The sequence below is a fragment of the Pantoea septica genome (assembly GCF_002095575.1).
GTDB lineage: Bacteria > Pseudomonadota > Gammaproteobacteria > Enterobacterales > Enterobacteriaceae > Pantoea > Pantoea septica.
Genome location: NZ_MLJJ01000008.1, coordinates 1 through 55,444 on the forward strand (window position 1 = coordinate 1; position 55,444 = coordinate 55,444).

At 60.0% G+C, this 55,444-nt stretch carries 54 protein-coding genes, 1 other RNA gene and 1 pseudogene; 29 read left to right on the forward strand and 27 right to left on the reverse strand.

The annotated features are described in order from the left end of the window. A partial coding sequence (locus HA46_RS06020; RefSeq protein WP_208857395.1) for a chloride channel protein occupies nucleotides 1-926 on the reverse strand: 926 nt, incomplete at its 3' end. Nucleotides 927-1,148: 222 nt separating this feature from the next. On the opposite strand from HA46_RS06020, the gene HA46_RS06025 reads away from it, so the two are divergent. From HA46_RS06025 to sstT, 5 genes are all read left to right on the forward strand, one after another. Beyond that, entirely contained in the window at nucleotides 1,149-1,499 is a 351-nt protein-coding gene (locus HA46_RS06025) for a type II toxin-antitoxin system RelE/ParE family toxin (protein ID WP_084882954.1), read from the forward strand. Continuing rightward, nucleotides 1,496-1,795 (forward strand): helix-turn-helix domain-containing protein, encoded by a 300-nt coding sequence (locus tag HA46_RS06030; protein WP_033755019.1) that lies wholly within the window; start codon nucleotides 1,496-1,498, stop codon nucleotides 1,793-1,795. The genes HA46_RS06025 and HA46_RS06030 overlap by 4 nt, the downstream gene beginning before the upstream one ends. A gap of 144 nt (nucleotides 1,796-1,939) precedes the next feature. Then, complete coding sequence (locus HA46_RS06035; RefSeq protein ID WP_084882956.1) at nucleotides 1,940-2,932, forward strand: Gfo/Idh/MocA family protein; 993 nt, start codon at nucleotides 1,940-1,942, stop codon at nucleotides 2,930-2,932. Nucleotides 2,933-3,185: 253 nt separating this feature from the next. Beyond that, entirely contained in the window at nucleotides 3,186-4,157 is a 972-nt protein-coding gene (locus tag HA46_RS06040) for a TerC family protein (protein ID WP_084882959.1), read from the forward strand. A gap of 235 nt (nucleotides 4,158-4,392) precedes the next feature. Beyond that, the gene (gene sstT / locus HA46_RS06045; RefSeq protein WP_033792286.1) at nucleotides 4,393-5,625 is read left to right on the forward strand and encodes a serine/threonine transporter SstT; all 1,233 of its coding nucleotides are present in this window, start codon (nucleotides 4,393-4,395) and stop codon (nucleotides 5,623-5,625) included. Nucleotides 5,626-5,845: 220 nt separating this feature from the next. Here the strand turns inward: sstT and HA46_RS06050 are convergent, their stop codons facing one another. Genes HA46_RS06050 through uxaC form a run of 3 tightly spaced genes read right to left on the reverse strand, consistent with a single transcriptional unit; the run spans nucleotide 5,846 to nucleotide 10,207 of the window. Next, on the reverse strand, nucleotides 5,846-7,336 hold the full coding sequence (locus tag HA46_RS06050) for a UxaA family hydrolase (protein ID WP_084882963.1): 1,491 nt from the start codon (nucleotides 7,334-7,336) through the stop codon (nucleotides 5,846-5,848). Between the two features lie 4 nt (nucleotides 7,337-7,340). Beyond that, on the reverse strand, nucleotides 7,341-8,789 hold the full coding sequence (locus HA46_RS06055) for a tagaturonate reductase (protein ID WP_084882967.1): 1,449 nt from the start codon (nucleotides 8,787-8,789) through the stop codon (nucleotides 7,341-7,343). A 2-nt stretch (nucleotides 8,790-8,791) separates the two neighbouring features. Then, on the reverse strand, nucleotides 8,792-10,207 hold the full coding sequence (gene uxaC, locus HA46_RS06060) for a glucuronate isomerase (protein WP_084882970.1): 1,416 nt from the start codon (nucleotides 10,205-10,207) through the stop codon (nucleotides 8,792-8,794). Nucleotides 10,208-10,585: 378 nt separating this feature from the next. On the opposite strand from uxaC, the gene HA46_RS06065 reads away from it, so the two are divergent. The 11 genes from HA46_RS06065 (at nucleotide 10,586) to HA46_RS06115 (ending at nucleotide 18,018) form a co-directional block, all read left to right on the forward strand. Continuing rightward, nucleotides 10,586-11,890, forward strand: a complete 1,305-nt coding sequence (locus HA46_RS06065; protein WP_033792349.1) for an MFS transporter — start codon at nucleotides 10,586-10,588, stop codon at nucleotides 11,888-11,890. Nucleotides 11,891-12,022: 132 nt separating this feature from the next. Then, a complete protein-coding gene (gene exuR, locus HA46_RS06070; RefSeq protein ID WP_084882973.1) occupies nucleotides 12,023-12,790 on the forward strand; it encodes a transcriptional regulator ExuR in 768 nt (255 codons plus the stop codon). 328 nt (nucleotides 12,791-13,118) lie between these two features. Continuing rightward, nucleotides 13,119-13,796, forward strand: a complete 678-nt coding sequence (locus HA46_RS06075) for a DedA family protein (RefSeq protein ID WP_033792291.1) — start codon at nucleotides 13,119-13,121, stop codon at nucleotides 13,794-13,796. Continuing rightward, the gene (gene mzrA, locus HA46_RS06080; protein WP_033792292.1) at nucleotides 13,793-14,155 is read left to right on the forward strand and encodes an EnvZ/OmpR regulon moderator MzrA; all 363 of its coding nucleotides are present in this window, start codon (nucleotides 13,793-13,795) and stop codon (nucleotides 14,153-14,155) included. Before HA46_RS06075 ends, mzrA begins: the two co-directional genes overlap by 4 nt. 178 nt (nucleotides 14,156-14,333) lie before the next feature. Beyond that, the gene (locus tag HA46_RS06085) at nucleotides 14,334-14,708 is read left to right on the forward strand and encodes a DUF1090 domain-containing protein (RefSeq protein WP_033792293.1); all 375 of its coding nucleotides are present in this window, start codon (nucleotides 14,334-14,336) and stop codon (nucleotides 14,706-14,708) included. Between the two features lie 36 nt (nucleotides 14,709-14,744). Then, nucleotides 14,745-15,050 carry an ElaB/YgaM/YqjD family protein gene (locus HA46_RS06090; RefSeq protein WP_033792294.1) on the forward strand — a complete coding sequence of 102 codons (306 nt, stop codon included), beginning with the start codon at nucleotides 14,745-14,747 and terminating at the stop codon, nucleotides 15,048-15,050. 2 nt (nucleotides 15,051-15,052) lie between these two features. Continuing rightward, nucleotides 15,053-15,451, forward strand: coding sequence for a phage holin family protein (locus tag HA46_RS06095; RefSeq protein ID WP_174580918.1), 399 nt, complete (start codon nucleotides 15,053-15,055; stop codon nucleotides 15,449-15,451). Further along, nucleotides 15,448-15,738, forward strand: a complete 291-nt coding sequence (locus HA46_RS06100) for a YqjK-like family protein (RefSeq protein ID WP_033792296.1) — start codon at nucleotides 15,448-15,450, stop codon at nucleotides 15,736-15,738. The genes HA46_RS06095 and HA46_RS06100 overlap by 4 nt, the downstream gene beginning before the upstream one ends. A gap of 208 nt (nucleotides 15,739-15,946) precedes the next feature. Further along, a complete protein-coding gene (locus HA46_RS06105; RefSeq protein WP_033792297.1) occupies nucleotides 15,947-16,360 on the forward strand; it encodes a DoxX family protein in 414 nt (137 codons plus the stop codon). 75 nt (nucleotides 16,361-16,435) lie between these two features. After that, nucleotides 16,436-17,410: a glutathione S-transferase family protein gene (locus tag HA46_RS06110; RefSeq protein WP_033754978.1), complete on the forward strand. Its 975-nt coding sequence runs from the start codon at nucleotides 16,436-16,438 to the stop codon at nucleotides 17,408-17,410. Nucleotides 17,411-17,535: 125 nt separating this feature from the next. Then, nucleotides 17,536-18,018, forward strand: coding sequence for a YlaC family protein (locus HA46_RS06115; protein ID WP_033754976.1), 483 nt, complete (start codon nucleotides 17,536-17,538; stop codon nucleotides 18,016-18,018). Here the strand turns inward: HA46_RS06115 and HA46_RS06120 are convergent. From HA46_RS06120 to rsmI, 3 genes are all read right to left on the reverse strand, one after another. Then, nucleotides 18,015-19,418: an aminotransferase-like domain-containing protein gene (locus tag HA46_RS06120; protein WP_084882977.1), complete on the reverse strand. Its 1,404-nt coding sequence runs from the start codon at nucleotides 19,416-19,418 to the stop codon at nucleotides 18,015-18,017. The genes HA46_RS06115 and HA46_RS06120 overlap by 4 nt on opposite strands. Before the next feature lie 173 nt (nucleotides 19,419-19,591). Then, an RNA gene (gene rnpB, locus HA46_RS06125) (RNase P RNA component class A) lies at nucleotides 19,592-19,969 on the reverse strand. Nucleotides 19,970-20,002: 33 nt separating this feature from the next. Further along, a complete protein-coding gene (gene rsmI / locus HA46_RS06130) occupies nucleotides 20,003-20,866 on the reverse strand; it encodes a 16S rRNA (cytidine(1402)-2'-O)-methyltransferase (protein ID WP_084882981.1) in 864 nt (287 codons plus the stop codon). A 62-nt stretch (nucleotides 20,867-20,928) separates the two neighbouring features. On the opposite strand from rsmI, the gene HA46_RS06135 reads away from it, so the two are divergent. The 4 genes from HA46_RS06135 to dolP are packed head-to-tail and all read left to right on the forward strand — an operon-like array spanning nucleotide 20,929 to nucleotide 24,501. After that, nucleotides 20,929-22,959: a penicillin-binding protein activator gene (locus tag HA46_RS06135; RefSeq protein ID WP_084882984.1), complete on the forward strand. Its 2,031-nt coding sequence runs from the start codon at nucleotides 20,929-20,931 to the stop codon at nucleotides 22,957-22,959. Further along, nucleotides 22,917-23,312, forward strand: coding sequence for a YraN family protein (locus tag HA46_RS06140; protein WP_033792301.1), 396 nt, complete (start codon nucleotides 22,917-22,919; stop codon nucleotides 23,310-23,312). The genes HA46_RS06135 and HA46_RS06140 overlap by 43 nt, the downstream gene beginning before the upstream one ends. Nucleotides 23,313-23,326: 14 nt before the next feature. Then, nucleotides 23,327-23,914, forward strand: a complete 588-nt coding sequence (gene diaA / locus HA46_RS06145; protein ID WP_033754962.1) for a DnaA initiator-associating protein DiaA — start codon at nucleotides 23,327-23,329, stop codon at nucleotides 23,912-23,914. A 14-nt stretch (nucleotides 23,915-23,928) separates the two neighbouring features. Then, the gene (gene dolP / locus HA46_RS06150; RefSeq protein ID WP_033792302.1) at nucleotides 23,929-24,501 is read left to right on the forward strand and encodes a division/outer membrane stress-associated lipid-binding lipoprotein; all 573 of its coding nucleotides are present in this window, start codon (nucleotides 23,929-23,931) and stop codon (nucleotides 24,499-24,501) included. 183 nt (nucleotides 24,502-24,684) lie between these two features. Here dolP and HA46_RS06155 read toward each other — a convergent pair whose 3' ends face one another. After that, the gene (locus HA46_RS06155) at nucleotides 24,685-25,389 is read right to left on the reverse strand and encodes a pirin family protein (protein ID WP_084882988.1); all 705 of its coding nucleotides are present in this window, start codon (nucleotides 25,387-25,389) and stop codon (nucleotides 24,685-24,687) included. A gap of 130 nt (nucleotides 25,390-25,519) precedes the next feature. Here HA46_RS06155 and HA46_RS06160 point away from each other — a divergent pair, with 130 nt between their 5' ends. Continuing rightward, entirely contained in the window at nucleotides 25,520-26,419 is a 900-nt protein-coding gene (locus HA46_RS06160) for a LysR family transcriptional regulator (RefSeq protein WP_033792304.1), read from the forward strand. A gap of 45 nt (nucleotides 26,420-26,464) precedes the next feature. On the opposite strand, the pseudogene HA46_RS06165 reads toward HA46_RS06160, so the two are convergent. The 11 genes and pseudogenes from HA46_RS06165 to pmbA form a co-directional block, all read right to left on the reverse strand. Continuing rightward, nucleotides 26,465-28,375, reverse strand: a pseudogene (locus HA46_RS06165) (BglG family transcription antiterminator). Between the two features lie 130 nt (nucleotides 28,376-28,505). Continuing rightward, nucleotides 28,506-29,246, reverse strand: coding sequence for a 2-dehydro-3-deoxy-phosphogluconate aldolase (dagF, locus tag HA46_RS06170; RefSeq protein WP_033792306.1), 741 nt, complete (start codon nucleotides 29,244-29,246; stop codon nucleotides 28,506-28,508). Then, nucleotides 29,243-30,364, reverse strand: a complete 1,122-nt coding sequence (locus HA46_RS06175) for a DgaE family pyridoxal phosphate-dependent ammonia lyase (RefSeq protein WP_033792307.1) — start codon at nucleotides 30,362-30,364, stop codon at nucleotides 29,243-29,245. Before HA46_RS06175 ends, dagF begins: the two co-directional genes overlap by 4 nt. Beyond that, nucleotides 30,348-31,481 (reverse strand): amidohydrolase/deacetylase family metallohydrolase, encoded by a 1,134-nt coding sequence (locus HA46_RS06180; protein WP_033792308.1) that lies wholly within the window; start codon nucleotides 31,479-31,481, stop codon nucleotides 30,348-30,350. Before HA46_RS06180 ends, HA46_RS06175 begins: the two co-directional genes overlap by 17 nt. A gap of 45 nt (nucleotides 31,482-31,526) precedes the next feature. Continuing rightward, a complete protein-coding gene (locus HA46_RS06185; RefSeq protein ID WP_033754941.1) occupies nucleotides 31,527-32,168 on the reverse strand; it encodes a DUF4310 family protein in 642 nt (213 codons plus the stop codon). Between the two features lie 10 nt (nucleotides 32,169-32,178). Further along, nucleotides 32,179-32,955 carry a DUF4311 domain-containing protein gene (locus tag HA46_RS06190; protein ID WP_084882992.1) on the reverse strand — a complete coding sequence of 259 codons (777 nt, stop codon included), beginning with the start codon at nucleotides 32,953-32,955 and terminating at the stop codon, nucleotides 32,179-32,181. A gap of 28 nt (nucleotides 32,956-32,983) precedes the next feature. Continuing rightward, the gene (locus HA46_RS06195) at nucleotides 32,984-33,283 is read right to left on the reverse strand and encodes a DUF4312 family protein (protein WP_084883079.1); all 300 of its coding nucleotides are present in this window, start codon (nucleotides 33,281-33,283) and stop codon (nucleotides 32,984-32,986) included. Nucleotides 33,284-33,285: 2 nt separating this feature from the next. Then, nucleotides 33,286-33,648 carry an SFCGS family glycine-rich protein gene (locus HA46_RS06200; RefSeq protein WP_096072111.1) on the reverse strand — a complete coding sequence of 121 codons (363 nt, stop codon included), beginning with the start codon at nucleotides 33,646-33,648 and terminating at the stop codon, nucleotides 33,286-33,288. A gap of 15 nt (nucleotides 33,649-33,663) precedes the next feature. Continuing rightward, complete coding sequence (locus tag HA46_RS06205; protein ID WP_244277509.1) at nucleotides 33,664-33,996, reverse strand: glycine dehydrogenase; 333 nt, start codon at nucleotides 33,994-33,996, stop codon at nucleotides 33,664-33,666. A gap of 293 nt (nucleotides 33,997-34,289) precedes the next feature. Beyond that, complete coding sequence (gene cybC / locus HA46_RS06210; RefSeq protein WP_033792310.1) at nucleotides 34,290-34,676, reverse strand: cytochrome b562; 387 nt, start codon at nucleotides 34,674-34,676, stop codon at nucleotides 34,290-34,292. A 69-nt stretch (nucleotides 34,677-34,745) separates the two neighbouring features. Further along, nucleotides 34,746-36,086 carry a metalloprotease PmbA gene (gene pmbA, locus HA46_RS06215; RefSeq protein ID WP_084882999.1) on the reverse strand — a complete coding sequence of 447 codons (1,341 nt, stop codon included), beginning with the start codon at nucleotides 36,084-36,086 and terminating at the stop codon, nucleotides 34,746-34,748. Between the two features lie 117 nt (nucleotides 36,087-36,203). Between pmbA and yjgA the strand changes: the two genes are divergently transcribed. Further along, complete coding sequence (yjgA, locus tag HA46_RS06220; protein ID WP_033754925.1) at nucleotides 36,204-36,746, forward strand: ribosome biogenesis factor YjgA; 543 nt, start codon at nucleotides 36,204-36,206, stop codon at nucleotides 36,744-36,746. A 52-nt stretch (nucleotides 36,747-36,798) separates the two neighbouring features. Here yjgA and mpl read toward each other — a convergent pair whose 3' ends face one another. Beyond that, complete coding sequence (gene mpl, locus HA46_RS06225) at nucleotides 36,799-38,151, reverse strand: UDP-N-acetylmuramate:L-alanyl-gamma-D-glutamyl-meso-diaminopimelate ligase (RefSeq protein WP_084883002.1); 1,353 nt, start codon at nucleotides 38,149-38,151, stop codon at nucleotides 36,799-36,801. 168 nt (nucleotides 38,152-38,319) lie between these two features. On the opposite strand from mpl, the gene fbp reads away from it, so the two are divergent. Beyond that, complete coding sequence (gene fbp, locus HA46_RS06230; RefSeq protein WP_033792314.1) at nucleotides 38,320-39,324, forward strand: class 1 fructose-bisphosphatase; 1,005 nt, start codon at nucleotides 38,320-38,322, stop codon at nucleotides 39,322-39,324. Between the two features lie 46 nt (nucleotides 39,325-39,370). Here fbp and HA46_RS06235 read toward each other — a convergent pair whose 3' ends face one another. Then, nucleotides 39,371-40,930 carry a methyl-accepting chemotaxis protein gene (locus HA46_RS06235; RefSeq protein ID WP_033792315.1) on the reverse strand — a complete coding sequence of 520 codons (1,560 nt, stop codon included), beginning with the start codon at nucleotides 40,928-40,930 and terminating at the stop codon, nucleotides 39,371-39,373. A gap of 155 nt (nucleotides 40,931-41,085) precedes the next feature. Between HA46_RS06235 and HA46_RS06240 the strand changes: the two genes are divergently transcribed. From HA46_RS06240 to ppa, 3 genes are all read left to right on the forward strand, one after another. After that, the gene (locus HA46_RS06240; RefSeq protein ID WP_084883007.1) at nucleotides 41,086-41,499 is read left to right on the forward strand and encodes a lysozyme inhibitor LprI family protein; all 414 of its coding nucleotides are present in this window, start codon (nucleotides 41,086-41,088) and stop codon (nucleotides 41,497-41,499) included. Nucleotides 41,500-41,570: 71 nt separating this feature from the next. Then, entirely contained in the window at nucleotides 41,571-42,020 is a 450-nt protein-coding gene (locus HA46_RS06245; RefSeq protein WP_033754911.1) for a DUF441 domain-containing protein, read from the forward strand. A gap of 100 nt (nucleotides 42,021-42,120) precedes the next feature. Next, nucleotides 42,121-42,651 (forward strand): inorganic diphosphatase, encoded by a 531-nt coding sequence (gene ppa / locus HA46_RS06250; protein WP_033792317.1) that lies wholly within the window; start codon nucleotides 42,121-42,123, stop codon nucleotides 42,649-42,651. Between the two features lie 225 nt (nucleotides 42,652-42,876). On the opposite strand, the gene HA46_RS06255 is transcribed toward ppa, so the two are convergent. Genes HA46_RS06255 through tamA form a run of 3 tightly spaced genes read right to left on the reverse strand, consistent with a single transcriptional unit; the run spans nucleotide 42,877 to nucleotide 48,718 of the window. Beyond that, entirely contained in the window at nucleotides 42,877-43,233 is a 357-nt protein-coding gene (locus HA46_RS06255; protein WP_033792318.1) for a gamma-glutamylcyclotransferase family protein, read from the reverse strand. 2 nt (nucleotides 43,234-43,235) lie between these two features. Next, the gene (gene tamB / locus HA46_RS06260) at nucleotides 43,236-47,006 is read right to left on the reverse strand and encodes an autotransporter assembly complex protein TamB (protein ID WP_084883011.1); all 3,771 of its coding nucleotides are present in this window, start codon (nucleotides 47,004-47,006) and stop codon (nucleotides 43,236-43,238) included. Beyond that, a complete protein-coding gene (gene tamA / locus HA46_RS06265; RefSeq protein WP_208857396.1) occupies nucleotides 47,003-48,718 on the reverse strand; it encodes an autotransporter assembly complex protein TamA in 1,716 nt (571 codons plus the stop codon). The genes tamB and tamA overlap by 4 nt, the downstream gene beginning before the upstream one ends. A gap of 470 nt (nucleotides 48,719-49,188) precedes the next feature. Between tamA and paeA the strand changes: the two genes are divergently transcribed. Further along, on the forward strand, nucleotides 49,189-50,517 hold the full coding sequence (paeA, locus tag HA46_RS06270; protein WP_033792321.1) for a polyamine export protein PaeA: 1,329 nt from the start codon (nucleotides 49,189-49,191) through the stop codon (nucleotides 50,515-50,517). Between the two features lie 33 nt (nucleotides 50,518-50,550). Here the strand turns inward: paeA and HA46_RS06275 are convergent, their stop codons facing one another. Continuing rightward, nucleotides 50,551-50,757 carry a DUF1107 domain-containing protein gene (locus HA46_RS06275; protein ID WP_033754894.1) on the reverse strand — a complete coding sequence of 69 codons (207 nt, stop codon included), beginning with the start codon at nucleotides 50,755-50,757 and terminating at the stop codon, nucleotides 50,551-50,553. A 315-nt stretch (nucleotides 50,758-51,072) separates the two neighbouring features. Here HA46_RS06275 and HA46_RS06280 point away from each other — a divergent pair, with 315 nt between their 5' ends. Next, a complete protein-coding gene (locus tag HA46_RS06280; protein WP_084883017.1) occupies nucleotides 51,073-51,627 on the forward strand; it encodes a YtfJ family protein in 555 nt (184 codons plus the stop codon). A 29-nt stretch (nucleotides 51,628-51,656) separates the two neighbouring features. Here HA46_RS06280 and cysQ read toward each other — a convergent pair whose 3' ends face one another. Then, complete coding sequence (gene cysQ, locus HA46_RS06285; RefSeq protein ID WP_084883020.1) at nucleotides 51,657-52,397, reverse strand: 3'(2'),5'-bisphosphate nucleotidase CysQ; 741 nt, start codon at nucleotides 52,395-52,397, stop codon at nucleotides 51,657-51,659. A 272-nt stretch (nucleotides 52,398-52,669) separates the two neighbouring features. On the opposite strand from cysQ, the gene HA46_RS06290 reads away from it, so the two are divergent. Further along, nucleotides 52,670-54,613 carry a bifunctional 2',3'-cyclic-nucleotide 2'-phosphodiesterase/3'-nucleotidase gene (locus HA46_RS06290; RefSeq protein ID WP_084883024.1) on the forward strand — a complete coding sequence of 648 codons (1,944 nt, stop codon included), beginning with the start codon at nucleotides 52,670-52,672 and terminating at the stop codon, nucleotides 54,611-54,613. A gap of 56 nt (nucleotides 54,614-54,669) precedes the next feature. On the opposite strand, the gene bamJ is transcribed toward HA46_RS06290, so the two are convergent. Beyond that, a complete protein-coding gene (gene bamJ, locus HA46_RS06295) occupies nucleotides 54,670-55,290 on the reverse strand; it encodes a BamJ family beta-barrel-assembly machinery protein (RefSeq protein WP_084883026.1) in 621 nt (206 codons plus the stop codon). Between the last annotated feature and the right edge of the window lie 154 nt (nucleotides 55,291-55,444).

Below are 55,444 nucleotides of genomic sequence, written 5' to 3' on the forward strand. Positions count from 1 at the left end.
AGCAGCAGCAGGCCCGGCAGCAGATAGTCGCCGGCCATGATTTTAACGATCACTTCGTAGCCGTTGCCCAGGATATCGGTGGAGATCAGCGCCAGCAGCCCCACCGCCAGCCCGCCAGCGCCCAGACGCAGCGGCAACGAACGGATATGGCCGAACAGCGCTTTGCTGCGCGCGATAAGCTTAATCAGCAGCCAGCCCGCCAGCCCGGCGGCCAGGCCGATCGCTACCGTGACCAGCAGGCTGCCGACATCCATCTGAAAGCTGGCGTCCGCTAGCGGATAGAGCGCGTTGCGAAAGCCCAGCGACCACATGGTCATCACGGCGACCGACGAGGCGATCACCAGCGGGATCAGGCGCTGCAGCGCCGAAATGCCGAAGGCGATTTCAGCGACGAAAATCGCCGACGCCAGCGGCGCGTGGTAGACCGATGAAAGTCCGGCGGCGGCGGCCATCGCCACCACGTCGCTGTTTTTCAGGTTGAGCGAGGCGGGCATCCAGCGGCCCAGCACGCTGCCGCACAGCGCGGAGAGCTGCACCATCGGCCCCTCTTTACCGATAGAGGCGCCCGAGCCGATACTGGCGATAGAGGAGAGCGCGCGAAACAGCGAGGTGCGGGTCGGCACCGCGTCGAGCCGCGCATTAATGACTTCCAGATAGTCGGTCTTTACCGTCTGCTGCTGTTCGATGCTCACCGCGTAGCGCAGGAAAAAACCCGCCAGCACGCCGCCCGCGCCCACCAGCAGCGGCCAGAAAATCCATGGCCAGACGTGCATCGCCACGGTAATCTCGTTGTCGCTGCTGAACAGCACGCGGTTGATCAGCTCGATAACGCCGCGAAACGCCAGCGTCACCAGCGACGCCGCCAGGCCGACCGGGATCGCCACCAGCAGCGTGGTCCAGTTCAGTGCGTGTTTACTTCCTTTCAAGCGCCTTCTCCACCTTTTTCAGCCAGTCGCCGTCACTATCGCGCGGTTCCTTCTTGCGGGATATATATCATAAAACGTAAGAAGGAGGCTGGCTTGAAGCGTGAGAGGCGACTCACTTGCAAAGGCTGGATGGACTGGCGATGAACCATCATGTAGTGCCTCTTGCTTTTATAAGCTGTAGCTTATAGCATTTTTATAAGCTACAGCTTATAAGGATATTCTATGTGGACTGTGCTTTTCGGTAAGGTATTCGATGCGTGGTTCGAAGAACAGGAAGAGGCTTTACAGGAAAAAATCCTTGCCGATCTTATTAACCTCAGGACGTACGGACCGGCGCTGCCTCGGCCTTATGCAGATTCGGTGAATGGATCGCGACACAAGAATATGAAAGAACTTCGTATTCAATACGCTGGAAAGCCGGTACGCGCTTTTTTCGCGTTTGATCCCGAACGCAGAGCGGTCATCCTTTGCGCAGGTGATAAAAGCAATGATAAAAATTTTTACCCGCGCATGATACGTATTGCCGACGATGAATTCACGGCGCACCTGAACAACCTGAAGGGGAAACGATGAGAACGCTTGATGACGCTATTGCCGCACGCTCAGCGGAAAGCCAGCAGCGCATACGCGATATGGCAGACGAGATGGTGCTCGAAACCGGCTTACAGATGATGCGAGAGGAGCTGCAACTGTCGCAAAAAAGCGTTGCGGAAGCGATGGGCATCAGCCAGCCCGCGATTACTCAGCTAGAGCAACGCGGCAACGAGCTTAAGATAGCAACACTTAAGCGCTACATTGAGGCAATGGGGGGCAAGCTCAGCCTGGATGTAGAATTGCCTTCTGGCAAACGCATCGCTTTTCACCTCTGAACAGCATGTGCTCTTTATCTCCCGGAATCTGTCGCTTGTACCTGACTGGAAGGCGGATCGCATAATTAAATTGCCTTTACTATCAGCGCTTGCTCCCGGTGCCGGCCGTGCTACTCTGCCGCTATTTGCCGCAGGAGAGCCGACGTGATCCGTTTTGCTATTGTGGGAACTAACTGGATAACGCGCCAGTTTATCGATGCCGCGCACGAAACCGGCCATCTGCGCCTGAACGCCATCTATTCGCGTTCGCAGCAGCAGGCGGAAACCTTCGCCGCAGACTATCCCTGTTCTCATCTCTTTACCTCGCTGGAGGCGCTGGCCGCCAGCGATCTTATCGATGCGGTTTATCTGGCGAGCCCCAACGCCCTGCACTGCGAGCAGGCGCTCCTGTTTATGTCGCACGGCAAGCACGTTATCTGCGAAAAGCCGCTCGCCTCCAACCTGCGCGAGGCGGAGCGGATGATCGCCTGCGCCCGTCAGCATCAGGTGGTGCTGTTCGAGGCGTTTAAAACCGCCAGCCTGCCTAATTTCGCCCAGCTGCAGCAGGCGCTGCCCGCCATCGGGCCGCTGCGCAAGGCATTGTTCAGCTACTGCCAGTATTCGTCACGCTATCAGCGCTATCTCGACGGCGAGAACCCCAACACCTTTAATCCGCGCTGGTCGAACGGTTCGATAATGGATATCGGCTACTACTGCCTGGCGACGGCGGTGGCGCTGTGGGGCGCGCCGCAGGCGGTAAGCGCACGCGCTACGCTGTTGGCCAGCGGGGTCGACGGCCACGGCAGCGTGCTGCTCGACTACGGCGACTTCGACGTCACGCTGCTGCACTCCAAGGTCAGCGACTCGCGCATCGCCAGCGAAATTCAGGGCGAAGCGGGCTCGCTGCTGATCGAAAAGCTCTCGGAAATGCAGTCGGTCAGCCTGGTGCCGCGCCATAGCGCCGCCCAGGTGCAGGATCTCAGCCAGCCGCAGCATATCAATACCATGCTTTATGAGGCCCAGACCTTTGCGCAGCTGGTACGGCAGCGTCATATTGCGCATCCAGGGCTGGAAACGTCGCGCATCACCGCCGCGCTGCTGACCGAAATACGACGCCAGACCGGCGTGATTTTCCCTGCCGATGAGCAAGCTGTGTAAATATGTCTAAATATGAATGGCTGCGCTTGCCTCTTTCATGGCCAGCGCCTATCTTAACGAGCAGCAAAGGGGAGTAACTTGTAAGCTGCACGATCGTCATTACGATGCGTAAGCATCCGGTCGTCAGGCAACCCGGAATCTGATTCTGCGTTGTAAGTGAGACCTTGCCGGAAGGCGAGGTTTGCTTACATCCCTGTAAAGCGGCTGACGTCTTCTGACTTCAGCCGTTTTTTATTTCAGGGCAGGAAACGCTATGCAGACTGTAGGAACGCCTCTTCTCTGGGGCAGCTTTGCGGTGGTGGTGCTGATTATGCTGGCGATCGATCTCTTTTTGCAGGGACGTCGCGGCACGCAGACCATGAGTTTTAAACAGGCGGCCGTCTGGTCACTGATTTGGGTGTCGGTGTCGCTGCTGTTCAGCGCCGCCTTTTGGTGGTATCTCGAGGGGAGCGCCGGACGCGAGGTCGCCACCACGCAAACCCTGGCGTTTTTGACCGGCTATGTACTGGAAAAGGCGCTGGCGGTCGATAACGTCTTCGTCTGGCTGATGCTCTTCAGCTACTTCTCTATTCCCGCCGCGCTGCAGCGCCGCGTGCTGATTTACGGCGTGCTGGGCGCGATCGTGCTGCGCACCATTATGATCTTCGCGGGCAGCTGGCTGGTGACGCAGTTTAGCTGGATCCTCTACCTGTTCGGCGCATTCCTGCTGCTGACCGGCCTGAAGATGGCCTTCTCCAAAGAGGATGATGAAAACGCGGTGGGCGACAAGCCGGTGGTGCGCTGGCTGCGCAAGCATCTGCGCATGACCGACGAGCTGGAGGGCGAGAAGTTTTTTACCCGCCGCAACGGCGTGCTGTTTGCGACCCCGCTGCTGCTGGTGCTGATTATGGTCGAGCTGAGCGACGTAATTTTTGCGGTCGACAGCATCCCGGCGATCTTCGCCGTGACCACCGATCCCTTTATCGTGCTGACCTCTAACCTGTTCGCTATTCTCGGCCTGCGCGCGATGTACTTCCTGCTGGCCAACGTCGCCGAGCGTTTCTCGATGCTTAAATATGGCCTGGCGATCGTGCTGGTGTTTATCGGCGTTAAGATGCTGATCGTCGAGTTCTACCATATTCCGGTGGCGATCTCGCTGGGCGTCGTCGGCGTGATCCTCGGTTCAACCCTGTTGATCAACGCCTGGGTGAATCGCAAAAACGACCAGAAAAAACGCTCGCAATAATCCGCTACAGGGGCAGGTAATGCCCCTGTTTTATTTTGCCAGCCCCGGATGCGACATTTCATCGCTCTGTCACACTCTCTTCATGCAGCATAATAGAAATCCGATCCTCCTCGCACCGGCAGAATTATCTCTTTCCTCGTCCGCTCTTTTCCTTATACTCCGCCGGGCAAACCGCTTCAGGCGCGTTAATCGACGCCCTCTGAAGCCACATCCCGCTACAACGTAAAGAACAATTATGCAGAACTCACTTTCCAGTCGTCTGGGCGCGCTACTTGCAGGAAGCCTGGTGAAACAAATTATGGTAGGGCTGGTCGCCGGCGTGGCGCTGGCCTGGGTCTCGAAAGATGCGGCACTGGCCGTCGGCCTGCTGGGCGAGCTGTTCGTTAGCGCGCTGAAGGCTGTCGCCCCGCTGCTGGTCCTTGTACTGGTAATCGCCTCGATCGCCAATCACCAGCAGGGCCAGAAAACCAATATCAAACCCATTATCGCGCTCTATCTGCTGAGCACCTTTTTCGCGGCGGTAGTCGCGGTGGTGTTTAGCCATCTGGTGCCTCAGACGCTGACGCTGGCGGTCGGTAAAACTGAGATTACGCCGCCGTCGGGCATTACCGAAGTCTTGCGCGGCCTGCTGATGAGCATGGTCGCCAACCCGATCACCGCGCTGATGGAGGCCAACTATATCGGCATTCTGGTCTGGGCGATCGGCCTCGGCCTGGCGTTTCGCCATAGCGCACAGAGCACGCGCGACCTGCTTAATGACGCCTCAAACGCCGTGACCTGGCTGGTGCGCTGCGTGATCCGCTGCGCGCCGATCGGCATTTTCGGCCTGGTCGCGTCGATTCTGGCATCAACCGGCTTCGGCGCGCTGTGGCAATATGCCCACCTGCTGGCGCTGCTGCTGGGCTGTATGCTGCTGATGGCGCTGGTGGTGAATCCGCTGCTGGTCTACAGCAAGATTCGCCGCAACCCTTACCCGCTGGTGTTTACCTGCTTGCGCGAAAGCGGCGTGACCGCCTTCTTTACCCGCAGCTCGGCGGCTAATATTCCGGTGAATATGGCGCTGGCGAAACGCCTGAATCTGGATGAGGATACCTATTCGGTGTCGATTCCGCTGGGCGCCACCATCAGCATGGCGGGCGCGTCCATCACCATTACCGTGTTGACGCTGGCGGCGGTGCATACGCTGGGGATCAGCGTCGACGTGCCGACGGCGATTCTGCTGAGCCTGGTGGCCTCGCTGTGCGCCTGCGGCGCATCCGGCGTGGCGGGCGGGTCGCTGCTGCTGATCCCGGTTGCCTGCAATATGTTCGGCATTCCCAACGATCTGGCGATGCAGGTGGTCGCGGTCGGTTTCATTATCGGCGTGCTGCAGGATTCCGCCGAAACGGCGCTGAACTCCTCGACCGATATTCTGTTTACCGCCGCGGTTTGTCAGGCGGAAGCCGAGCGCGAAACCAGCCGGGCTTGATAACAGACTGGCGACCATAAAGGTCGCCAGTCTATGCGCTGCCGTTGATGTAGCTGCTTCAGACGACGCAAAAGCTCAGAGAGCGGGTGGCATGGAACGAAGAGCAAAGCGTCCCGCGCCATGGATGGCGCGGGACGAGCGAGCAGGGATGCGTAAAGCGACTTTGCGATCGAGCCATGCCACCCGCGACAGTGCCCAGCGAAAAGAGAGCAATGGCGATCTATAACGTCACGCCGCTTTTAAAAATCGCCAGCTCGCGGAAATCGTTCTTCTCGTTGTTGGTCAGCTCGCCGCTGGCAATCGCCACGATGGTGTCGACGAAATCCTCCAGCAGCGCATCCATGCTCATCCCTTCCAGCAGTCGACCGGCGTTAAAGTCGATCCAGTGCGGCTTCTTCTCCGCCAGCGGCGAGTTGGTCGCCAGCTTCACCGTCGGCACAAAGCCGCCGTAAGGCGTGCCGCGTCCAGTGCTGAACAGCACCATATGGCATCCCGCGCCCGCCAGCGCGCTGGTGGCGACCGCGTCGTTGCCCGGCGCGCTCAGCAAATTCAGCCCCGGCGTCTTCAGCCGCTCGCCATACTTCAGCACGTCCACCACCTGGCTGGAGCCCGCCTTCTGGGTGCAGCCCAACGACTTCTCCTCCAGCGTGGTAATGCCGCCCGCCTTATTGCCCGGCGACGGGTTCTCATAAATCGGCTGCTGATGGTCGATAAAATAGCGCTTGAAGTCGTTGATCATCGCCACCGTCTTCTCAAACGTCGACTCATCGCGACAGCGGCTCATCAGGATACGCTCCGCGCCGAACATCTCCGGCACCTCGGTCAGTACCGTCGTGCCGCCGTTGGCGATCATCTGATCGGAGAAACGACCCAGCAGCGGGTTGGCGGTAATGCCGGAGAACCCGTCCGAGCCGCCGCATTCCAGGCCGAACTTCAACTCGCTCAGCTTGCCCGGCTGGCGCTTGTCGTGGCGCATCGCCTCATACAGGGCGCGCAAATGCTCCAGCCCAGCTTCCACTTCGTCGTCGTGCTGCTGGCACACCATATACCTGATACGGTCGCTCTCCGGCAGGCCCAGCGTCTCGCGGAAGGCGTCGACCTGATTGTTTTCGCAGCCGAGGCCGATCACCAGCACTGCGCCGGCGTTGGGATGACGCACCATATTTTGCAGCATGGTACGGGTATTCTCATGATCCTGCCCCAGCTGCGAACAGCCGAAGGTATGGCTAAACAAAAACGCGCCGTCGGTGCCTGCCGCGTTGTCGGTCTCTTTCAAAAAGCGCTGCAGGATCTGACGCGCGATGCCGTTGACGCAGCCTACGGTCGGCAGGATCCACAGCTCGTTGCGGATCCCGACGTCGCCGTTGGCGCGGCGATAGATCTGCACCTCGCGATCGCCCGGCTGCGGCGGCACCTCAACAAACTCCGGCCGGTAGTCGTACTCATCCAGATCGCTCAGATTGGTGCGCGCGTTGCTGGAGTGGATCACCTCGCCTGCGGCGATCGGCTGCGTGGCGTGGGCGATCGGCAGCCCATACTTGATCACCAGCTCGCCCTCAGCGACAGGACGCAGCGCGAACTTATGGCCGCGCGTCACCGCCTGCTGCAGCTGCACCGTCGTCTGCTGCAGGTCGATGGTCTGCCCCGCGTCTAAGTCGCGCAGCGCCACGGCGACGTTATCCTGAGAGTGAATCTTAATCGCGTCTTGCATAGCTTTATCCCTGTGTGCTCAACGCCTCACGCATGCCGTGGACGATGATATTTTGCAGGTGTCGGCTGACCTCGGCCGCCAGCTGAGGCTGCCGGGTCAAATCTTCGCCCCAGTGCTGCGCGTCGCTTAATACCTCGCGCACCAGCTGTTCCGGGGAGATCTGGTCGTTATTAAGGGCCTGCCAGTTTTTTTCAAAGCGCGCCAGCCAGTGCGCGTCATCCTGCAACGGCCAGCGCTTTTCCGCCGATGCGCCGCGATAAAAGGCGATCAGCGCCGCCAGGGCAAAGGTCAGACGCGGCGGCCAGACGCCGCTCTGCGCGTGCGACGCCAGCAGCGGCGTCAGCAGGCGAGTGCGGAATTTAGTCATACCGTTGAGCGCGATAGAGAGCAGCGCATGGCGGATAAAAGGGTTGCGGAAACGCCGCTCGACCGCGTCAGCGAAGGCGTGCAGCTCGCTGCGCGGCAGATCGAGCGTGGGAATGATCTCCTCGCGCAGCAGGCGATCGACGAAATCGGCAATGGCCGGATCCGCCATCGCCTCGCCGACGCTCTCCAGATCGGCCTGAAACGCCACCGGCACCATCGCGGTGTGGGCGCCGTTGAGGATCGCCACCTTTTGCGCCTTCCACGGCGCGATGTCATGCACCAGCCGCACCTGCGGCGCCAGCGCATCGAGCTTCAGCTCGTCGAACAGCGTGCGCGGCCCCTGCAGAATGAACTGGTAGTAGACCTCGCCCGCCACCAGAAAACGATCTTCATAGCCGAGCTGAGCGGCGAGCGCCTCGCTCTCCTGCGGGAAGCCGGTCACGATACGGTCCACCAGCGTGTTGTAAAACACGCAGTGCTGCGACACCCAGGCGGCGAAGCTTTCCGGCAGCTGCCAGTGGCGCGCATAGCGCAGCACCAGCTCGCGCAGCGCGTCGCCGTTATGGTCGATCAGCTCGCAGGGGACGATCAGCCAGCCCTTGTCTTCTGCGCCGCTAAAGTGTTCAAAGCGCGCCCACAGCAGCTGCGTCAGCTTACCGGGAAAGCTGGATGCGGGCGCATCCGCCAGACGATCCGCTTCGACAAAGGCGATGCCCGCTTCGGTGGTGTTGGAGAAGACGAACCGCATCTGCGGCGCGCGCGCCAGCGCCAGAAAATCCTCGTGCTGGACGTAAGGCTGGATCTCGCGATTCAGGCTGCGGATCAGGCGCGTTTCGCTAACGCGCTCGCCCTGCTCGTTAAGCCCGCGGATCAGCGTGGTATAGAGCCCGTCCTGCTGATTCAGGCTGTCGCTGACGGCCCGGTTGCGCGGCCGCACCACCACCACGCCCGCGTCGGTGCCCTGGTGCTGGTTTAGCCAGTCGAGCTGCCAGTCGATAAAGGCGCGCAGGAAATTGCCTTCGCCGAACTGGATGACGCGCTCGCTGTAGGTCGCGCCGGGAAAGTCGTGACGGTTTAGCCGCTGCATGATCAGGCTCCCAGCTCGATGCCGAAGTAGTCGCGCGCGTTGTTGAAGCAGATGTTTTGCACCATCTGACCCAGCAGCGCCTCGTCGCCCGGCGCTTCGCCGTTCTCGACCCAGCGGCCGATCATCTGGCACAGCAGGCGGCGGAAATATTCGTGTCGCGTATAGGAGAGGAAGCTGCGGCTGTCGGTCAGCATGCCGACAAAGCGGCTGAGCAGGCCGATCTGCGCCAGCTGCGTCATCTGGCGCTGCATGCCGTCGAGCTGATCGTTAAACCACCAGGCGGAGCCGAACTGCATTTTGCCCGCCTCGCCTTCGCCCTGGAAGTTGCCCGCCATGGTCGCCAGCACTTCGTTGTCGCGCGGGTTGAGGCAGTAGAGAATGGTTTTCGGCAGCGCGTTATGCAGATTTTGTGCGCCCAGCAGCTTCGCCAGCGGTTCCGCCAGCGGCTGATCGTTGATCGAGTCGAAGCCGACGTCCGGCCCCAGCCGTTCGAACTGGCGGCGGTTGGTGTTGCGCAGCGCGCCGATATGATACTGCTGCACCCAGCCGCGACGCGCATATTCGCCGCCCAGCCACACCAGCACGGCGGTTTTGAACTGCGCGATCGCCTGCGCGTCCGGCGCCTTGCCGGCGCGGCGGCCAGCCAGGATAGCGTCCAGCGTCGCATCGTCCGCTTCGGCGTAGAGCACCACGTCGAGGGCATGGTCCGACACTTTGCAGCCGTGCTCGGCGAAGTAGTCGAGACGTTTGGCGAGCGCGCTGCGCAGATCGTCGAAGCGGCGCACGCTGATGTCGGTCAGCGACTCCAGCTTCTCAATCCAGCCCAGGAAGCCGTCCGCTTCGATATTAAAAGCTTTATCCGGACGCCAGCTCGGCAGCACCTTGACGCCGAAGCTGCCATCCTGCGCCAGCGTGCGATGATGTTGCAGATCGTCCAGAGGATCGTCGGTGGTGCCGACCATCTTCACGTTCATCTGCTGCATGATGCCGCGCGCGGTAAAGTCGTCCTGCGCCAGCAGCGCATTGCAGCGATTCCAGATCGCGTCGGCGGTTTTCTCAGAAAGCAGCGTGTCGGTAATGCCGAAAGGACGACGCAGCTCAAGGTGCGTCCAGTGGTAAAGCGGGTTGCCGATGGTGTGCGGCACGGTGCGCGCCCAGGCGTCGAATTTTTCGCGATCGCTGGCGTCGCCGGTGCAGAAGGCCTCCGGCACGCCATTAGCGCGCATGGCGCGCCATTTGTAGTGATCGCCTTTCAGCCAGATGTCATAGAGGTTGGCAAAGCGGTAATTTTCGGCAATCTGCTGCGGGGGGAGATGGCAGTGATAGTCGAAAATCGGCTGATCCTTTGCATAATCATGATAAAGACGACGGGCAAATTCGGTATCCAGTAAAAAATCCTCGGTCATAAAACGCGACATACTTGCTTCCTCTTGGACAGAGCCTTAATGCGCTCAAAGTTATCATACCAATTTTAGCCAGCCACGGAATTCTTTGAGATCTCGCTCACATAAACAGCAGCTATTCCCTGAGCTCATGGACGTTTTTGCTCCCCACAGCGTACTAAATGGCTGTCATTACGCAGGTTTAAAGTATCCCACATTGCAAAAGGGGCTTTTGTGATGGCTCTCAACTTTTAAAGTTGTATAACAAGTTACGCTCTCGCTCCGTAATGGCAAGGTAAACACAGGGTCGCTTTTGCGCGGCCTGCGGGCGTGAGATTAAGTCGGCTCACGGTTGTCCCGCTCCAGATAACAACAGCGGCAAGACCGCAGACAGAACACTGGAAGAGGTAAATGATGCGTAAGATTAAAGGGCTACGCTGGTATATGATCGGGCTGGTGACGCTGGGCACCGTGCTGGGTTATCTCACCCGTAATACCATCGCCGTCGCCGCGCCGACGCTCCAAACCGATTTGCATATCACCACCCAACAGTACTCCTACATCGTGGCGGCCTATTCCGCCTGCTATACCGTTATGCAGCCGGTCGCCGGCTACGTGCTCGACCTGCTCGGCACCAAAGTCGGCTATGCCATGTTCGCCGTGCTGTGGGCGATCTTCTGCGCCGCGACGGCGATGGCCGGCAGCTGGGGCGGATTTGCGCTGGCGCGCGGCGCGGTGGGCGCGGCGGAAGCGGCGATGATCCCGGCAGGCCTGAAGGCGAGCAGCGAATGGTTCCCGGCTAAAGAGCGTTCCGTCGCCGTGGGCTACTTCAACGTCGGCTCCTCTATCGGCGCCATGCTGGCGCCGCCGCTGGTGGTGTGGGCGATCGTAGCGCACAGCTGGCAGATGGCGTTTATCATTACCGGCGTGCTGAGCCTGCTCTGGGCGATCTGCTGGCTGATCTTCTATAAGCATCCTAAGCAGCAGACCAAACTCAGCGAAGAAGAGCGTCAGTACATTATTTCCGGCCAGGAAGCGCAGCATCAGACCGGCAATACCAAAAAAATGTCGGCGCGTCAGATCCTGCGCAACCGCCAGTTCTGGGGCATCGCGCTGCCGCGCTTTCTGGCGGAACCCGCCTGGGGCACCTTTAACGCCTGGATCCCGCTGTTTATGTTTAAGGTCTATGGCTTCAACCTGAAGGAGATCGCGCTGTTCGCCTGGATGCCGATGCTGTTCGCCGATCTTGGCTGCATCCTCGGCGGTTATCTGCCGCCGCTGTTTCAGCGCTGGTTCGGCGTGAACCTGATCGTGTCGCGCAAGCTGGTCGTTACTATGGGCGCCGTACTGATGATCGGCCCCGGCACCATCGGCCTTTTCACCAGCCCTTACATCGCTATCGGCCTGCTCTGCGTCGGCGGCTTCGCCCATCAGGCGCTCTCCGGCGCGCTGATCACCCTCTCCTCCGACGTTTTTGGCCGTAACGAAGTGGCGACCGCCAACGGTCTGACCGGCATGGCGGCGTGGACAGCCAGCACCATGTTCGCGCTGGTGGTCGGCGCGCTGGCCGACACGCTGGGCTTCAGCCCACTGTTCGCCGCGCTGGCGGTGTTCGATCTGCTGGGCGCGGTGGTGATCTGGACAGTGCTGCGCAACAAGCCCGTCTCTGAGCTGGAAAAAGAGGTCACGCCGCCTCAGGCCGCGCCGGTGCGCAGCTAGCTGCGCGGACCGCTGACAAAGCGGTTAGCGCAGACCGAAGAGCAAAAGGTCCCACGCAATCCTTGCGCGGGACCTTTTATTTAACGGCCGCAAAGTGGTATAACAACTTTATTTGCGACACGGGAATGCGCTATGGAACTGACCGAACCTCGTCGACTTTATCAACAGCTCGCCAGCGATCTGAAAAGCCGTATTGAAACCGGCGTTTACCCGGTGGGAGACAAGCTACCTGCCGAACGCCTGATCGCGGAAGAGATGAACGTCAGCCGCACCGTGGTGCGCGAGGCGATCATTATGCTGGAGGTAGAAGGCTACGTTGAGGTGCGCAAAGGTTCCGGTATTCACGTTATCGCCAGCCAGCAGCAGAATCGAGTGATGACATCCAGCCAGCTCGAATTCGCCAGCTTTGGCCCGTTTGAACTTCTGCAGGCGCGGCAGCTGATTGAGAGCAACGTCGCCGAGTTCGCCGCGACGCAGGTGACGCGTCAGGACATCATCGCACTGATGGCGATTCAGGAAAAGGCGCGTCAGGAAGATCACTTCCGCGACTCCCAGTGGGACATGCAGTTTCACGTGCGGATTGCGCAATCCACCCAAAACAGCGCGCTGGCGGCCATCGTCGAAAAAATGTGGCTGCATCGCCTGCACAACCCCTACTGGCTTAAACTCCACGAGCATATCGACCAGCGCAGCATCCTCAGCTGGTGCGATGACCACGATCAAATCCTCAAAGCGCTGATGCGCAAAGATCCCGCCGCCTGCAAACTGGCGATGTGGCAACATCTGGAAAATACTAAGCAGATGCTGTTTAACGCGACCGCCGACGACTTTGAATTTAACGTGGATCGTTATATGTTTGCCGAAAATCCCGTGATTCTGCCGGACGGCGCAAGCAATTGACATTGATTCTGCTGCGTTTTCACGCAGGAAAGTCAGTTAATCTGCAATAGTGTCAGGTCGTGTAAAGCTCCTTTTGACGGACCGCGTCAACAGGTAAAACTCCTGTGCGGCGGGCACATTCCCCTGTCTCAAACCTGTGATTTTTGTTACAGTTATCGACCCTTTCTTACCCTTTGCGACAGGGTTTAAAAATTCGCTGATTTAACAATCTATTCTGGAAGGACCCAGAAAATCCTGCACAGACTGCGCTCCTAAAACAGATAACCAACCGCCGGTCTGCGCTTATGTCTTTTAAGACGCGTTAAACAATGATGTTCAGGAATGATTGATGGATATTTTGCAAGCGTTGCTGCAGGCGTTGTGGCAACAGGACTACGAAACCCTCTCCGATCCAACGCTGGTGTGGGCCATTTACGGCGTGCTCTTTTTGATCCTGTTTCTGGAGAATGGCCTGCTTCCCGCAGCCTTTCTGCCAGGGGACAGCCTGCTGATTCTGGTGGGCGTGCTGATCGCCAAGGGTACGATGAGCTTTCCGCTTACCGTACTGGTGCTGACCACGGGCGCCAGTCTCGGCTGCTGGATCAGCTATATTCAGGGCCGCTGGCTCGGCAACACACCGACGGTACAGAAATGGCTCTCTCATCTTCCCGCACAGTATCACGCCCGCGCGCATAGCCTCTTCCATCGTCATGGTCTGTCGGCCCTGCTGATTGGCCGCTTTATCGCTTTCGTGCGCACCCTGTTGCCGACCATTGCCGGTTTGTCCGGACTGAATAATGCCCGCTTCCAGTTTTTTAACTGGGTCAGCGCGCTGCTCTGGGTGCTGATTCTCACCGTGTTCGGCTTTGCGCTGGGCAAGACGCCTATTTTCCGCCGCTATGAAGATGAGCTGATGTTCTGCCTGATGCTGCTGCCGCTGGTGCTGCTGGTGATAGGCCTGGTGGGATCGCTGGTGGTGCTGTGGCGCAAACGCCAGGCGAATCAGAACGGCAAGGGCGAGTCATGAAAATGTATGGCCCCATCCCCCGCCGCATGCTGCCTTGGCTGACTATCGCCGCGCTGCTGCTGCTGGCGCTCTGCCTGACGCCGACGCTGCTGCGGCACGAAAGCGTGGTGCAGATCCGCGTCTCCCATGCCGGCGGCCCGCTGCCGGATGGTTTTTACCTCTATCAGCAGCTGACGGCGCAAGGCATCCGCATCAAAAGCATCACCCCCTCGGGCGATGCGCTGATTATTCATTTCGAGAATGAAGAGCAGAGCCTCGCCGCGCAAAAGGTGCTGCGCCGCCTGCTGCCGGACGGCTTTGTGGTCGCCAGACATCCCGACTCCGCTTCCGCCGCTCCTACAACGCTCACTATCTCCTGACTCGACATTGCCGTCCTGCGCTGGCAGGGCGGCAACAGAATAATCTGTATCCCCCCGTCTTTTTTGAACTTTTTGCAGGCGCTGTCTATGCTTACTGGATAGCTCGGCTATCTGACACGCCAGGAGATGACGCTGTCCGCTCGCGGCAGGTCAATAACAAAGGAAGGTAATAAGCCTGATGAAATATCAATTACTTCTTGGCCTCGCGCTGTTTTCTCTCTCAGGTTCGCTGATGGCGGCGGAATCGCTCTGTCAGCAGAAAGAGCAGGATATTCAGCATGAAATTGCGATGGCGAAACAGCATAACAATCAGCGTCGCGTTAATGGACTGGAGCGCGCCCTGACCGAAGTGCGCGCTAACTGCAGCGACAATAAACTGAAAGCGTCTCACCAGACGCGCATCAAGGCGCAGCGAGAGAAAGTCGCTGAGCGCGAGCGCGAACTGAAAGAGGAGCGTCAGGAAGGCGACGATAAGGAAAAAATCGCCAAACGTGAACGTAAACTGGAAGAAGCACGCCAGGAGCTGAAAAAGTTACAGGCGGAGCCTTATTAATCCGGACTCAACCACTGAAGCTAAAAGGAACATTACATGTCAAAAGACACTTCATCAGAACATTTGCGTGCTGAGTTAAAAAATCTGGCGGACACTCTGGAAGAGGTGCTGAGCAGCACAACGGATAAGTCCAAAGGCGAACTGGATAAGCTGCGTCAGAAAGCGCGCGTCGCGCTCGACAGCTCGCGCGAGAAGCTAGGCGATTCTGGCGAGTATCTGGCGCAGACCACGCGTGAAGCCGCGCAGAAAGCGGACGGCTACGTGCGTGAAAATCCCTGGCATGGCGTGGGCATCGGTGCGGCAATCGGCGTGGCGATCGGCATGCTGATTTCACGGCGTTAATTATGGCGGATTCACAGCAGAGCCACGGCCCCGGCAAAGGGGTCATCAACATTGGCCAGCGCATCGTCACTACGCTGGTCAGCATGGTCGAGACCCGCGTACGGCTGGCGGTGGTCGAGCTGGAAGCGGAAAAGGCCAACCTGATTCAGCTGCTGCTGATGGTTGGCCTCACCATGCTGTTTACCGCATTCGGGCTGATGAGCCTGATGGTGTTGATTATCTGGGCCGTCGATGCGCAGTATCGCCTGATGGCGATCGGCATCACCACCGGCGTACTCTTTCTTCTGGCGATTATCTTCGGCCTGTGGAGCCTGCGCAAATCGCGTCAGTCCACGCTGCTACACCATACCCGTAAAGAGCTGGAGACCGATCGCAAGCTGCTGGAGGATGACCGCGCATGAGCCGCAGCAAACTGGAACGTGAAGCGCGCATTCATGAATTAATCGGGGAAATACAGCAGCAGCGGCTTGACCTGAGCGCAAGCCGCCGCGACTTTCTGCTAAGTACGGCGCAGTATGACCGCGGCTGGCTGACGTTCCTCAGCATGCGACGCTACCTGGCCATCGGCAGCAGCGCATTAGCCATCTGGTCGGTGCGCAGCCCGAACAAATTTATGCGCCTGCTCAAGCGCGGATTCGGCGTCTGGAGCACCTGGCGCATGCTGAAATCGGCTCTGCCGCAGCGCTAATCCCCTCTGCATTCAGCCGGTGCGAAATCACCGGCTTCGCTTCATCAGATTTCCTGAACAACACCTACAGAATATCTCGCTTACAACCTTTCCCCTCCGCGACTATTATCTCCAGCTATCAGCTCAGCAAACGGCAATGCCGCTTTTCGCTGGGAATTATCTAACGCAGGCGCGACTGCCCTGCCGACAATCTAGCCTGGAGTTAATGATGAAAAAATTCGAAGATACTGGTCTGCTGCTGGCGCGTATTTTAATGCCAATCCTGTTCATTACGGCCGGCTGGGGCAAAATCACCGGCTATGCGGGAACGCAGCAGTATATGGAAGCGATGGGCGTGCCGGGCTTTATGCTGCCGCTGGTGATCCTGCTGGAGTTCGGCGGCGGCCTGGCGATTCTGTTCGGCTTCCTGACCCGCTTCACCGCGCTGTTTACCGCTGGCTTCACCATCCTGACGGCGTTCCTGTTTCACAGCAACTTCGCGGAAGGCGTCAACCAGCTGATGTTTATGAAGAACCTCTCTATCGCGGGCGGTTTCCTGGTGCTGGGCCTGGTCGGTCCGGGCGCGTACAGCATCGACCGCCTGCTGCGTAAGAAATCCGCGCCCGCTGCGGCGCTGCGTTAAGCACACATCTGGCGTAATGCCACATATACTTAGCAGGGCGAGGATACTCCTCGCCCTGTTTGCATTGGAGGCGATATGGGCCAACTGATTGACGGTGTCTGGCACGACACCTGGTACGACACCAAATCAACCGGCGGACGCTTTAAGCGCACTGAAGCGGTCTGGCGCAACTGGGTGACGGCGGACGGCAGCGCCGGTCCGACGGGCGACGCGGGCTTTAAGGCCGAGCGCGATCGCTATCATCTGTATGTTTCTCTCGCCTGCCCCTGGGCGCACCGCACGCTGCTGATGCGTCAGCTTAAAGGGCTGGAGTCGATGATTGACGTTTCCGTGGTGCATCCGCTGATGCTGGAGAACGGCTGGACGTTCGACGACGATTTTCCCGACGCCACCGGCGACAAGCTTTATCAGAACGAATTTCTCTATCAGCTCTATCTGCATGCCGATCCGCACTATACCGGGCGCGTAACCGTGCCGGTGCTGTGGGACAAGCAGCAGGGCACCATCGTCAGCAACGAATCGGCGGATATCATCCGCATGTTCAACAGCGCCTTCGACGCCGTCGGCGCGCGCGCCGGGGACTACTATCCGCCCGCCCTGCGCGAGAAGATCGACGAGCTGAACGGCTGGATTTACGACACCGTCAACAACGGCGTCTATAAGTCGGGCTTCGCGACCTCGCAGGCGGCCTATGACGAGTCGGTGACCGCGCTGTTCCATTCGCTGTCGCGCCTGGAGCAGATTCTGGGGCAGCACCGCTATCTGACCGGCGACCAGCTCACCGAGGCGGATCTGCGCCTCTGGACCACGCTGGTGCGTTTCGATCCGGTCTACGTTACGCATTTTAAGTGCGATCGCCACCGCATCGGCGACTATCTCAATCTGAGCGGTTTCCTGCGCGATATTTACCAGATGCCGGGCATCGCCGAGACGGTGAATCTGCCGCATATCCGTCATCACTATTACGTGAGCCATAAAACCATCAACCCGAACGGCGTGATTTCGCTGGGACCGGCGTTTGACTGGGATGAGCCGCACGGACGCGGCTAAACGCGCGCGCCGTTCTTACCGGGACGGCGCGCCTCAACTGTTATAAAAATTCTGCGCGTTTCTGTGTCTGCCCTGGCCAACTGTTATCTGTTCTACTGAGCAGAAAAGTGACGGTGAGGTGAACAATGGACGCCATTAAACAAATCTTAATCGACGAAATCGCGACGCTCAATCGCGAAGAGCGCCGCGACAACCGGCCGCGTTTTAGCTTCTCTTTTCTGAAAACCCATCCAGGCCTCTGGGCGCTGATGTATCTCTGCTACGGTTTGTGCGTAGCGCTGATCTTCTCCACCGAGATGCTGGGCTGGCCCGCCTTCTGGTTCGCCACACTGTTCGTGCTGGTGATGAGCTTTCTGATGCTGCTGGATATCAACCCGAAATATCGCTTCGAGGATATCGACGCGCTGGATCTGCGCGTCTGCTATAACGGCGAGTGGTATTACGTGCAGCCGGTCTCTGAAGGCGGCGTGAAAAAGATCCTGAATCTGCCGGACGCGCCGGAAGAGGTGAAAAGCGGCATTCATCGCCTGCTGCGGCAGAAAGGCGAAGTGGATTTCTATGACGTCTACTATCTGACCTGGGGACACCAGCAGGCGGCGCAGGTTTAACCGCTCCGCTGGTCGGCAATCAACCTGCCCAGCGTCTCGACCGCCGCCTCGGCGCGTGTATCCCACGGCCAGGCGGCGTTGATGCGAAAACAGTGGGTAAACTCTTCGCCCGCTGAAAACAGCCGCCCCGGCGCGATGCTGATCCCCTGCTGCAACGCCTGCTGATAGAGCTGCGTGGTGTCATAGCCGCGCGGCAGCGTCACCCACAAAAAGAAGCCGCCCGGCGAATCGCTGACGCTGGCGTCTGCCGGCAGCGCCCGGCAGAGCGCCTGGCGCACCCACTCTTTGCGCCGCGCCAGCGTCTGCCGCAGTTTTTTCAAATGAGTATCGTAGCGGCGTGTGGCGAGGAAGTCCGCCAGCGCCAGCTGCATCGGCGCGCTGGTGGAGAGCGTGCTCATCAGCTGCAGCCGCTGGATGCGCTGCGCATGCTGCCCCGCCGCGATCCAGCCGACGCGAAACCCCGCCACCAGGCATTTGGAAAAAGAGCCGCAGTGCAGCACGCTGCCGCCGCAATCCCAGTATTTCGCCGGATGCGGCGCCTCAGCGCCCGACCAGAGTTCGGCGTAAACGTCATCCTCGATCAGCGGCACCTGATAGCGCGCCAGCAGCGCCACCAGCTGCGCCTTGCGCGTGGGCGAGAGCGTGACGCCGAGCGGATTTTGCAGCGTGGTCATCAGCCAGCACGCTTTTACCGGCCAGCGCTGCAGCGTCTCTTCCAGCTGCTGCATATCGATGCCGTGCTGCGCGTCACTCGGCACCGCGAGCGCTTTGAGCTTGAGCCGCTCGATCGCCTGCAGCGCGCCATAGAAGGTCGGCTGCTCAACCACCACGTAGTCGCCGGGTTCGGTCAGCGCCTGCAGGCTGAGATTGAGCGCTTCCAGCGCGCCGTTGGTAATGACGATTTCATCCGGCGACAGCGTGATGCCCTGCCGCGCGTAGCGCTGCGCCAGCATCTGTCGCAGCGCGGCATTGCCTGGCGGCAGATTATTGAGGGCGTCGAGCGGCGTCAGCTGATGGGAGACATTGGTCAGCGAGCGCATCAGCTGACGCTGCGGGAAGAGTTCGGGATCGGGAAAAGCGGAGCCAAACGGCACAATAGCCGGATCGCGGATCGCCTGCAGCACGTCGAAGACGAAGTTGTTGATATCGACCTGCTCGCTGAGCGCCACCTGCGCCGGCGCGGTTTGCAGCGCGCGCGGCGCGACGTAATAGCCAGACTGCGGTCGCGACACGATCCAGCCCTGGCTCTCCAGCACCTCGTAGGCGTGCATTACCGTCATCAGGCTCAGCCCGTGCTGCGCCACCTGCTGACGCAGCGACGGCAGCTTTGTGCCCGGCGGCCAGATGCCCGCCTCGATCTGCTGCTGAATCTCATCCGTCAGTTGCTGATATTTCGCCACGGGCTGCTCCTTTTGTTGCCGGGGCGCAGTTTAGCATGGCGGGAACAGCAGTGGCGTCGTCAGACCGCGAGGAAGCGTGAAATGCGGCGAGAGCGAGATAAAGGACACCGCGCCCGGCGCGCAACAAATAGCAGAAAGCAAAAACCCCGCTTGCGCGGGGTTTTCACCTGAAAAGTCGAAACTGACCGATAAGCCGGGTTCTGTCGTGGACAGTCATTCATCTAGGCCAGCAATCGCTCGCTGGCTCAAGCAGCCTACCCGGGTTCAGTACGGGCCGTACCATGCGAACCCCTATTTGGCCTTGCTCCGGGTGGAGTTTACCGTGCCGCGAACTGTTGCCAGACGCGCGGTGCGCTCTTACCGCACCCTTTCACCCTTACCTGATCCCATAAATGGGCCATCGGCGGTTTGCTCTCTGTTGCACTGGTCGTAGGCTTGCGCCCCCCAGGCGTTACCTGGCACCCTGCCCTATGGAGCCCGGACTTTCCTCCCCTCTGCCCGTCTCCCTACGAGAGGGACGACGACAAAGCGGCGACTGTCTGGTCAGCTTCGGCGCGAGATATTAGGTCATTCGGCCGCATTTGTCACGCCTCTTGCTGATCGAGCGCAAAGCGATAGAGCGCATTTTTCTTCACGCCGTGGATTTCCGCCGTCAGCGCCGCGGCCTTTTTCAGCGGCAGCTCTTTCTGCAGCAGCGCCAGCGTGCGCAACGCATCGGCGGGCAGCGCCTCTTCATCCGCCTTATGCCCTTCGACGACCAGTACCATCTCGCCTTTGCGGCGATTCTCGTCTTCTTTGATCCAGGCGAGCAGTTCGCCCACCGGCGCGCCGTGAATCGATTCCCAGGTTTTGCTCAGCTCGCGCGCCAGCACGACGTAACGCCCGGCGCCCAGCTCCTTCACCATATCTTCCAGGCTGTCGAGCAGACGGTGGGTGGACTCGTAGAAAATAAGGGTGCGCGGCTCCTGCGCCAGCGCGCGCAGCGCGTCGCAGCGCGCCTTGGTTTTGGCGGGCAGAAACCCTTCGTAACAGAAACGATCGGACGGTAACCCGGCGGCGCTTAATGCTGTGACGGCGGCGCAGGCGCCGGGCAGCGGCACAACGCGGATGCCCGCCTCGCGGCAGCGGCGCACCAGATGGTAGCCCGGATCGTTGATCAGCGGGGTCCCGGCATCGGAGACCAGCGCGATGCTCTGCCCTTGCTGCAGCTTCGCCAGCAGCAGTTCGGCCTTCTGCTGTTCATTGTGGTCGTGAAGTGCGAAGAGCCGCGCAGCGATGGCGAAATGTTGTAGCAACAGTCCGGTATGACGTGTATCTTCCGCTGCGACCAGATCGACGCCCGAAAGCACCGTCAGCGCCCGCTGGGTGATATCACCCAAATTACCAATCGGGGTTGGAACGATGTAGAGCGTGCTGGCAGAAATCTCTGCCCGATCGAGTTGTTTCATTGTTTCATCCGAATTGCCGATTTAATATTGAGCATCTTGAAAAAAACATCACTGGATACAGTATGCTTCCTTCAAAAGTCGTTCGTCATAAAGCAGGACGCTTTGTGCCTGTCCTTCTTGCTGGGCTGATTTTAGCCGCCTGTAGCGGTCAGGGGCCGCAAACCTCAAACGTAAATATTCAGGGGCCCATTACCGGCGGGTCTGATTACTATCTGCAGCAAGTGCAGCAAAGCAGCGATGATAGCAGGACAGACTGGCAATTACTTGCCATCCGTGCCCTGATGAAAGAAGGAAAGTATCCTCAAGCCGGCCAGCAGATCAATCTGCTGCCGAGCCAGCTCAGCGACACCCAGCAGCAGGAGTTGCTGCTGCTTAAATCGCAGTTCCTGTTCAGCCAGCAGAACGTGCCGGGCGCGACGCAGCTGCTGAATCAGGTCAAGGTCGACGATCTGTCGAAAGAGCAGCAGGCACGCTATTACGGCCTGCAGATCGCCGCCGCGCAGGGCAAACCCTCTCTGGCGCTGCTGCGCGCCTATATTGCGCAGGAGCCGCTGCTGAGCGGCGACGATCGTCAGAAAAACATCGACGCAACCTGGCAGGCGCTGACGCAGATGACGCCGCAGGAGGCGAGCAGCCTGGTGATCAACGCTGATGAAAACACCCTGCAGGGCTGGCTGGATCTGCTTAACGTCTGGCGCGCCAACGCGCAGGACGGCGAGATGCTGAAATCCGCACTGAAAGACTGGCAGACGCGCTATCCGCAAAACCCGGCGGCTAAAACGCTGCCGACGCCGCTGAGCCAGGCGCAGAACTTCACCAAAGCCTCTACCAGCACCATCGCGCTGCTGCTGCCGCTGAACGGTCAGGCGCAGGTCTTCGCCAGCGCTATTCAAAAAGGCTTCAATGATGCGAAAAACGGCGCTCTGAACGCTGCGCCGCAGCCGACAGCGCAGCCAGCGACCCAGCCGGCCGCCGCGGAAAGCGCACAGCCTGCGCCAACTGGCGAAGCCAACGCCGTTGTCAGCCCGGCCGCCGCCGCTATTACGCCAGCCGCGACCCCGCAGCCCACCGCAGCTCAGGCTCAGCCTGAAGCCAGCGCGCCCTCCAGCAGCGCGCAGATCAAGGTGTACGACACCAGCAGCCAGCCGATTCAGCAGGTGATGCAGCAGGCGCAGCAAGATGGCGCGACTCTGGTGGTCGGCCCGCTGCTGAAAAACAACGTCGAAACGGTCGCTAATAGCCAGACGCCGCTCAACGTGCTGGCGCTCAACGCGCCGGAGCAGATCCAGAACCATCCGAATATTTGCTATTTTGCGCTTTCTCCTGAAGACGAAGCGCGCGATGCCGCGCACCATATGTGGAACCAGGGCAAGCGCCAGCCGCTCCTGCTGGTGCCGCGCAGCAGCTTCGGCGATCGCGTGGTCAACGCGTTTGCACAGGAGTGGCTGAAGCTGGGCGGCACGGCGCCGCTGCAGCAGCGCTTCGGCTCGACCGCTGAGCTGAAACAGGGCATCAACAGCGGCGCGGGCATTACGCTGAGCGGTACGCCGGTCAACGTCCAGCCAGCCGCCGCCGAACCTCAGGGCGTCTCCATCGCCGGGCTGACGATTCCGTCGCCGCAGCAGCAGAGCGAGCCAGCGGCGGCAAGCAGCGGCAACGTCGATTCGGTCTATATCGTGTCGACGCAGGATGAGCTGCAGCTGATTAAGCCGATGATCGCCATGCGTACCGGCAGCCGCAGCGCGGCCTCGCTCTATGCCAGCTCGCGCAGTTACCAGGCGGGCGCAGGTCCCGACTTCCGTCTGGAGATGGAAGGCCTGCAGTTCAGCGATATTCCGCTGCTCTCGGGCCGTAATCCCGCGCTGATGCAGCGCGCGGCGCAGTCGTTCAATAACGACTACTCGCTGGTTCGCCTCTATGCGATGGGTATCGACGCCTGGACGCTGGCAAACAGTTTTAACCAGGTGCGCCAGTCGCCGGGCTTCACCATCGACGGCAATACCGGCAAGCTGAGCGCGAATCAGGATTGCGTGATCAACAGGACGTTGTCATGGAGCCAGTATCGTCAGGGCGAGATCGTTCCCGCCTCCTGAACGCTCGGCGCTTCGGCGCCGAACAGGAACAGCGCGCCCGGCGCTATTTAGAGCGTGCCGGACTGCGCTGGGTCGCCAGCAATGTCACTTATCGCGGCGGCGAGCTGGATCTCATCATGCGCGACGGCGCATGCTGGGTCTTCGTGGAAGTGCGCTACCGGCGCGATGCGCGCTACGGCGGGGCGCTGGCCAGCGTCACTCGCCTCAAGCGGCAGAAGCTGTTGCGCGCCGCCGCCCTCTGGCTCGCCCAGCGCGGCGGCAGTTTTGAGACGGTGGATTGCCGTTTCGACATCATCGCCATTACCGGTACGGCGCTGGAGTGGCTGCCCAATGCCTTTAATGCAGACGTATAGAACCAGGTGGTCGTGTGCAGGACAGAATTAAAGCGTGTTTTACTGAAAGTATTCAAACCCAGATTGCCGCCGCAGAAGCGCTGCCGGACGCCATTTCCCGCGCGGCGATGACGCTGGTGCAGTCCCTGCTTAACGGCAATAAAATCCTCAGCTGCGGCAACGGCGCATCAGCCGCCAACGCGCAGCATTTCGCCGCCAGCATGATCAACCGTTTCGAGACCGAGCGTCCCAGCCTGCCAGCGCTGGCGCTCAGCGCGGACAACGTGATGCTGACGGCAATCGGCAACGATCGTCAGCACGATGAAATCTACGCCAAGCAGGTGCGTGCGCTGGGTCAGGCCGGCGACGTCCTGCTGGCGATCTCTACCCGCGGCAACACGCGAGACATCGTTAAAGCGGTGGAAGCCGCGGTTACCCGTGATATGACCATCGTTGCGCTCACCGGCTATGACGGCGGCGAGCTGGCGGGCCTGCTCGGCCCGCACGACGTGGAAATTCGCATTCCGTCGCACCGCAGCGCCCGCATCCATGAGATGCATATGCTGACGCTGAACTGTCTGTGCGACCTGATTGATAACACCCTGTTTCCACACCAGGAATGACTGAAGGAGCAAACATGAAAGCATTGAATGCTGTCGCTATCCTGTTAACCGCCATGCTGTTGCAGGGCTGCGTCGCCGTCGTCGCCGGCGGCGCGGCCGTCGCCACCAAAACCGCCACCGATCCGCGCACCGTCGGCACCCAGGTTGACGACGGCACGCTGGAGCTGCGCGTCAGCAATGCGCTGGCGAAAGATCAGCAGATTAAAACCGACGCGCGCATTATCGCTACCGCCTATCAGGGCAAAGTGCTGCTGACCGGCCAGGCGCCGTCGCAGGATATCGCCAGCCGCGCGAAACAGATCGCTATGGGCGTCGACGGCGCGACAGAGGTCTATAACGAGATTCGTATCGGCCAGAAGGTCAGCCTCGGCACCTCGTCCTCCGATACCTGGATCACCACCAAAATCCGCTCGCAGCTGCTGGGCAGCGATCAGGTGAAATCCTCGAACGTGAAAGTGACCACCGAGAACGGCGAAGTGTTCCTGTTAGGTCTGGTGACGGCGGAAGAAGCGAAGGCGGCGGCGGATATCGCCAGCCGGGTGAGCGGCGTGAAGCACGTCACCACCGCGTTTACGATGCTGAAGTAAGCGTGCATCAGGCCGCACATCTGTCCACAAGCGGATGATATGGGCCGAAGAGCAAAGCGTCCCGCGCCAGGGAAGACGCGGGCCGAGCGAGCATGGATGCACTGAGCGACTTTGCGATCGGACCATGTCATCCGCGCAGGCACAGCGGCAATAGACGAAAAGGGCGGCCTTAGCCGCCCTTTTTTATACCGGTATATCGATCACCAGCGCCCAGGTCGCGGTTTTCGCCCGCAGCCTGATCTGCTGCTCCTCCTGCAAAAACGCCCCGTCGCCGCAGCCCAGCTTCTCCTGACGATCCTCGCGCGTGACCGCCTCCAGCGAGCCGTGAATCGACTGCAGATAGGCGCGCGGCCCGCGCAGCGTCAGCGACTGCTCTTCGCCCGGCGCCAGCCGCAGCTGATGCACCCACACCTGCTGACGCAGCTGCAGGCTATTGCCCGCGCCGTCCGGCGAGGCGATCAGCTGCAGATTGCCGCGCTCCGGCAGCGCGATCTTTTGCAGCGTCGGGTTTTCCCGCTCGGGACAGGCGGCGAGCCAGAGCTGCATCCGCGTCAGCGGCTGATCCTTGCGCAGGTTGATTTCGCTGTAGCTGACGCCCGGCTGCGTGGCGAGCAGCAGCGCTTCGCCCTCGCGCGCGACGATATGATTGCCTTCGCTGTCGCGGTACTCCGCCTCGCCCTGCAGCACGATATTCAGCACGTCCACCTGCGGATAGGTGCGCGGCTGAAAGGCGGCCCCTGGCGCCAGCACTTCCTGATTCAGCACGCGTAGCGAGGCGTAGCCCATTAATTTGGGATCGAAATAGTGACCAAAAGAGAAACTGTAGCGTGCCTGCAACCAGCCGAAATCGGCCTGACCGCACGCGGACGCACTACGCGTCGTTATCATGATTTACCTCCAGCTCGCTGCGGCAGAGAACGACCGCAGACTTGATACCCATTATGGTAAAAGGCTGGACGCCGTATTGTTAGCCAGTTAATCTGCCGTGCATATTCAAATTTCCTGAAAGAGAGTTCGGATGGCTAAAGAGCGTGCCTTAACCCTTGAAGCGTTGCGCGTTATGGATGCGATCGATCGCCGCGGCAGTTTCGCGGCGGCGGCGGACGAGCTGGGGCGCGTCCCGTCGGCGCTCAGCTACACCATGCAAAAGCTGGAAGAGGAGCTGGACGTGGTGCTGTTCGACCGCTCCGGCCACCGGACGAAATTCACCAACGTCGGGCGCATGCTGCTGGAGCGCGGACGCGTGCTGCTGGAGGCAGCGGACAAGCTCACCACCGACGCCGAAGCGCTGGCGCGCGGCTGGGAAACCCACCTGACCATCGTCACCGAAGCGCTGGTGCCGACCGAGGCCCTCTTCCCGCTGGTGGAGAAGCTGTCGGAAAAGGCCAATACCCAGATTTCGCTGATCACCGAAGTGCTGGCGGGCGCGTGGGAGCGGCTGGAGCAGGGGCGCGCCGATATCGTCATTGCGCCAGATATGCACTTCCGCGCCTCGACCGAAATCAATACGCGTAAGCTCTACACCATGATGAGCGTCTATGTGGCCAGCGCCGACCACCCTATCCACAACGAGCCGGAACCTCAGTCTGAGGTGACGCGCGTGAAGTATCGCGGCATCGCGGTGGCCGATACGGCGCGCGAGCGCCCGGTGCTGACGGTACAGCTGCTGGACAAACAGCAGCGTCTGACGGTCAGCAGCATGGACGACAAGCGCCGCGCGCTGCTGGCGGGGCTCGGCGTCGCCACCATGCCCTATTCGCTGGTGGAGAAAGATATTGCGGAAGGTCGGCTGCGCGTCGTCAGCCCGGAATATACCCGCGAAGTGGATATCATTATGGCGTGGCGCCGCGACAGCATGGGCGAAGCCAAAGCCTGGTGCCTGCGCGAGATCCCGCGTCTGCTGGCGAAGAAAAGCTAAACGCCGCCTTCGGCTCCAGCCTGCCACGCGGGCTGGAGCCTGCTATTACAGCCGTCCCAGACACTCAATCGCCACCGCCTTGAATGCGGCGAAATCTTTGCTGTCGCGCAGCCGGGGCATCGCCCTTTCGCGCAGAAAGGTCACGAAGAGATCGTAGATCGCCATCGCCTCTTCATACTCGCTTTTACTGATCGCCAGCAGAAAGATGACCGAGGCGGTATCGTCGCCCCATGCGATGCCCTGCGGCGCCAGCACGGTGTAAACCACCGTTTTTTTCGCCAGCAGGCCAAGCGAGTGCGGCAGCGCGATACCTTCGCCCAGCATGGTGCTGACGATCGCCTCCCGCTCCTCTACCGAGGGATAAAAGCTCGCATCGACAAATCCTTCCGCTTCCAGCCGATCGCACAGCTCGCGGAACAGCTGCGACTGGGTCATCGGCTTATCGACGATCAGGAAGTGCTGCGCGTCGAAAAACTTCTCCAGCATATAGGGCCGAGTGCGGTCCACCAGCACCAGCTTGCCGATCTGCTCCAGCTGGAAACCGGTAGGAAACGGCGACATTACCACCACCGGCTTATCCTTCTCGCTCAGCCGCGTAGTAGAGATAACGAAATCTTCATCGATGCGCGCTCGCGCCTCATATTCGCGCTGCGACAGCCGACCGGCGACCTGTAGCTGCGGATATTTGCGCAGCAGCATCGCCTCGATCATCCGCAGCGTGGAGTTACCGCTGTCGCACACCAGCAGCACCTGCGGATGGCGCTGATAGCCGACGTCGTAATGACGCTCCAGCCCGACGCCGATATGCAGCACCAGAAAGCCGATCTCATTCTCGCTGATGACGTAAGGCGTGTATTTGCCCCAGCTGGAGACCGCTGCCAGCGTCACGTCATAGGCCATCGGATAGTGCTGTTTGATATTGCCCAGCAGCGGGTTGGGAATATGGATCTGGTAACGCACGCGGGTGATCATGGTTTTGATGTGCGTAAGCAGATCGGCGCGCAGCTGCTCATCGCCCTGCAGATTGTAGTTGTAGTGGGTATTGATATAGCTCAGCAGATAGTCCACCAGTGCGTCGGCGTCATCGGCATTGATGGCGCTCGGCGCCACCTCCTGCATCTGGCGCGCCGCGATATTGACGCGCAGCCAGCCCTCTTCCGCCGGCGACACCGGCTTGCCCACCAGCGGCCGCAGCAAATTAATCAGCTCGTGCGCCGCCTCGCGCACGTCCAGTCCGACATCCTCCGCGCCGGGATCGCTCAGCGGATAGCCTTCGCTGATGCGGCGCACCGCGACGGCGCAGTAGAGGCGCAGATAGCGCTCGCCCTCGTCGCTGAGGCGAACGTTATGGCGGGTCAGGCACTGCTGCAACAGCGGACGCAGCGTCTCCAGAATATTGCTGTGCAGCGCTTCGATAGCGATCAGCGGGCTGTCGGCCTGCTCCCGGTCGATCTGCCACAGCAGATCGGTCAAGCAGGTGCGGATCGCGACTTCGCTGCCGAACAGCTTCATGCCGTAGTGGGGTTTGCTTTCGATGTGCAGGTGATAGCGCGCCAGCCACTCGCGCACCTCGGTCATGTCGTTTTGCAGCGTGGCGCGGCTGACGAACCACTCATCGGCCAGATCCTCCAGCTTGAGCGACCAGGCGGCGGTCAGAAAGCGCGTCAGCATATAGCGCACCCGTTCGGCGGAGGTACGCGGCACGCGTAGCGGCGAGCGGTTTTGGCGCTCCAGACGCTGGAAGCGCTGCGCGTCGCCGATTTTTAGCTGTTAGCCCGCGCCGCGGCTGAGCACGAACTGCGCGCCGTACTCCTCCAGCAGCGCGTTAAGCGCGCTAATGTCGGCACGCACGGTGCGCGTTGAAACGGCGAAGCGCCGCGCCAGCTCATCCTGAGGCAGCGTTTCGTTTTGCAGGGCATCAAACAGTTGCGCAAGGCGTTGATTTGGAAATCTCAAGGCGGTCTACCTGTTACGGCGCTGGCATGCATTCAGCGGCATCATGTCGAAAAATAGCAGCTTAAAGCGAACGGCGCGTGACCTCCAGGCAAGCGCCGACGCCCTGTGAAGCGCGCCGGCGTGACTGTCGCTACGGCAGCAGTTTTTTGCAAATAGCCAGCAGCTGACGCACGTCTTCCACGCGCGTATCGCCGCTGGCGGGATCGATAATGGAGCTGTAGACGTGCGGGATAATTTTACTGACGCCCGCCTCCAGCGCGATCGCCAGAATAGCTTCGACGTTATCGAGATCGATGCCGCCGGTCGGCTCGAGCCAGAAGTCATGCGCCGCGCACGCCTGGGCGACGGCGCGGTACTCGTCGACCGCCTTTAGTCCGCCCATCGGGAAATATTTCACCGAGCTGCCGCCCATATCCTTCAGCAGCGCGATGGCGCTGTCAATCGGCACCCGCGCGTCGCTGCCCTGCGAGCTGAGCGGGCCGGTGGAGATCTTCACCAGGCCCGGCGTGCCGGTCGGCGAAATCAGGCCGTTAACCACGGTTTGCGACTGGCCCAGCAGCGCGCGGCTGGTGGCGACGCCGGTAAAGACCTGGTTGACGTGCTGCGGCTGCAGCACGGCGGAAATCTCGCTCACCATTTTTGACTGATTCGGGTCGCCCGCGCCGAGCCCGACCGAAAGCGCGTTGTCGATCAGCGCGGCATAGTCGCGCATATCGGCGATAGCCGCCTCGTTGCTGCTGTAGTTTTTCGACAGCACGCCCACCAGCACATGCCCTTCCGCTGCCTCCCAGATGGCGCGCGCGTTCGCTTTCGAGCCCGCCAGCACGTTAAGACAGAGACGATCCTGATAGAAATTCGGGGTGAGCTTCATGCGGTTTTTCCTCCGTTCAACAGCGTTTGAATCGAGGTAAAGATGGTGTGCAGCTGTTCAGCGCTGACGCTGCGCACATCCGCCTCGATAATGCCCTCATTGGCTTTGTAGCCGCGAAAATAGATGGCGATCTCGCCATTTTTGAGCGCCTGCACGATGTCGCCGGTACGCTGGCCGATGGCCGCCTCGTCGAATTTAATCTCGGCGCGGGCGATATCGCGCCCCGCCGCGTCCCACACAACGCGGGCGCTCACGCCGCGCAGCTGATTGAGGTTGTCGATAAAAGGCGTCATTTTTTCCACCATCTGCGCGCCGCTGGTTTTTTCCAGCCGCAGATAATTTTCAATCGCCTGCGTCAGGCCGAGAATGCCCTCTTTGCCCACCTTCATCGCCCGACCGATGCCGTTGCTCTGGCGCTTCACCCACTCTACGGGCTGCGCTCTGCCGATCACCAGCCCGCTGGTCGGCCCTTCAATCGCCTTCGCGCCGCTGTAGATCACCAGATCGGCGCCGTACTGGTAGTAGCACTGCAAATCTTCTTCGGCGGCCGCGTCGACGATCAGCGGCACGCCGTGTTTGCGCGCCACCGCCGCCGCCTGCTCGACGTTCAGGTGGCTTTTCTGCACGCAGTGGTGGGATTTCACGTAGAGGATGGCGGCGGTCTGCGGCGTGATCGCCGCCGCCAGCTGCTCGGGCGAACACTCGTTGCTGTATCCCGCCTCGACCAGACGACCGCCGCCCAGCGCCACCATGCTGCCGACCGGCGCGCCGTAGTTGACGTTATGACCTTTCGGCACCACGATATCGTGCGGCACCTCAAGCGGCGCAGCGTGCAGATTATCCAGCAGCCAGTCGTTCTCTTTGACGATCGTCGCCGCGACGCACTGCGCGATGCCCGCCGAGGCGCAGGAGACCACCACCGCGTTTTCCACATTCAGCAGTTGCGCGATATAAGCGCCGGTCTTGTTGACCAGATCTTTCATTTCAAAATAGTGGCTGAGGCCGATCTGCACGGTGTCGACCACCTCCGGCGACGGCGTCGAGACGCCGAGGATCGTCATGCGGCCAGAGGCGTTGATGACCGGCTTCAGGCCATATTTTTCATAGATCGAAGACATTGGCTTTCCCTTCTTCTGTCAGGAACCACTCGCCCGCCACCACGGCGGCCAGCGGCGTAAGATGTTTCTCCCCGGTGAGCTGTTCGCCTTCGGAATCGACAAACAGGCGGGGCGCTTCGGTAACGCTGAAAAGCGTGAGATCGGCGTCAAAACCCACCTCAAGACGCCCTTTGCGCGCCAGACGCAGCCCGTCCGCCGCCTTCCAGGTGACGCAGTCGATGACCTGTTGCAGCGTCATGCCGACGCTGAAAAACTTTGACATGACGTGCGCCAGGCTATGCACCGGGCCGTTGAGGCGGTTGCGGCAGTAGATATCCGAGCTGATGGTGTCGGGCAGAATGCCCTGCGCGATGGCGACGCGTGCCACCTCGAAGCTGAAGCTGGCGCTGCCGTGGCCGACGTCCATCCTGACGCCGCGCGCGATGGCATTGCGCACCGACGCCTTCAGTTCACCTTGCGGCGTCAGCACGCGGTTGGGCTTGCCGTTAAAGCAGTGGGTGATGATGTCGCCTGCGGTGAGACGCTCGGCGATCTCCGCCAGATCCGGCGGGTTGTTGCCGATATGCACCATCAGCGGCAGACCGCCGACCCGCTGCTGGATCGCTTTGGCTTTGATCAGCGGCTGAATGCCGTTCTCGCCGACTACGCTGCTGCTCATGCGCGCCTTCAGGCCGACGATAAAGCCGGGCAGCCGTTCTACGGCTTGCTGCACCGCGTCGCCGTCGATTTGCCGCATATCCGCCAGCTCGTTTTGCGTCACGATGCCGGTGCGCGCGATATTGATCAGCGCGTAGACCTGGGTGGCGGCGGCGCGGGTAATGGCGTAAAAATCATCGATATGATCGGCGCCGGTGCTGCCTGCGTCGATAACCGTCGTGACGCCCGTGCCGACGCCGATGGCGTCCGCCTCGTCGTGATAGATGGGCGATTTAGGGTAGCAGTGGACGTGAGAATCGATCCAGCCTGCGCTGACGTAGCAGCGTCCGGCCAGATTGCGTTCGCTTTTCGCCTCGCCCGACAGGCGGTCGCCGATGGCGGCGATTTTGCCGTCCTGCAGCGCGATATCCACCAGCCGCTCATCCGTCAGCCGTGCGCGGCGAAGAATCAGATCGAACATAGCAACTCCTTAACGCGGCGGCCCGCTGGCGAGCCGCCGCCAGCTTCAGATGGCGACCGGGAAAATGGCGCCGAGGATCATGGCGCCGAGGATCGCGCCGCCGGTGATCGGCTTGTTCCAGAGGTAGAAGAGCAGCGCGCCGAGCAGCGAGCCCAGGCCGATAGGGATCGAGGCCGCCATAGCGGAAAGAATGATCAGCGGCCCTAAAAAGCGGCCGGAGGCGTTGCCCGCGCCCATCATCACGTCCGCGCCGTAGGTCGAGTCGCTCTGGTTGATGGTGAACTTGCGCGCCAGAATGATGATGTAGCCGATCGCCAGGCCAATCACCAGGCCGGTCGCCAGCGAGGCGGCGAAGTTAGCCACCGGAAAGACGATGCCTGCGCCCAGCAGCAGCGCCGGCACGCCCAGGCCGACGCCGGTCTGAATGGCGCCGCCGATATCGAGGATGCCCACCAGCGAGCCTTCGATGATGCGGGCGAAGAGAAAGCTCGCGCCGAAGGCCGCTACCGCGCCGTAGACGCCGGTTTCCATGCCGGCGCGCAGCATAGAAACAAACGCCACTTCGTTAAACGCGCCGATGCCGTAGAGGTAATACATGTGCGTACCGGCGAACACGCCCGCCGAGAGCAGGCCGACGAAGATCGGGAAAGACCAGTCGGCGTACCAGAAGCCTTTATTTTCAGTCATGTCGTTAGCCTTACTTGCCGCTCAGAGAGTTGTGGATCGCGTCGAGCCAGCTGGGAATGCCTAACTGGAAGGACTGCAGCAGTTTCATATCGAAGCCGCGGAAGAAGCCGCTCAGCACGAACAGCAGCACGATCGCCACCATCATCACTTTGGTCACCTTGTTCCAGCCGCTCTCCTCGACGCCTTTGCCGATCAGGATGCCGAGCACCAGTCCAGGTACGGCGTTGCCCATGATCAGCTGCGCCAGACCGCCGAAAATCGTCGCCCAGAAGCCCGATTTTTTCCCGGCGTCGATGGCCGCCAGCCAGAAGATCACCGGCATGACGGTATTGACCAGCAGATTTGCCGCCGGTACCAGCACTTTCACCGCGGTCACCTGCAGCGCGGCCGGCACCGCCGAGGCGGTAGAGTTGAGAAAGGCGACGACGATCATGCCGATAATGCCGCAGGCGATGGCCATCTTTTTCGGATCGTGCAGGGTTTCGGCCAGATTGCGGTTTTTCACCATCAGCGCGGCCGCGCCCCAGTTAGGAATGATGCGGTGGTCGACGTCCTGAGTGAAGGAGCCTGCCGCGACGGATGATGCCCAGGCATTAAAGAAGAAGCCGAGACCGAAGGAGAAGTGCGAGGCGGGATCGCCTTCGCAGGAGTTGAGCTCGCCCAGCGTACGGAACGCGCCCATCCCCTGCGACGTCGGCGCATGGAACATGCGCGCCGCACCGGCGCCGACGCCCACACCTACCAGTCCCCCAATGATCAACGACTTAAACAAAATAATTAAAAACATGTTTTTTTACCTTTGTTGTCGTCTGTTTTTACGGTGTCGCCGTGAATGTCACCTGCCCGGTATCAATCACGGTGACGCTGACGGAGATCTCCAGCTCGACGCTGTAGTTCCGCCGCTGGCGCGCCAGAAAGAAGAACAAAAATTTCTCCTTTTTGACGCTCTCCTGCGCGCGCAGCACCCGAACATCCAGGGGTTCGATGCGCAGCAGAATCTTTTGCGTCGCGCGCAGAACCTGGTTCTGCACGCGACTCAGAGCATCGGCAAAAGCTTTCTCTTTACTGTCGCCTTTGCCCTGCACCGTCACCTGAGTAACGTATTGTTCTTTCATCATCAGCTGCCGTGCTTCTTGTTCCAGGCCTGCACCAGCCGCTCGCCTAGCTCTTCTTTGTCCATAAAGCCGAAGCCGAGCACGTTGGCGCCTTCGTTGATGGCGGTGACGCCTTCGTCAACGGAACGCATGCCGTGGCGCGCCTTATAGCCGTATTTGTTTTGCGCGGTGATGGCGCCTGCGCCGCCGCTGCCGCAAAAGGAGATGCCGAAATCAGCGTTTTCCGCCTTCATTACGTCACCCAGCTTCATATCTGCCGCAACGCCCGGCACGACGACGGCGCGGCCGCCCGCCTTTTCCACGCCCGCCGCGACTTTCTGTCCTTTACCTAAACGATCGCCAATCACTACGGTTACCATGATGATTTCCTCTTTATACAGTTAGTTAGATCGAGCCACTTCTATATGGACGGAGAGAAGCCAGGCCTCTTCGCGCGGCAGATTGCCGAACAGATCGACCACCTGCTGCGCCAGCTGCATGGTCTCCGGCGAAATATCTTCAAACAGCTCCGCCTCTACCTCGGGAAGGGGTTCGCCGGTTAGCGAGCGCAGCGCCATGGCGCGTACGTGCGACGCCAGCATCTGCTGCTGCACCGCGTTGGGCGCGATATCGTGTTGGGCGTAGATCGCCGCGATTTGTGCCATGATCTTGTCGGCCAGGGCCTGAATCTCTTCCGGCGTTGCCTGCCGTACCGAAGCTCCGTTACTGCTCACCTTGCTACTCCTGTTCACGAAAATTCGCGTTGCGAATAAATTACGGCGTGACAAAGTGGAAGTGCAGACGCACTTTTTCCGCATGGAAGTGGAAATCGCAGGGCAGGCTGTGCGCCAGATCGCAGGACGCACGGATTGTGTGACAGAAGCCGCGTTATGCGCGCTTTAAATGTTAAAAAAGGGGTCTCAAAAGAGAAGCGTGCAGGCAGCGGCGCGCGGCACGACGGTAAAAAAATGTGAGATAAGAGAAGCTGATGACGCGATAAAGCCGGTCGCGCGGACCGGCCTGAGAGTCAGCGGAACTTTTTATGATTGGCGTTGCGGATCTCCGCCAGCTTTTTCGCTTCGGTTTTGGCGCCGTCCAGGTTGTTGGCCTGCGCCAGCTTGTCCACCACGTCGATCTGCGCAATCAGCGAATCAAGGCCAGCATGGTAATCCTTTATCTGCGCGCTGTCGGCTGGCTGCCCTTCAAGCTTCTCCGGCGTCGATTTTTTCGCATCCTGCGCCGCCTGGCGCATCTCGCCCAGCGCTTTATGCATCTCCTGCGCGTCGCCTGTTTTCATCACGGTATTCAGCCCGTCTTTCAGCGTATCCATATCATTTTCTAAATCCGCCGCGTACAGGCTGGCGCTTCCAGACAACAAGCAGAGAGACAACATTGCAATCACACGCTTACGCATCGGTATATCCTTTTTATTGTGGGTAAAAAAAAAGCAGCCAGAGCGGCTGCTTTCAGGAAGCGAGTTTTATTATTGTCCGGCGATTTTCATCTCCGGCAGCAGCACCGAACCACATTGTATGTTGCTGCGGGTTTCAATGTCGTTACCGACCGTGACGATATTGCGCCACATATCCTTGAGATTTCCTGCAATAGTGATCTCGCTCACAGGATATTGGATCTCGCCGTTCTCTACCCAGTAGCCGGCCGCGCCGCGCGAATAGTCGCCGGTAATGGCGCTGACGCCCTGACCCATCAGTTCGGTAACCACCAGGCCGCGTCCCATCTGCCTGATAAGATCCTCAAAGCTGCTGCCCTGCCCGGCGATGCGCCAGTTGTGGATGCCGCCCGCGTGGCCGGTGCTTTTCAGGCCCAGCTTGCGCGCCGAATAGCTGGTCATCAGCCAGGTTTGCAGCACGCCATCCTTAACGATGTCGCGCGCCTGGGTGCGTACGCCTTCGCTGTCGAACGGCGTTGACGCCAGGCCTTTCAGGAGGTGCGGCTGTTCCTGAATAGTGAGCCATTCCGGCAGGATCTGCTGGCCGAGCGCGTCAAGCAGGAAGGTCGATTTACGGTAGACGCTGCCGCCGCTGATGGCGCCGACCAGATGGCCGAAGAGGCCGGTGGCGACTTCCGGCGCGAAAATCACCGGCGCTTTCATGGTCGAAAGCTTGCGCGGCGACAGCCGCGACAGCACGCGACGCGCGCACTCCGCGCCCACCCAGTCGGGGCTTTGCAGATCCTCGAAGGCGCGACCAATGGTATAAGCGTAGTCGCGCTCCATATCGCCGTCCTGCTCGGCGATAACGGAGCTGGAGAGCGAATGACGGCTGGAGCAGTAGCTCTGCAGCATGCCGTGGCTGTTGCCGAAGACTTTAATGCCGACGTGGCTGTTAAAGCTGCCGCCTTCGGTATTGGTGATGCGCGGATCCGCTTTCAGCGCGGACTGCTCCGCCTGCGCGGCGAGCTCGATGGCGCGATCGGCGTCGATCTCCCAGGGATGGTAGAGATCGAGATCCGGCGCGTCGAACGCCAGAAGATCGGCATCTGCCGGGCCAGCATAAGGATCCGTCGAGGTATAGCGCGCGATATCGATCGCCGCCTGCACGGTGCGTTTGATCGCCTCCGGGCTGAGATCGGTGGATGAGGCGCTGCCCTTGCGGTTCTGATGATAAACGGTGATGCCGAGCGCGCCGTCGCTGTTGAACTCGACGTTCTCCACTTCGCCGTAACGGGTGCTGACGCCGATTCCGGTGGTTTTGGTCACTGCCACTTCTGCGCCGTCGGTGCTGGCCTTCGCCAGATCGAGCGCCTGCGCCACTGCCTGTTCCAACACTTTTCGCTGTTCTGCAACCTGAGTAGATACGTTCATCGGCCTGCCGTCTAATCTTAAGTATGAAAGTTTTGAGTCTATCAGAGTCAGAGAACAATTTCGCAGTCACCCGATAAACTGATAGGATTAGCCTCTTTTTTTAGGGGAGCCCAGAAAATGACCAAACAGCCCGATGAGTGGCTCGACGACGTGCCGGATAATCAGGAAGAAGAAGACGAAGAGATTATCTGGGTCAGTAAGAGCGAAATTAAACGCGACGCTGAAGAGCTAAAACGCCTGGGTGCCGAACTGGTCGATCTGGGCAAGAACGCCCTGGAGAAGATCCCGCTGGATGAAGAGCTGCTGGCCGCCGTCGAGCTGGCGCAGCGCATCAAAAAAGAGGGCCGTCGCCGCCAGCTGCAGCTGATCGGCAAAATGCTGCGCTCGCGCGACGTCGATCCGATCCGTCAGGCGCTGGACAAGCTGAAGAACCGCCACAACCAGCAGGTTGCGCTGTTCCACAAGCTGGAAGCGCTGCGCGATCGCCTGATCGAACAGGGCGACGAGGCGATGAACGAAGTGATTACGCTCTATCCGCACGCCGATCGCCAGCAGCTGCGCAGCATGATCCGCAACGCGCAGAAAGAGAAAGCGGGCAACAAAGCGCCTAAATCGTCACGTCAGATATTCCAGTATCTGCGCGAGCTGGCGGAAAGCTAAGCTACGCCGAAGCGGCGCTAAAAAAGGCGCCCTGAAAGGGGCGCCCGATGCGTTAAGCGAGCCGATCCAGCAGCTTCTGATGAATGCCGCCAAATCCGCCGTTGCTCATAACGAGAATCGAATCGCCCGGCTGGGCGGCTTTCACGACCATCTCCACCAGCGTATCGATATCGGCGCTCCAGTGCGCCGGCGGCATGCAGGCTTCGGCCACGTCGGAGACCTGCCAGGGAATATGGTGCGGCTGGAACAGAAACACCTCATCCGCGCGTGCCAGCGAAGGCGCCAGGTCGTTTTTGCTCACGCCCATTTTCATGGTATTAGAGCGCGGTTCCAGCACCGCCAGAATACGCGCCCGGCCGCCAACTTTGCTGCGCAGCGCCGATAAGGTCGCCAGAATCGCCGTCGGGTGATGGGCGAAATCGTCATAAACCTTGATGCCGTTCACGTCGCCACGCAGCTCTAGCCGGCGGCGCGCGTTGATAAAGCTGTCGAGCGCCTGCGCCGCGTCTTCAGGTTTGACGCCGACGTGACGCGCAGCGGCGATCGCCATCAGGCCGTTGTGCATGTTGTGCTCGCCGACCAAAGACCAGTTCACCTCGCCGACCCTTTCGCCGTCGAGCAGGACTTCCCAGCGCGAGGCGTCCTGCACCAGCTTCTTCGCCTGCCAGCGGCCGCCCTCGCCGACGCTCTCCTGCTCGCTCCAGCAGCCCATCGTCATCACCTGGCGGATGTTGTTATCGTGCTCTGGCAGCAGGATTTTGCCCTGGCCCGGCACGATGCGCACCAGATGGTGGAACTGCTTCTGGATGGCGCGCAGATCGTCGAAGATGTCCGCGTGATCGAACTCAAGATTATTGAGGATCAGCGTGCGCGGGCAGTAGTGAACGAATTTGGAACGCTTGTCGAAGAAGGCGCAGTCATACTCATCCGCCTCGATAACGAAGAATGGACTTTTTCCTAATTTTGCCGAGACGTCGAAGTTGCCGGGCACGCCGCCGATGATAAAGCCCGGCGCCAGTCCGCACGACTCCAGTATCCAGGCTACCATACCAGAAGTGGTTGTTTTGCCATGAGTTCCTGCTACCGCCACCACCCAGCGATCGCGCAGTACGAAGTCATGCAGCCACTGCGGGCCGGAAAGGTAGGGAATGTTGCGCTCCAGCACCGCTTCCACGCAGGGGTTGCCGCGCGTCATGGCGTTGCCGATGATAACGAGGTCCGGCGCGGGATCGAGCTGAGAAGCGTCGTAACCCTCTGTTAATTCTATGCCTTGCTGCTCGAGCAGCGTGCTCATCGGCGGATAAACGTTGGCGTCCGAACCGGTCACCTGATGGCCAAGGGAACGTGCCAGCATCGCCAGACCGCCCATAAACGTGCCGCAAATCCCAAGGATATGAATACGCATAACGAGATCCATTACTCAAAAGTTCGGCGCACAGTGTAACCCTGCTCGCAGACTTAAGAAACGGATTAGGACTATGGTTTTTGAAGTTCATTCGGCTAAACTGCGTACGCAAACGTTGGCGGTTTGCCAGGCAGGCTGCCACTCCATCGAAGATTCAGGGAATGTGTTATGAAAACGTTAGGCGAATTTATCGTCGAGAAACAGCACGACTTTCCTCACGCAACAGGTGAACTGACGGCGCTAATTTCCGCTATTAAGCTGGGCGCGAAAATCATCCATCGCGACATCAACAAAGCCGGCCTGGTAGATATTCTCGGCGCAAGCGGCGTTGAAAACGTCCAGGGCGAGCAGCAGATGAAGCTCGATCTCTTCGCGAACGAGAAGCTGAAAGCGGCGCTGAAAGCGCGCGGTATCGTGGCGGGCATCGCCTCGGAAGAAGAGGACGAGTTCGTAATCTTCGAAGGAGTAGAACACGGCAAATACGTGGTGTTGATGGATCCGCTGGACGGCTCTTCCAATATCGACGTTAACGTCTCTGTCGGCACCATCTTCTCTATCTATCATCGCGTTAGCGCGCCAGGCACGCCGGTCACCGAAGCGGACTTTATGCAGCCGGGCAACAAGCAGGTCGCGGCGGGCTACGTAGTGTATGGCTCCTCGACCATGATGGTTTACACCACCGGCTGCGGCGTCCACGCCTTTACCTACGATCCGTCGCTCGGCGTCTTCTGCCTGAGCCACGAGCGCATGACCTATCCGCCGACGGGCTACACCTACTCGATCAACGAAGGCAACTATATTCGTTTCCCGCAGGGCGTGAAGAAATACCTGAAGTTCTGCCAGGAAGAGGATCATGCCTCACATCGTCCTTACACCTCGCGCTACATCGGCTCGCTGGTGGCGGATTTCCACCGCAACCTGCTGAAAGGCGGGATTTATCTCTACCCGAGCACCGCCAGCCACCCGAACGGCAAGCTGCGCCTGCTCTATGAGTGCAACCCGATGGCGTTCCTCGCCGAGCAGGCTGGCGGCAAGGCGAGCGACGGCGCGAATCGTATTCTCGACATTCAGCCGGAAACCCTGCATCAGCGCTGCCCGTTCTTCTGCGGCAATAACGCGATGGTCGACGACGTTGAGCGCTTCCTGCGCGAATACCCGGACGCTGCGCAGTAAAAGCGGACTCTTGCAGAAAAGGGCGCGAATCTCGCGCCCTTTTCTTTTACGCCGTTTCCAGCCGGAACAGCGATACCGTGGATTGCAGATGCTGCGACTGCGCTTCCAGCGACTGGGTTGCCGCCGTAGCCTGCTCAACCAGCGCCGCGTTCTGCTGCGCCGCCTCGTCCATCTGCGTCACCGCCTGATTGACCTGCTCGATACCGCGGCTCTGCTCATCGGACGCCATTGAAATCTCCTTCATCAGCGTCGTCACGCGCATCACCTCGCTGGAGATCTCATCCATGGTCTCGCCCGCGCGCGTCGCCATATCGCTGCCCTCTTTTACCCGCGTCTGCGACTCCGAGATCAGCCCGCGGATCTCTTTCGCCGCGTTGGCGCTGCGCTGCGCCAGCGTGCGCACTTCGTTGGCCACCACGGCGAAGCCGCGCCCCTGCTCGCCCGCGCGCGCCGCCTCTACCGAGGCGTTCAGCGCGAGGATATTGGTCTGAAAGGCGATGCTGTCGATCACGCCGAGAATATCGCCGATACGATTCGCGCTGGCGGTAATCTCCTGCATTTTCTCCATCACGTAGCTAACCACCTCCGCGCCGCGATCGGCGGTGTCGGAGACGCTGCTCGCCAGCTTATTCGCCTGCTGCGCGTTGGCGGCATTAAGGCGCACCGTGGCGGTCAGCTGCTCCATGCTGGCGGCGGTCTGCTCCAGCGATGCCGCCGACTCTTCGGTGCGCTGGGAAAGATGCACATTGCCCGCCGCCAGCTCGCGGCTGCCGACGTCGATCTGCAGGCTGGCGTGGAGCACCTGGCTAACCTGAGCGCGCAGCGCCTGCTGCATCTCCCCTAGCGCGCGGTTAAGGCGGCCCAGCTCGTTGTCGCCCGCAGGCGGCAGCGTCTGCGACAGATCGCCCGCCGCGACCTGCTCCAGATGGGTAATGGCGCGATTAAGCGGCAGCAGCAGCAGACGGCGCATCAGCACCCAGGCCAGCACGAACAGCAGCAGCGTCAGCGCCACCGCCGCGCCAATAAGCGCCTTCATCAGCGTTTCGTTCCAGGCCGCCTGCGCCAGCTGCGCGTCGGTCACCTGATTGGCATAGCTGCCGAACGCCGCCACCGCAGTGCTGTAGTTCAGGGCGAGCTTAGCGAGATTGCCCTCGAGCACGCTGTAGTATTCGTCGGTATACTGCTTTTCCAGCGCATCCATGATGGGTTTGATGCCCTGCGCCAGGTAGGCGTTGTAGGCCGATATGATGTCGTCAGCCAGCTTTTTACCGTGCGCCGTTACCGTTCCTGCCGCGACGAACGCTTTCATATTCCGCTGCGAATCCTGAACGTCAGCCTGCGCCTGCTTCGCCAGGGCGGCGCCTTCGTCCAGCAGGCCGATCTCGATTTTGCGCACCGCCAGCGCGGCGGTGGCGCGCGCGCGCATCAGGTCGCCGTTGCTTTGATAGAGCGCATTGAGCTCGACGCCCTGGATGCGGTTGATCACATCCAGCGATCGGTTTCCTTTGTTAATGGCAATGATGCCCATGACGCTGACCGCCAGCAGCAGCAGCGTCATAAAGGCGAGTAAAGCTAATAATCCTGTGCGTAGTGAGAGCTTTTTCATGATGTTGTTTTCCGTTTGCTTATATAAAGGCAGAAAATCCAGTAGCCCTAAAACGTACAAGTTATCGGCAGTTGCCCAGGGAAACTTTACCGACGTTGATGGTCATTTCGCTGATGATCACCCACGCTTAACCTTTCTTAATAAGGATTCACAGCATGAAAAAAGGTATCGCCGTCGTCGGCCTGCTGTTCTGCGCCTCTGCGCTGGCGCAGCAGAACCCGATCGATCAGGCGCTGGAGCAGTGTCTCAACGGCGCATCCGCCACCGCGGCGATGGTGTCGTGCTACGACCGCGCCAGCCAGGCCTGGGATAGCGAGATGAACACGCAATATGGCCAGTTAATGAAGAAGCTCACCAGCGAGCCTAAAAATAAGGTGCGCGGTGCGCAGCGTCAGTGGCTGGCGTATCGCGACAGCTGGCAGTCGGCGAGCGCGGCTTATTTCAACAGCACGCAGGGCACGCTGGCGCAAATTTCGCTGGCGACACAGCGCGTCGATTTGGTGCGTAATCAGGCGCTATTGCTGCGCTCGATGAATAAAGGCAGTTGCGCCGACGGCGGCGATTGTTGATAAATGGAGACGGTTCTTTTATTCACGCGCCGGCATCGGCTGGCGCATCCGTCTATTTTCAGGGAGAAATCATGGCTGCGTACGCCTCTACCCTTATTCTTATCGGCCTCGCGGTCCTCAGCTATTTCGTCCACAACAGCGCGGTCACTATCTCTATTCTGATCCTGCTGGCGATCAAGCTCACCCCACTGTCGCAGTTCTTTCCCTACGTCGAGAAACAGGGCATTCAGCTCGGTATTATTATCCTGACGGTCGCCGTTATGGCGCCGCTCGCCAGCGGTTCGCTTCCCGCCTCGTCGCTGCTGAAATCTTTCGCCAGCTGGCAGTCGATCGTGGCGATTCTGGTCGGCATTTTCGTCGCCTGGCTGGGCGGGCGCGGCGTGAGCTTTATGAGCGCGCAGCCGTCGGTCGTCGGCGGCCTGCTGATCGGCACGGTGATTGGCGTCGCCTTCTTTCGCGGCGTGCCGGTCGGACCACTGATTGCTGCAGGGATCGTCTCGCTGTTCGTCGTTGCGAAGTAGGACGAGGAGCATTCCGAAAGGTCAAAATTGGGGGCATACTTTCACAGGCAGTTGGCTATAATAGCCGACACTCAACATGTGACTATTGAAGGAATGCCCGATGAGTTTGAACCAGGTGCCTGCCGGTAAAGAACTGCCAGAAGATATCTACGTTGTCATTGAGATCCCGGCCAACGCCGATCCGATCAAATACGAAGTCGACAAAGATTCCGGCACCCTGTTCGTAGACCGTTTTATGTCTACGGCGATGTTCTACCCGTGCAACTACGGTTATATCAACCACACCCTGTCGCTGGATGGTGATCCGGTTGACGTGCTGGTTCCGACCCCGTATCCGCTGCAGCCGGGCTCCGTGATCCGCTGCCGTCCGGTTGGCGTGCTGAAAATGACCGACGAGTCTGGCGAAGATGCCAAACTGGTTGCCGTGCCGCACACCAAGCTGACCAAAGAGTACGATCACATTAAAGATGTGAACGACCTGCCGGAACTGCTGCGCGCGCAGATCACCCACTTCTTCGAGCAGTATAAAGCGCTGGAAAAAGGCAAATGGGTGAAGGTTGAAGGCTGGGACAACGCCGAAGCGGCGAAAGCTGAAATCATCTCCTCTTTCGAGCGCGCTCAGAAGAAATAATCTGGCGCCGCCCGATAAAAAACACCGTCCTCTGGACGGTGTTTTTATTTGTGCGCCGGGTGACTGAGCGGGTGATATGGGCCGAAGAGCAAAGCGTCCCGCGTCAGGGAAGACGCCGGTCGAGCTGGCATGGATGCCGCTTTTTGCGTCTTTGCGATCGGCCCATATCACCCGCTCTTTAAGGCCGCAGATAAAAAAACACCGCCCTCTGGACGGTGTTTTCGTTTATGCGTCTGACGGGGGATCGTCGCGCCGTAGCCAGTCGCCGCTGGCGATGCGCTGACGTCCCTTAACCGGGCGCTGATAGACGTAAAGCCATGCGCTGCCGTAAGGCGTTTGCATCAGCTGGCGTTTGTATTCGCCAGCCTTAGTGCGCAATGCATCCAGCTCGCCCAGCGTTGTGGCGTCGATGCGGTAAACTTCACAATAGACGGTTCCTTCGCCCGGGATCACGCCCGGATAATGGCCGAGACTGTAGAGCTCGTAGCCCTCAATCTGCATATCCCCCAGCCATTGCGCATTCGTCATCCAGTGACTGTTTCCCTGTTTGCGCCGTAAACTGCCGTAGACAATTATTCGCATTGCTAAAACTCAAACTGATAGAGCAAATCAAGAGCCTGGTCCACACCAGACACGGCTTCTAAATAGAGTTTGGGCATCAGGCGATAACGCAAGGTTAACGTCGCCAGTGAATCAAATATGCCGACACCATATTTTACTTGTAGACCCGGCAGCACATAGCCGCTGACCTGCACCTGCTGGCTGTCGCCAACGCCGGTGGTATCAAGGGCAAGATTGCTGACGCCGAACGTCTCGCCGATTTTACCCACAACCTGACCACTTTGCGCAACCCCCAGGCCAATTAAGGCGGAGGTTAATGCGTTGCCGTCGCCGTCCGTGCCCAGTCCCTGACCGCGCAGCAGATAGGAAAGCGCTTCCTGCTGCGACATCGCCGGATCGGAGAAGACTTCTACCTTCGGCTCATCCGCCAGACCGGTCACGCGCAGGCCGGCCGTCACGTCATCCTCTGTCGCTTCAGGGTTACGAATCGCCTCAAGGTTGATATAAGGCTGATCCGGCGGGCCGGCGAACTGCAGCTCGCCTTTGCGCACGATAAGATCCTGCCCGTAAGCGTGGAAGCGGCCGGACGGGATATTGATCTGGCCGTTGAGGCCCAGCCCGGTTTTGTCCTGCACCACTTTCAGGTCGCCGTTGAGCTTCGCCTTCAGGCCAAAGGCCGACAGCCGCACGTCGTTGCCGACGTGGATCACCAGGTTGCTGTTGATCGGGATGGCGGCGGTTTTCGGCTGAATCGGCTGCAGATTTTTATCCAGCAGCACCTCGTCCGAAGAGACGCCGGTGGCGCTCTCCGGCACCTCCTGCACGGTGATGCGCGCCCAGGGGATATCGACGCTGCCATCCAGGCTAAAGGCCGCCGGCGTCGCCTCGAAAACCAGATCCGGCGAGACGTCCATGCGCACCATCGGCGGCACGGTCACGCGTACGCGGCTGCCCTGCGCGGCGATACGGGCGCGCCAGTTGTCGAGCTGGCTCCAGTCCGCGCTGCCGTTGAGGTTGATATTGCCCTGCGCGGTCTGCACCAGACCGTTGAGCGTCGAGCTCATGCCGTTGAACACCATATTCAGGTTCGCAGCGGTGAGATCGACCGGCATAAAGTTGCCGTCGACGTCGACGCCCTGCAGGCCAAGCTGGCCGAAGATCTGCGGCTGCTTCACGCTGCCGCCGAGGCGCAGCGCGCTGTTAAGGCTGCCTTTGATCTTCTCGCCCTGCATCAGCGCCGGATTGAACATCGCCAGCGAGATATTGCGAATGTTGACGTTGCCGCCCAGCGTACGGCGGTTCTGCGGATCGGCGATCTGCACGTTGCCGTCGAGCTGTCCATTGTTGGCGATGCGGATCAGCCAGTCGAGATCGGCGCGGCCGTTGCGCAGCGCCGCGTTCAGGTTGAGCGCGCTGAAATCGATGGGCAGCGTATTGCCCTGCACGTCCTGACGGACCTTGACGCCGTTGCCTTTCAGCGAGACGGTGCCGGTCGGCAGCGCGCCGTCCGCGGTCCAGTTCACGCGCGCATCGCCGCTAAAGACGCCCGCCAGCTGGGTTTCGTCCGGCAGGAAGGGTTTAATCATCGCGAGGTCGAAGCGGTTAAGCTGGATATGCGCGTGGCCGCTCGGGCCAGCTTCGACCGGCTCGGGCACGCAGAGCTGCGCGTTGGGGTTCTGCCAGCAGTGTGGCCCGATGGTGGCGGTCTGCTTCGCGTTAAGGTAGTCGATCGCCATCGCGCGCGTCAGACGCCATTCGCCCACCGGCGTGTCAAAGCGCGTATTGTTAAGCGTACCCTGCCAGCGCTGCTGCTGGCGATCGAAGCTGCCGTTCAGCGCCAGCTGGCCGGAAACCGGCTCGCCCTGCACGTTAAGTTTCAGCTGATGCGCTTTTTCATTGCCGTCGGCGTTGAGCGTCAGCAGGCCGATCTTGAGCGCGTCCTGCTGCAATTGCTCAACGCGCAGCTGCAGCTTGCCGGCCACCTGATCGCTGGAGCGTACGTCACCGTCCAGCGTGACGCGCCGGATCTGCAGCTGCTGCCAGCGCAGGCCGGTCGCGTTGAGATCGGCCAGCAGCTGCGGCGCCTGCAGCGTGCCGCGCGCCTTGATGGTGCCTTTGGCGACACCGCCCAGCCCCGGCAGCGCGTTATCAAGATGGGGCGCGTCGATGGTGGCGTCCAGATTAAGCGCATCGCCCAGTGAACCCTTGACGTCCAGATTGTTGCGGCCCAGCGCGATTTTCACGCCCGGGATATCCCACTGGTTATAGCTGTTGCCTTTCAGCGAGCCTTCGGCGCTGACCGCATTCTGTTTGACGTTGCCCTTCAGCTGCAGCTGCGGCACGCTCATCTGCCAGCTGCCGCCGTAAAGGCTGCCGCGCGTGGCGATTTTGCCGTCCAGCTTCGCCGGCCAGTCAGGATACTGGCGCGCCGTGTCGATGCCGGAGAGCGTCAGCTCGCTGCGCCAGCTGATGGCTTTGCTCCAGTCCACCAGCGCCGTCAGGTCGACGTTGCCCTGCAGCGCGCCGATGCGCAGCTTATCAAGGTTGAACTGCTCGACGTTGCCTTTGCCGTCCAGCGCCACGGTGGCGGGCGGCACGCTGTCGCCCTTCACCGCCGTGCGCAGCGACATCACGTAGTCAGTGGCTTTGCCTTTGAACTGGTAGTCGAGATTGTCCGCCTGGTACTGCACCGCGCCGGTCAGCGGCCAGCGCAGCTGCGGACTGGTGAGGCGCAGCGACAGCGGCAGCCCCGCCACCGCCAGCTGGGTGGCGGCGTCGAGCTGGGCGCGTACCGGCCCAGAGAGATTCAGGCCCAGCTTCAGCTCGTCGCGCATGGCGCCGCCCAGATCCAGCTTGATCTTCTCTCCTTTCAGCGGCTCGACGTTCGCCGTGCCGTTAAGCGTGAAATTTACCGGCCAGTTGTCCGCCAGCGTCGCTTCGCCGCTGCCGTTAAGCTGGCCGAGGTTCGAATCGACGTCCAGCGTCTGCAGCTGCAGCCGCCGGTCGGCGCTTTTCGCCTTCAGCAGCAGGCGGTTTACCGCAATGTCGGTATCGCCGGTGAGGCGCAGCTGTTCGCCGAGGATCTCCTGCACGTCGATATCGAGCGGCAAACGGAAGTCGGGCAGCTCAGGCAGCAGTGGTTTGGCGAACATCGCCTGCAGCGTTTCGCCCAGCGGCTTCTCATCCTGCTGCGGCTGCTGCACCTTGGGCTGCACGACCTCTTCGTTGGCGACCTGCGCCGCCTTCGGCAGCGCCACCAGCAGGCTCTGGATATGGGTCGGGTTAAGCGTCAGCGCGCGATCCTGCCACTGCAGACCGGTAGTGAAGTCGAGCAGCGAGATCGCGGTGTCGTCGATCTTTACATTGATGTTATGCAGGCCGAGATGACGCAGCGTAATCGGATAGGGGGTGCTGAGATCGCCGCCGCCGCTCTCCTCTTCCGGCGGCGCCTCCTGCGCTGGCGTCATCTTTTTGCTGTCGACCACTACGCTGACATCCTTCAGCGCGATATCGTTGACGCACACCGAGGAGTGCAGCAGGCAGTTAAGATCGACCGCCAGGTGAAACGTGCCGGCATCGACGTTGACGCCGGGCATTTCATAGCGCAGGCCGGTGATGGTCAGGTTGCGCCAGCCGCCGTCAACCTGCTTGATCGATAAACCTGGCACCCAGCGCGTCGCGCCGTTCAGTACCAGATGCAAGCCAGGGGTAGTGCCGATTAAAAACGCCACGCCGCCCAGCAGCACTACCAGAAAAATCAGTACGCCGATCAGGACCTTTTTCCACAGCTTCATAGTTCAGGCCCCAGTCCGATATAAAATTGCAAACCATGCTCCTCGCTGTCGCCAATCGGCCGGGCGATGTCCAGTTTGATCGGCCCGACCGGCGACGCCCAGCGCACGCCAAAGCCCGCGCCGGTTTTAAAATTGCTCTGTTTGATGTCGTTAACCGCTTCGCCCGAGTCGATAAACGCCGCGCCCCACCATTTCCCGCTGACGTTGTACTGATACTCCAGCGAGCCAGTGGCGAGCTTCGAGGCGCCGGTCAGCTTGCCGTCGTCGTCGCGCGGGGAGATATCTTTATATTTGTAGCCGCGAATGCTGCGATCGCCGCCCGCGAAGAAGCGCAGATCCGGCGGCACTTTTTCGAAGTTGTTGGTTTCGATCCAGCCGAGGTTGCCGCGCGCCACGAAGCGGTGCTTATCCGCCAGCGTGCGGATCCAGACGTTCTGCGCCTGCATGATCAGGAAGTCGACGTCCGATCCCCATGTGGTATCAGAGACGTCGATAGAGTAGCGCTGCGAATCGCCCCACGTCGGCATCAGGCCGCCGCGCGATCGCGTGCGGTTCAGGCTGACGCCCGGATAGAGCAGCATCGTGGTGTTGGTGACGCTGCCCTGGGTAAAGTGATCGAGGCTCCACTTGAGGTTGACCGCTTTCTGCCAGCCGGTGCTGTTCTCCCAGTAGCGCGACACGCCGAGCGTGGTGGTATCGGCCTTGGTGTCGTTCAGATCGGTGCGCTTCAGGCCGCCGGAGAAGATGTAATACTGCTCCAGCGGGCTTTTCAGCAGCGGCACTTTGTAGCTCAGGTCGAGCTGCTGTTCTGGCGCGGAGAGATAGGCGCTGGCCGCCATGCTATGGCCGCTGTCGTTCACCCAGGGCTTTTTCCACGTCGCCTTCAGGCGCGGCCCGACGTCGGTAGAGTAGCCGATGCCGGTTTCGATGGTGTTTTCAGTGCGCGGCGTAACGGCGGCGTTGAGCGGCAGCACTTTGGTTTTGCGCCCCTGCGCGAACTCCGGCGCGACCACGACCGAGTTAAACCAGCCGGTGGCCGACAGGCGCCGGTTCAGCTCGGCGAGCTCACGCGAGCTGTAATAGTCGCCTTTTTTGAACGGAACGAGGTTCTCCAGATAGGCTTCGCGGATCTGCGAGCCGGAGAAGCTGACGTCGCCGAAGCGGTAGCGCTGGCCGCTGTCGTAGTCGATATCCCAGAAGGCTTCGCGCCGTTCGACGGAGACGCCGAGCTGGCTCTTTTTGAAGTCGCCGTCAAAGTAGCCGTTGCGCAGCGCAAGGTTCGAGAAGCCGCTTTTAAATTTGTCATACTCGCCGTGATTGAGCTGCCGCCCTTTTTTCGGCGTGCCCTCTTTTACCCAGGCCTGATAGTCGGGATCGCGCAGCGCGTCCCCTTCGAGCACGATGGTGCTGCCGGCGATTTTAACCGGCTCGCCGGGTTTGACGTGGGCGATAAGCACCGGCCGTCCGCCCTGCGGCGGCGCGGGACGCGCCTCGAAGTCGATATCGGGCTCGTAGTAGCCAAGCGCCTTGAGTCCCTGCTGGATCGCCTCTGAAACGCGCGCGCGAAAACGGCCATCGTTCGACACCTCGTCGGCGCCGATGGTCGAGAGGCGAGCACGCACGTTCTTGTTAAGGTCCCCGGTTAAGCCTTGCACTTCAAGGCGCACTTTCGCTGCCTCAGCGACCGGCGCGGCGGCCAGCAGGCAGGTCATAAAACAGACGTGAATTCGTGGCACGCGTACTCCTGTTAATCATGCCGACCCCTATTCCGCGGGGCGTAATATATCCCTGGATAAGAACATCGCAGCGGCGCAGTCATCATCATAGCCGTAGAAAGCGGCCTGCGGCTGCGAAAAAACGGTAACAAAGCCAAATAGCGATCTATTGTCGGCAAATGGCCGAAGCGATACAACCGCTGCGCAACAGTTGCGCGCGCCACTCGGATTAATCCGAGCGCAACGGCGTTGCTGCGAACTCTGGCGGCGTTGAGGGCGCTGCTGCTATAATCAGCGGCGCAGGCTTCGCCTGCTCTATTTCTGCCCCGGCGCCGCTTCGCAGCGTCGATAAGGCGCAGACATTTTTGGCACGGACAGCCCAGACTATGAGGTGAGTACGATCGGTACGCCCTTCAGGCGCGCTGCCCAGGCCAAAAATGACAAGTGGATAACCCTTTGGAAACCCTATGTTAGATAGCTTGCTTGTCATATTGTTGCTGATCGTGATCAGCGCCTTTTTCTCTCTCTCGGAAATCTCGCTGGCGGCTGCCCGCAAGATCAAACTCAAACTGCTGGCCGACGAAGGCAATATTAACGCGCAGCGCGTGTTGAAGATGCAGGAAACCCCCGGCACCTTCTTTACCGTGGTGCAAATCGGCCTGAACGCGGTGGCTATCCTCGGCGGTATCGTCGGCGACGCGGCCTTTTCGCCCGCCTTCAGCAGCCTTTTTAGCCGCTTTATGGAGCCGGCGCTTGCCGACCAGCTCAGCTTTATCTGCTCCTTCATCATCGTCACCAGCTTCTTTATTCTGTTCGCCGATCTCACGCCAAAGCGCGTCGGCATGATCGCGCCGGAAGTCGTGGCGCTGCGCATCATCAACCCGATGCGTTTCTGCCTGCTGGTGTTTAGTCCGCTGGTCTGGCTTTTCAACGGCCTGGCGAACGTATTCTTCCGCGTCTTTAAGCTGCCGATGGTGCGTAAAGACGATATTACCTCCGACGATATCTACGCGGTGGTGGAAGCGGGCGCGCTGGCGGGCGTGCTGCGTAAGCAGGAGCACGAGCTGATTGAAAACGTGTTCGAGCTGGAGTCGCGCACCGTGCCCTCCTCGATGACCTCGCGCGAAAACGTGGTCTGGTTCGATCTGCGTGAAGACGAAACCACCCTGAAGACCAAAATCGCCCAACATCCGCACTCTAAGTTCCTGGTGTGCGACGGCGATATCGACCATATCGTCGGCTATGTCGACTCCAAAGAGCTGCTGCTGCGCGTGCTGGGCAATCAGAGCATGGCGCTCAACAGCGGCGTGCAGATCCGCGCGGCGCTGATCGTGCCGGATACGTTGACGCTCTCCGAAGCGCTGGAAAGCTTCAAGACCGCCGGCGAAGACTTCGCGGTGATCATGAACGAATACGCGCTGGTGGTGGGCATTATCACTCTCAACGACGTAATGACTACGCTGATGGGCGATCTGGTGGGCCAGGGGCTGGAAGAGCAGATCGTGGCGCGCGACGAGAACTCCTGGCTGGTAGAGGGCGGCACGCCAATCGACGACGTGATGCGCGTGCTGCATATTGACGAATTTCCGCAGTCGGGCAACTACGAAACCATCGGCGGTTTTATGATGTATATGCTGCGCAAGATCCCGAAGCGCACCGATTTTGTCAAATTCGCCGGGTTTAAGTTCGAAGTGGTGGATATCGACAGTTATCGTATCGATCAGCTGCTGGTGACGCGGATTGACGATCGTCCGCCGGTGCTAAATGTGGCGAAAGCCACGGAAGCTGAAGAGTAGAAAATCAGAGGGCGCCGTCGGCGCCCTTTTTTATCAGTTGAACTCCGCCTGAAGGCGCAGAACCTGACGGTTAATTTCGGACATCACGCTCAGATGCTGAATGTCCTTTACGCGTGGAATCAACACTTTTCCTTTGTCGAATTCGAACGCGCCAACGTCCTTGATATACATCCGTCCTTTGAACAGCGTTTTTACGTATTTCGCTATTTGCAATGGATTATAGCGTTGGAAGATCTTCATGCTGTCTAACTCCTGTACATTTATAAATACGCTTCGCCGTTGCCAAGTTCGGTACGAGCCCATGAAGCGCAAAGTGCCGGTAAACTATAGAACACACCACGATGGTATTGTTCCGAAAACTGAACTTTTTTACTGAATTGACACATCATTACAGAATAGTCTGTTATGTCGCTTTACCAACACAGTATAAATCCAAACTTGTTAAGAGATTGTGGCATACATAGCAAACCTGACACCTTAACAAGACAGGCGCATCATCCCTGCTTACTATTTCAGAAAAATGACTAACTGGTCCGATCACCGAGGAGAATGATAATGCGACTCGCCTGCACTCTGTTTGCGCTGGTTCTCTTGCCCGGCGTAGTTTTCGCTCACAGCCTGAAACAAGACCAGCGCGTGCCCGCGGTGGGCGTCGAGGATAAAGGGGAGCTGCTCTACCAACAGGATGATTTCCGCTACCAGCGCTGGAACAGCGCGCAGCTCGCCGGCAAGGTGCGCGTGATCCAGCACATCGCCGGGCGCTCCTCCGCGAAAGAGAAGAATGCCGCCGTGATCGAGGCGATTAAAGCCGCGGGCTTCCCGCACGATCGCTACCAGACCACCACCATCGTCAATACCGACGACGCCATTCCCGGCACCGGGATGTTTGTGCGCAGCAGTATTGAGAGCAATAAAAAGCAGTATCCCTGGTCGCAGTTTATCGTCGACAGCAAAGGCAACGTAAAGCACGCCTGGCAGCTGGCGGACGCCGGCTCGGCGATTGTGGTGCTGGATAAGAGCGGCCGCGTGCGCTTCGCTAAAGACGGCGCGCTGACGCAGGAGGAAGTGACGCAGGTGATTAGCCTGGTTCGGACGCTGGTTAAATCCTGAAAAAGGGAGGCGGTGCCTCCCTTAATTGATCAGAACAGCGAGACGCGGAATCCCGGATTAAGGAAGGATTCACGCGGCGCGTAATCCAGCGTTCTGCCAGTCCAGTCGTGAACGTGCGCCCCGGCCGCCACGGCGACGGCGTGCCCCGCGCCGGTATCCCAGATGTTGGTCGGCCCAAAGCGCGGATAGAGCTGCGCTTTGCCCTCCGCCACCAGGCAGAACTTCAACGAGGAGCCGATAGCGACGGTCTGATGCTCGCCCAGCTGCTTGAGATACTCTTTCAGCTCCTCGTCGGCGTGAGAACGGCTCACCACCACCAGCGGCGGCCGCGCCTCCTGCACGTGGATCTGCGTCTTGTTGCCGCCCTCTTCTTTCCAGGCTTTGCCTTCTGCGGCAGCATAAAGCACGCCGAGAGCAGGCGCGTACACCACGCCCAGCACCGGCTTGCCCTGATCGATCAGCGCGATATTGACGGTAAACTCGCCGTTACGCTTGATAAACTCTTTAGTGCCGTCGAGCGGATCGACCAGCCAGTAGCGCTGCCACTGCTGGCGCTCGCTCCATGAAGGGGGATCTTCCTCCGACAGCACCGGCACTTCCGGCGTTAGCTGTTTAAGCCCCTGCAGAATAATATCATGCGCGGCAATATCCGCAGCGGTCACCGGGGAGTCGTCGGATTTGCGGGAAACGTCTACCGGCGTTTCCTTTTCATAAACCAGCATGATCGCGTTGCCCGCTTCGCGCGCCAGCTGGCAAATTTGCTCTAACATTTTTCACCTCCTTTTCGGTGGCAGCCGCACGAGGTTATCGTGCGCTACTTGGGTTAAATTTTAGCAGCTACTGCGCTTCCGCCCGGCCTTCCAGGCGCTAATGTCTCATTATTTTAACAATATCAATACCATAGATTGCGACTCGCCGCTATGCCGCGCGCTTTTCAGCTTTTTTGACGCGCAAAACGTTAAACCCATCACGTAATCCTCTGACACATCATCATTCTTTTACATTAATTTGAGAGACTTAACTTTTTGCAGCAGGAGCACGCATGTTTAAACCGACTATGACCCTTCTGGCGCTGAGTCTCTCATTGAGTTTACACGCCGCCACCGTTGATCTACGTTTGCTGGAAACCACCGATCTGCACAGCAACATGATGGATTTCGACTATTACAAAGATACGCCGACCGAAAAGTTTGGGCTGGTGCGTACCGCGTCGCTGATCCATGCCGCGCGGCAGGAGGTGAAGAACAGCGTGCTGGTGGATAACGGCGATATTATTCAGGGCAGCCCGCTCGGCGACTATATGGCGGCGAAAGGCCTTCAGCAGGGCGAGATCCATCCGGTCTACAAGGCGATGAATACGCTGGACTACAGCGTCGGCAACCTCGGCAATCATGAATTCAACTACGGCCTGCCCTACCTGCGCAAGGCGCTGGCGGGCGCGCGTTTTCCCTATGTGAACGCCAATATTATCGATCTCCAGACCAATCGGCCGATGTTTACGCCCTGGCTGATCAAGACGGTTGACGTGACGGATCGCGACGGCAAGCCGCAGCAGCTGAAGATCGGTTTTATCGGCTTTGCGCCGCCGCAGATTATGGTGTGGGACAAAGCCAACCTGCAGGGCAAAGTGCGCGTTGAAGACATCACCGAAACCGCGCGTCGCTATGTGCCGCAGATGCGCGCCCAGGGGGCCGATCTGGTGGTGGCGATCCCCCATTCCGGCCTCAGCAGCGAACCTTACCATGCCATGGCGGAGAACTCGGTCTACTACCTCAGCCAGGTCAAGGGCATCGACGCCATTCTCTTTGGCCATGCGCACGCCGTCTTTCCCGGCAAGGAGTTCGCCGCCATCAAAGGGGCCGATATCGAGAAAGGCACGCTAAACGGCGTTGCGGCGGTTATGCCCGGCATGTGGGGCGATCATCTGGGCGTGGTGGATCTGGTGCTGACCAATGAAGCTGGCCGCTGGCAGGTCAGCGATCGCAAAGCAGCAGCGCGGCCGATTTACGATGCGGCGCAGAAAAAGTCGCTGGCGGCGGAGGATCCGGCGCTAGTGAAGGTGCTGGCGGACGATCACCGCGCCACGCGCGAGTTTGTGGCGAAGCCGATCGGCAAGTCGGCGGACGTGATGTACAGCTATCTTTCGCTGGTGCAGGACGATCCGACCGTGCAGATCGTCAATAACGCGCAGCGCGCCTACGTAGAGCATTTTATTCAGGGCGACCCCGATCTGGGCCATTTGCCGGTGCTCTCGGCCGCCGCGCCCTTTAAGGCGGGCGGGCGCAAAAACGATCCGGCCAGCTATACCGAAGTGGAGAAAGGCGAGCTCACCTTCCGCAATGCCGCCGATCTCTATCTCTATCCCAACACGCTGGTGGTGATGAAAGTCAGCGGCGCGCAGGTGAAAGAGTGGCTGGAGTGCGCCGCAGGCCAGTTCAACCAGATTGATCCGCAGCGCCGGGATGCTCAGCCGCTGATCAACTGGGATTTCCGCACCTACAATTTCGACGTGATCGACGGCGTTAACTACCAGATAGACGTCACCCAACCGGCCCGCTACGACGGCGAATGCCAGCTGATCCATCCAGACGCTTCGCGCATTAAAAACCTGAGCTGGCAGGGCAAGCCGGTCGATCCGCACGCCACCTTCCTGGTCGCCACCAATAACTATCGCGCCTACGGCGGCAAGTTCGCCGGCACCGGCGATCGCTTTATCGCCTTTGCCTCGCCCGATGAGAACCGTGCGGTCGTCGCGGCCTATATCAGCGCCGAGACCAAAAAACAGGGCGAAGTGCGTCCGCAGGCGGATAATAACTGGCGGCTGGCGCCGATAGAGAGCAGTGTTCCGCTCGATATTCGCTTCGAAACCGCGCCGGGCGAGAAGGCGACCGCCTTTATTCGCAGCCATGCGCGTTATCCGATGCAGCCCCAGGGCAGCGATGAGATCGGCTTTGCGCTGTGGAAAGTCGATTTACAGCAGAAATAAGCGCGCAAAAAAGCCAGCCCGAGGGCTGGCTTTTGCATGCTGCAAAGCGGCGAAGATTAAAGAATTTCCAGCAGCTCGACTTCGAAGATCAGGGTGCTGAACGGCGGAATTGACGCGCCTGCACCGCGTTCGCCGTAGGCGAGGTTGTGCGGGATGGTCAGCTCCCACTTCGAGCCGACCGGCATCAGGGTCAGGGCTTCGATCCAGCCTGCAATCACGCCGGTCACCGGGAATTCCGCCGGTTCGCCGCGCGCGACCGAGCTGTCGAATACCGTGCCGTCGATCAGCTTACCGGTATAGTGCACGCGCACGCGATCCTGACGTGACGGGAACGGACCGTCGCCCTGCTTGATCACGCTGAACTGCAGGCCCGACTCGGTGCTGTTGACGCCTTCGCGCTGCGCGTTTTCCGCCAGGAAAGTCTGGCCTTCGGCAGCCATCGCCTCGACGCGCTCGCGGCGTACGCCTTCCGCGCGCTCATGCACTTCACGCAGCGCGCGATGCACGACGTCGACCGGCACGGCCGGCGAATTCCCTTCCAGCGCGTCGCGCAGGCCCGCGAGCAGCGCTTCCGGCTGAAGTCCCTGCAGACCGGACTCGAGCAGCTGCTGGCCAACCTGTAAACCAATTCCGTAACTTGCTTGTGTTTCGACGCTGTCGAATGAAGGGGTCGTCATCTTGATACCTGTCTCTTTCGCTAATTTGAACCGGCAGCATAACAGCGCGGGCCGCTGGCGTAAAATCCCGCGCCGCGCAGGTGACTTTTAGCGGTGAAACAGAAACAATACGCAGGTCATATTTCTTAAGGCTGACAGGCACGTCGCGCCCGTA

Excerpts from the sequence above, each read along its gene's own strand:
- HA46_RS06075 (WP_033792291.1), top strand. The coding sequence starts at position 13,119 with ATGGATATTTTGCAAGCGTTGCTGCAGGCGTTGTGGCAACAGGACTAC.
- fbp (WP_033792314.1), top strand. The coding sequence starts at position 38,320 with ATGAAAACGTTAGGCGAATTTATCGTCGAGAAACAGCACGACTTTCCT.
- yjgA (WP_033754925.1), top strand. The coding sequence starts at position 36,204 with ATGACCAAACAGCCCGATGAGTGGCTCGACGACGTGCCGGATAATCAG.
- HA46_RS06290 (WP_084883024.1), top strand. The coding sequence starts at position 52,670 with ATGTTTAAACCGACTATGACCCTTCTGGCGCTGAGTCTCTCATTGAGT.
- HA46_RS06185 (WP_033754941.1), bottom strand. The coding sequence starts at position 32,168 with ATGACTGAAAATAAAGGCTTCTGGTACGCCGACTGGTCTTTCCCGATC.
- HA46_RS06240 (WP_084883007.1), top strand. The coding sequence starts at position 41,086 with ATGAAAAAAGGTATCGCCGTCGTCGGCCTGCTGTTCTGCGCCTCTGCG.
- HA46_RS06050 (WP_084882963.1), bottom strand. The coding sequence starts at position 7,336 with ATGCAAGACGCGATTAAGATTCACTCTCAGGATAACGTCGCCGTGGCG.
- tamB (WP_084883011.1), bottom strand. The coding sequence starts at position 47,006 with ATGAAGCTGTGGAAAAAGGTCCTGATCGGCGTACTGATTTTTCTGGTA.
- exuR (WP_084882973.1), top strand. The coding sequence starts at position 12,023 with ATGGAACTGACCGAACCTCGTCGACTTTATCAACAGCTCGCCAGCGAT.
- HA46_RS06140 (WP_033792301.1), top strand. The coding sequence starts at position 22,917 with ATGGAGCCAGTATCGTCAGGGCGAGATCGTTCCCGCCTCCTGAACGCT.
- HA46_RS06160 (WP_033792304.1), top strand. The coding sequence starts at position 25,520 with ATGGCTAAAGAGCGTGCCTTAACCCTTGAAGCGTTGCGCGTTATGGAT.
- HA46_RS06245 (WP_033754911.1), top strand. The coding sequence starts at position 41,571 with ATGGCTGCGTACGCCTCTACCCTTATTCTTATCGGCCTCGCGGTCCTC.
- HA46_RS06280 (WP_084883017.1), top strand. The coding sequence starts at position 51,073 with ATGCGACTCGCCTGCACTCTGTTTGCGCTGGTTCTCTTGCCCGGCGTA.
- HA46_RS06025 (WP_084882954.1), top strand. The coding sequence starts at position 1,149 with ATGTGGACTGTGCTTTTCGGTAAGGTATTCGATGCGTGGTTCGAAGAA.
- HA46_RS06095 (WP_174580918.1), top strand. The coding sequence starts at position 15,053 with ATGGCGGATTCACAGCAGAGCCACGGCCCCGGCAAAGGGGTCATCAAC.
- HA46_RS06235 (WP_033792315.1), bottom strand. The coding sequence starts at position 40,930 with ATGAAAAAGCTCTCACTACGCACAGGATTATTAGCTTTACTCGCCTTT.
- ppa (WP_033792317.1), top strand. The coding sequence starts at position 42,121 with ATGAGTTTGAACCAGGTGCCTGCCGGTAAAGAACTGCCAGAAGATATC.
- dolP (WP_033792302.1), top strand. The coding sequence starts at position 23,929 with ATGAAAGCATTGAATGCTGTCGCTATCCTGTTAACCGCCATGCTGTTG.
- mzrA (WP_033792292.1), top strand. The coding sequence starts at position 13,793 with ATGAAAATGTATGGCCCCATCCCCCGCCGCATGCTGCCTTGGCTGACT.
- HA46_RS06155 (WP_084882988.1), bottom strand. The coding sequence starts at position 25,389 with ATGATAACGACGCGTAGTGCGTCCGCGTGCGGTCAGGCCGATTTCGGC.
- HA46_RS06190 (WP_084882992.1), bottom strand. The coding sequence starts at position 32,955 with ATGTTTTTAATTATTTTGTTTAAGTCGTTGATCATTGGGGGACTGGTA.
- uxaC (WP_084882970.1), bottom strand. The coding sequence starts at position 10,207 with ATGTCGCGTTTTATGACCGAGGATTTTTTACTGGATACCGAATTTGCC.
- HA46_RS06115 (WP_033754976.1), top strand. The coding sequence starts at position 17,536 with ATGGACGCCATTAAACAAATCTTAATCGACGAAATCGCGACGCTCAAT.
- bamJ (WP_084883026.1), bottom strand. The coding sequence starts at position 55,290 with ATGACGACCCCTTCATTCGACAGCGTCGAAACACAAGCAAGTTACGGA.
- pmbA (WP_084882999.1), bottom strand. The coding sequence starts at position 36,086 with ATGAACGTATCTACTCAGGTTGCAGAACAGCGAAAAGTGTTGGAACAG.
- tamA (WP_208857396.1), bottom strand. The coding sequence starts at position 48,718 with ATGACCTGCCTGCTGGCCGCCGCGCCGGTCGCTGAGGCAGCGAAAGTG.
- HA46_RS06030 (WP_033755019.1), top strand. The coding sequence starts at position 1,496 with ATGAGAACGCTTGATGACGCTATTGCCGCACGCTCAGCGGAAAGCCAG.
- HA46_RS06090 (WP_033792294.1), top strand. The coding sequence starts at position 14,745 with ATGTCAAAAGACACTTCATCAGAACATTTGCGTGCTGAGTTAAAAAAT.
- HA46_RS06110 (WP_033754978.1), top strand. The coding sequence starts at position 16,436 with ATGGGCCAACTGATTGACGGTGTCTGGCACGACACCTGGTACGACACC.
- HA46_RS06175 (WP_033792307.1), bottom strand. The coding sequence starts at position 30,364 with ATGTCTTCGATCTATGAAAAATATGGCCTGAAGCCGGTCATCAACGCC.
- HA46_RS06195 (WP_084883079.1), bottom strand. The coding sequence starts at position 33,283 with ATGAAAGAACAATACGTTACTCAGGTGACGGTGCAGGGCAAAGGCGAC.
- HA46_RS06085 (WP_033792293.1), top strand. The coding sequence starts at position 14,334 with ATGAAATATCAATTACTTCTTGGCCTCGCGCTGTTTTCTCTCTCAGGT.
- HA46_RS06100 (WP_033792296.1), top strand. The coding sequence starts at position 15,448 with ATGAGCCGCAGCAAACTGGAACGTGAAGCGCGCATTCATGAATTAATC.
- mpl (WP_084883002.1), bottom strand. The coding sequence starts at position 38,151 with ATGCGTATTCATATCCTTGGGATTTGCGGCACGTTTATGGGCGGTCTG.
- HA46_RS06065 (WP_033792349.1), top strand. The coding sequence starts at position 10,586 with ATGCGTAAGATTAAAGGGCTACGCTGGTATATGATCGGGCTGGTGACG.
- HA46_RS06105 (WP_033792297.1), top strand. The coding sequence starts at position 15,947 with ATGAAAAAATTCGAAGATACTGGTCTGCTGCTGGCGCGTATTTTAATG.
- HA46_RS06255 (WP_033792318.1), bottom strand. The coding sequence starts at position 43,233 with ATGCGAATAATTGTCTACGGCAGTTTACGGCGCAAACAGGGAAACAGT.
- rsmI (WP_084882981.1), bottom strand. The coding sequence starts at position 20,866 with ATGAAACAACTCGATCGGGCAGAGATTTCTGCCAGCACGCTCTACATC.
- HA46_RS06275 (WP_033754894.1), bottom strand. The coding sequence starts at position 50,757 with ATGAAGATCTTCCAACGCTATAATCCATTGCAAATAGCGAAATACGTA.
- HA46_RS06180 (WP_033792308.1), bottom strand. The coding sequence starts at position 31,481 with ATGTTCGATCTGATTCTTCGCCGCGCACGGCTGACGGATGAGCGGCTG.
- HA46_RS06055 (WP_084882967.1), bottom strand. The coding sequence starts at position 8,789 with ATGCAGCGGCTAAACCGTCACGACTTTCCCGGCGCGACCTACAGCGAG.
- paeA (WP_033792321.1), top strand. The coding sequence starts at position 49,189 with ATGTTAGATAGCTTGCTTGTCATATTGTTGCTGATCGTGATCAGCGCC.
- sstT (WP_033792286.1), top strand. The coding sequence starts at position 4,393 with ATGCAGAACTCACTTTCCAGTCGTCTGGGCGCGCTACTTGCAGGAAGC.
- dagF (WP_033792306.1), bottom strand. The coding sequence starts at position 29,246 with ATGAAGCTCACCCCGAATTTCTATCAGGATCGTCTCTGTCTTAACGTG.
- cysQ (WP_084883020.1), bottom strand. The coding sequence starts at position 52,397 with ATGTTAGAGCAAATTTGCCAGCTGGCGCGCGAAGCGGGCAACGCGATC.
- cybC (WP_033792310.1), bottom strand. The coding sequence starts at position 34,676 with ATGCGTAAGCGTGTGATTGCAATGTTGTCTCTCTGCTTGTTGTCTGGA.
- HA46_RS06040 (WP_084882959.1), top strand. The coding sequence starts at position 3,186 with ATGCAGACTGTAGGAACGCCTCTTCTCTGGGGCAGCTTTGCGGTGGTG.
- HA46_RS06135 (WP_084882984.1), top strand. The coding sequence starts at position 20,929 with ATGCTTCCTTCAAAAGTCGTTCGTCATAAAGCAGGACGCTTTGTGCCT.